Origin of the sequence: Tunturiibacter gelidiferens, assembly GCF_051013345.1 — a bacterium.
GTDB lineage: Bacteria > Acidobacteriota > Terriglobia > Terriglobales > Acidobacteriaceae > Edaphobacter > Edaphobacter gelidiferens_A.
In genome coordinates this window covers 690,685-747,601 of the sequence record NZ_CP132939.1, presented here as the reverse complement: position 1 = coordinate 747,601, position 56,917 = coordinate 690,685, and the positions used below count along the sequence as shown (strand labels likewise).

Sequence of the window (56,917 nt, the reverse complement as noted above, 5' to 3'; positions counted from 1 at the left end):
CGACTCACGGTCTTCGATGGCGCAGAGCTCGAGGTCGCGGCCAGCGTTGAAGTATGGCCGGGTGGTCTCATTGGGACGGTAGCTGGTCTGGCGAGCGTGAAGGCGCGTGTGGAAGTAACAGAAGGGTAAGCCGGTCAGGGCGACTGCGCGGCACTGGAGGCCGTTGGTCTTGATGTGGCGGCAGATTGGAAGCTCGTGCATGGTCTGGCTCCTTGGGTACCCCTCCCCTGGGGGTGGGTGGTTAAAAGTTGAATGGTTGCAAGGAGATAGCGAAATTGGTTTCGCTAAATATTTGCAACCATGGGGTTTACAGGTAAATATTTGTTTCTAAAGGGGAAAGCCCCGGATTGTAGCCGGGGGCTCCTCCTTCTCTTTGTCCATTTAAAGAATACCGGATTGGGTGTAACTAGTGCGCAACCGGTAAGTGGTTATGGGAGAGGCAGTTGCGGGGATTCTGGACTTGACAGGTTTTTTTGACGTCTTTTGAATCGGCTAAGGGGCGTAGACGATACCGTCGATCTTGACCTTTGAACACCAAAAGCAGAAGCGAACGTCTCTGTTTGGGGCGTGGTCGGCTAGATCCAGCCGTCGCCAGTGGTGAATCTTTGCACGGCAGAGCAGGCCGGCTGGGGCGCTGGCTTCATGCTCCCTGTTGGGCCATAGGCGGGCTAAGGAAACAGCCAACTGTGCATCGGAAGGATTTCTGGTGTTCATGGCTGGTTCCCATCCTCTTGTCCGTTAGACACCCTGCGTGAAGGCAAGGTTCCATAGACAACGAGGAGCGATGGGTACTCGCATTAACACTTCCTGCCTGACCGGATTTGCGGCGACCAGAAAAACTGGCAACGGCATTGGTTCATTCCGTTTGGAGATGAGATTTTTTGGAATTCGTTTGTGGGGTGTAGCCAGAGCGGAGGGCACTTCGGTACAAGGAGCTTGAATGGAGTTGACGATGCGGTATAAGAGTCTCTTCGCGGTTGCGGTTGTCATTGGATACGGGTTGGCAGGGTGCAGGCGGGTGGCGCCGATGAGGATGGATTCGTCGACTCCGGTGTCGGTGGCGGTTTTGCCGGGCGCGGGGGCAGGGCAGAGATTTACGGCGACGTTTCAGGATCCGAAGGGTGGCGGGCATATTCGCGAGGTTACGGTGTCGGTGATGTCGGGTGTGCTGCGGCCGGGAGATCAACGGCAGTGGTCGGCTAAGGAGTGCCTGATGCGGTATGACGTGAGGGCGCAGGAGATTGGGCTGGTGCCGAATATGGGTGGAGTGTGGGGGAGTCATACGGCGAAGGTGGGGAGTGCGGCGATGTTGAGAAACTCGCAGTGTACGGTGATGGCAGCGGGGGCTTCTTCGCAGATCTCGGGGAACACATTGACGGTGAATCTTGCGGTGGAGTTTGCGCGGGAGTTTGCCGGGGAGAAGAGGGTTTATCTGCAGAGCGAGGATGCCGATGGGGTTTGGAGCGCTAATTATCAGCAGGCGTTTGGCAGCTTGACGGTGGCGGATTTGAAGATGCCGTAGAACCTGTCTAAAAAACTATGGGCTGATTCAAACAGACAACGACAACGGCCAAATACGGGGTCTCTCCACTGCGCGACGGACGGTGGGACTGTCCGTCGCTGCGGTCGAGATGACGATTCTTTGAGGTTTGGATTGGGTCGATAACACTGCAAGCGCAAGAGCAAGAACAACAGCCTTAGCCGGTTGAGAAGAGCGCTACATTCCAAGGAAAGATGGATTCGCTTTACGGCGTTGTCTTAGTTCATCCAGCGCTTGTCGTTCGGGTTCTTGCGGAGTTCGTCGGGGTCGACGTAGCGGCCATCTTTGTCGAAGTGGACTTCGCGGTTCTGCTTCTTCATGTAGACCTCGAACTTGCGGGCGGCGCGGCGGCGCTTCCAGCGGTAGTAGCGGTTGCGGACGCCGAAGTAGCGCTCGGAGGCGGCGAAGGCGAGGCCGCGGCGAGGGGCGAACTTGACGTAGAGCGCGCCGCAGAGGGCTCCGGAGAGCTGGATGAGGGCGTTGAAGCTGTCAGCCTGTTTGAGCAGGATGGCGATGGCGATCAGGATGTAGATCGCGACCATGTACTTGGCCTTGATGCGAAGGACAAACCAGAGGAGAAACTCCTGGTCGCCGAAGATCATGGCGATGGCGACCATGAGGCCGAAGATGCCGGACCAGGCTCCGGCGGCGACGATGTCGGGACGCAGGCCGAGGATGTGAGTGAAGGAGATGGCGGAGGCGATGATGGCGCCGCCGATGACGGAGGTGAGGTAGAGCTCGGCTAACCAGCGGCCGCCGAAGGAGGGCTCGAGGAGGGAGCCGGTGAACCAGAGGGTGAGCATGCCGAAGAGGATGCCGAGGATGCCCTGCTCGACGAAGGAGTAGGTGAGGAGCTGCCAGATTTCGCCGTGGAGGACGGCGATGGGTTCGAGGATGAGATGGGCGAGGAGGACGGCCTGAAGCTGCGGGGCGATCCAGCGGAGCATGAGCAGGCCGAAGAAGGTTCCGACGTTCAGAAGGATGAGCTTGCGGGTGGTGCCTTCGAAGGCGGGAAGAGCTAGCGAGATGGGGCCGGAGCGAGGCATGCTTTTGTTATTTGATCATAGGCGCGGGGAGGGCGCTGGATGCGGGAAAAGAGTTGTCCTGCCGGACGGGCCCACTGCGCGTGGGGCGGTCACTTCGTGACGGGTATACCCCTTCGGTTGGCGCTCCCGTTGGTCGCGAGGGAAGATGATTCCGACCAGCGGGAGGAGCGGGCGAAGCTCTAATAAGGCGTGCGAACGCCCCGGCAGGACATGACTATTTTGCGGCGCGCTGTGGGGTGGGGAGGACGGCGGTGCTGCGGTGGCCGGCGGGGTCGACGGAGCGGACGGCGAAGACTACGTTGTCCTTGGAGATGGCCAGCTTGAGGCTTAGGGCAGAGCCTGCGGTTTCGGAGTCGGTCCAGGCGGGCTGGTCGGTCTCGCGAAAGACGACCTCGTAGGTGGTGTTGGCGGGGGCGCCGGCGGGGGCTGCCAGGTGAGCTCGGTGTTGTTGTCGAGGGCGGAGGTGAGGATGCGGACGTTTTGCGGTTCGCCGGGGGCTGAGGCAAGGGTGGCAAGGGTGGCGGCGTTGAGGCGGGTTACGTTGGCGACGTAGGAGAAGTCGACGTACTGGAGGAGGTCGCCGAACTGGGTGCCGTTTTCGGTGCGGACGTCCTGATGCTGATGGTTGAAGTTTTCGGCCCACTCGGTGAAGCGAACGGCGGCGAAGCCCTGCTGGTTGAAGCTGGTGTGGTCGCCGCCGCGGAGGAAGCGGTCGCGACGGAAGATGAGGACGGGGTGGAAGGACGGGATCATGTGCATGGCCGTGCTGTGGGGCTTGTTGGCGGGGGTTCCGGCGGAGAGGCGCTGCGAGGTGGGGTGGAAGTAGGTGGAGGAGACGTCGACGATGGTGCGGGCGAGCTCGCGGGAGGGGAGTCGCCTTCGGCGCCTAGATTTTCGATGGTGCGGAGTTGCTCGGGGGTGGCGTTGGCGGGGACGCCCTCGGAGAAGACGCGGACGGTGGTCTTGTCCTGGATGTTGGGGGGCGTGGAGTTGCCGGGGGTGGTGTCGCCGCCGACGATGTCGTTGTTGAGGACGGCTTCGAGCTGCCAGTTTTCCTCGCGGGCGAGTTTGGCGAGGTGGGCGCTGCCGTTGAGGCCTTGTTCTTCGCCGGCTACGGCTACGAAGACGATGGTGCTGGGGAACTTGAGTTTGCTGAGGACGCGGGCGGATTCGAGGGAGACGGCTACTCCGCTGGCGTCGTCGTTCGCGCCGGGGGCTGGGTCGTGGGTGTTTTCGTTTTTCGAGTTGCGGGAGTCGTAGTGGCCGGTGACGAGGACCATGCGGGCGGTCTGGGCGGGGTCGGTGCCGCGGAGGATGGCGTAGACGTTCGAGATCCTGGTGGGTTTGGTGATGCGGGCGTTGGGTGCGGTACTGGCGGGTTCGGTGAAGGTGTCGCGCTTTACTTCGAGGCAGTTGCTGCAGGCGGCGGAGATGGCGTTGAACTCGGATTCGATCCAGTCGGCGGCGGCGTTGGCGCCGGTGTTGGGGGCGAGGTCTGTGTCCATGCTGGAGAGGGTGCTGCGGTTGTTGAAGGAGACGAGTTTGGTGATGGTGGCTTTGATGTGGTCGGGGGAGACCTGTGCGATGGCGGCGGCGATGGCGGGGTCGGCGGGTGCGGGGGTGATGGGCTTGCCGGTGGGGAGCGGCTGTTGTGCGTGCAGGAGGGTACATGCGAGGAGAGCGGTTGTTGCGAGGATGGGAGAGCGGGCCGGGCGAGCGGGCGAGACGGATGCAGCGATCACGAAATTTTTCTCCTTGTGCAAAACCGAGTTGCCGGGTGAATCGTATGCTTGACGTGGGAACGGGATGGCCGCTAAATAAATAGCAAGCGCGTCCGTCGGGATGTTTCTGTAATCCTATAGACGGGCTAGTGGGCCCAAAGACCCTGGAGGCACGACCATGGCTGTAGTTTGTCCGGAATGCGATAACCCGATTGTTGTTGACGTCGATGAAGTGGAAGAGGGGGAGACGGTGCAGTGTGATGAGTGCGGCGTCGACCTTGAGGTTGTTTCGGTGGATCCACTGGAGTTGGCGGCAGTCGACGAGGCGGGTTATGACGATGAGGATGTGACGCATACCGACGAAGAGGAAGAGGAGTAACGCCTGATCTGGATGGGGATAGCCGTATACTGGATGACATGAAGCGTACTGATCTCTTGCTCCGTTCGTTTGCCGGTAGGGTGATTCTCGCGTCTTGCTCGATGGTGACTGTCTTTGGTGCTGTGCAGTCGGTTTCCGCGGTTGCGCAGCAGCAGGGGCCTGTGCAACGGGTCGTCCAGGGCAAAGTTGTCGATGCCGGAGGGACAGCCGTGAAGGGCGCGGTGGTCTATTTGAAGGACGACCATAGCCTCTCGGTGAAGAGCTACTTTTCGGACGACGCGGGTGCCTACCGATTCGGGCAGCTGGTGCAGAATACCGATTATGAGATCTGGGCAGAGAGTAATGGGAAGAAGAGCAACGTGAAGACGATCAGCTCGTTCGATAACAAGAATCAGTTTTATATCGATTTGAAGATCGGCAGGTAACTCTTCGCTCTTTGACTGCTGTCCTGCCGGACGGGCCTCCTGCGCGGAGGGCGGTCACTTCGTGACTTGTATACCTTTTCTGGGGTGTGATGGGCCTTGTTGGTCCTCCCTTTGGTCGGAGGGAGGACTCGGGCTGGCTGGGGGGACGGCTCTAGTCGGCGATGCCTGGGTTGGGTGGGTCTACGCCGAGGGCGGTGGCGAGGGCGATGAGGTGGTCCTGCTCCTGCATGAGGATCTCGCGGATGGATTCGCCGATGGCGAACTCGTTGAGCTCGTCGCACTGGCGGATGCGGCGGCGGTAGTTTGCGATGGTCTGCTTCTCGTTTTCTAGGTCGAAGCGGAGCATGTCTTCGGCCTTCTCGGAGGTCTTGACTGGCTTGGGCGTGACGGAGGGCATGCCGCCGAGGTAATCGATGTGATTGGCGAGGGCAATGGCGTGGGCGAGCTCTTCGGTGGCGTGGACGGCTAGCTCGTCGGCGATGTTCATGTACTGGGCGCCCTTGAGGACCTGTGAGTAGACGACGTAGGCGATGATGGCCTGGTATTCGCGGGAGAGATCTTCGTTGAGGAGATCGACTAGTTTTTCGCGGGTGATGGTGGAGGATGGTGCGGTTGCTTGGTCGGGCATGTCTTCTCCATGGTTCTGTGTTGTCTTTGGTTGAGATGCAGAAACTGTATGGGAAGTTTGTGAAGGAGTGATTGTGGGTGTGTGGTCTAGGAGCAGATTCCTCCGCTTCGCTGCGGAATGACAATCAAAAGGTAACGGCAAAGATAGCCGCAGACTCCTTCGCTGCGCTGTGGAATGACAACCAAAAGGACGCAGGCAACGCGGGGTCCTTTCAATCTTCAGGGAACCCGCGATGCTGGAATCCTGTTTGCTGCCGCGGCTCGCGATGAGACTGTGAGTCGCTTAGATCAAGCGCGTCTGTTTCATGGGATGACTAGAGTGGGAAGGCTTTGAGCCATTCGCGGAAGGCAGGGCCGAGGTCTTTATGCTTGAGGGCGAACTCGACGGTGGCGCGGAGGTAGCCTTGCTTGTCGCCGGCGTCGTGTCGCTTGCCCTGGTAGCTGAAGCCGTAGACTTTCTCGTGCTGGAGGAGAGCTTTGATGCCGTCGGTGAGCTGGAGTTCGCCGCCTGCGCCGGGGGTGATGTGCTCGAGCATATCGAAGATGCGCGGGGTGAGAATGTAACGGCCGATGATCGCATTCTGCGAGGGCGCGTCTTCGGGTTTGGGTTTTTCGACGAGGTTTTTGACGGCGAGAAGGCGCGGGTTTTTGGGGTCGAGGGTGCAGTCGAGGCAGCCGTAGTTCTGGATGGCTGCGCCTTCGACGATCTCGGAGCCGAGGATGCTGGATTGGATTTCGTTGAAGGCTTCGACCATCTGCTTCATGCAGGGAATGGTGGCGTCGACGATGTCGTCGGGGAGGAGGACGGCGAAGGGTTCGTTGCCGACGAGCTCTTTGGCCATGAGGACGGCGTGGCCTAGGCCGAGGGGTTCGGGCTGGCGAGTGTAGGTGATCTTGGCGAGCTTTGAGACGGAGCGTGCGACTTCGAGGAGAGCAGTTTTATTTTTCGCGGCGAGGGAGGCTTCGAGCTCGGGACTGATGTCGAAGTGGTCTTCCATGGTGGACTTGCCGCGTCCGGTGACGATGATGATCTCGGTGCAGCCGGCGGCTACGGCCTCTTCGACGCCGTACTGGATGAGAGGCTTGTCGACGAGACAGAGCATCTCCTTGGGCATGGCCTTGGTGGCGGGGAGGAAGCGTGTGCCCATGCCGGCGGCGGGGAAGACTGCTTTGCGGATTTTTTGGGGAGTCATGGTTTGAGTCATCAATTCCTTGGATGCGGACAGTGTTACAGAAATGCTAGCAGGGCAAGATCAAAATTTGGATGACACGATCTGGTTGAGTAGAACGGCTCAGTGGAGTTCATCGCGAGAGTCAGCTCAAGGTTTGAATGCCCCATCTTTCTAACACAGGCGAATCGCCATGTCCCGAAAGGCAGCGTGTTCACTTGTCTAAAGGAAACGGGTCCGCTGTTGGCAGCAATTCTCTCGCGTCTTTGCACCCTTTATATTTCCAGAAACAGCCGTAGTTGAAAGCGGTGTAGCGCTTCCAGTCGTCGGCAGACGATCTTGTGATGGGCCCCGGTAATTTTGAGCCAGGAGAAATGTTAGTCTTCGACCAAATCTAACCCTATGGCTGAGGAGGATTTGGATGAGGAAGAGACGGTTCACGGTAGAGCAGATGATTGGTGTGCTGAAGCAGGCGCAAGTAGGCGTTCCTGTCGCGGAGGTGATCCGCAAGGCGGGGATTAGCGAGCAGACGTACTACCGGTGGAAGGCGAAGTACGCTGGCCTAGAGGTGGACGAAGTTCGCAAGATGGCTCAGTTACAAGAAGAGAACCTGCGTTTGAAGCAGCTTGTTGCAGAGCTAACGCTGGACAAGACGATGCTGCAGGATGTGCTCTCAAAAAAATGGTGAAGCCTTCGCGGCGTGGGCCGATGGTGGAGCGGCTGGTTGGAAGCTACCTGGTAAGCGAACGGCATGCCTGTCGTGTTCTACGCGTCCCTCGAGCGACCTACCGCTACCGAAGCTGTCTCGATCCACGGACTGAACTGCGGATGAGGATCCGCGAGATCGCTCAGGCAAGAGTGCGTTATGGATACCGCAAGATCCGCGTGCTGTTGAACCGCGAAGGCTGGGATGTGGGCAAGTACTTGGTGTACCGGCTGTACAAGGAAGAAGGACTGACGCTGAAGAGGATGAAGCCTGCCGGGAAGCGGAAGGCATCTCGAACTCGTGAGGATCGGATCAAGCCTACGGCTCCGAACGAAGCCTGGAGTATGGACTTCGTGATGGATCAGCTGCAGGATGGAACGCGGTTCCGCGCCTTGACGATCGTGGATGTGCATACGAGAGAAGCTGTAGCGATTCAAGTAGGACAGAGCCTGAAAGGAGACGATGTTGTGCGGACACTGAACCAGTTGAAGCTAGACCGTGGCGTGCCGAAGGTGCTGTTCTGTGACAACGGCAGCGAGTTCACCAGTCAGGCGATGGATCTATGGGCTTATCGCAACAGCGCTAAGATCGACTTCTCCAGACCAGGCAAGCCAACAGACAACGCCTTCGTTGAAAGCTTCAACGGAACCCTGCGAAGTGAATGTCTGAATATCCACTGGTTCCTCGATTTGAAGGAGGCAAGACACCTGATCGAAGCATGGCGGCAGGAATATAATGAGAGTCGTCCTCACGCATCTCTCGATGACAGGACGCCGAGCGAGTTCGCCAGCCAGATCGCGGCTAGCCGCGATCTGGCTGGAACCTAAACAGGTCGAAGACTAACTCTGACCTTGGTACAGGAAAATTAGGCCCTTCACTTGGGGTCATGTGTACCTGGAACGTGGTAGAGATATTCTCCCGGTGACCATGATTCTCGAAGTAACTAAACCCCCAGCCTTTCTGCGTCGGAGGCTCTGCCATCAGTCGCGTCCAACTTTCTTTCACTACGACCGTCACTTTGGACGGCATGAATGAATTTGGATCTATTCCAATATCGTACCCAACACCTTTATGCACAACTACGGAGTCGTTAACATTGAAGGAAATGACGAAGGTTACACCGGAACCTCGCCACCATTGAGGTAGTCGCGCATTGTTAACAACAACGTCCCAGAAGCAATACGACCTGTCGCAACTACCCACTGGCTTAGCGCCTAGCTTTTCGGCCAGCCGCTGTGCGTCCTCGAAGGTGGAGTGGCCCACTTGGAGCGGTTCGAGTTCGCTGAAAAGATAGTGGGCACGAATCGATGGAAAGAACAAATAACCGCAATACACCAGTATCAGCAGACCGAATAAAGAGACTAACCAGCCTTTCGATACATTACGGAAGCGAGATGCTCTTTGGCTGGTAAAAGTTGGCATATCTATAGCACGGGGGAGTCGTTGTGGAGCATGGCTTTGCGGATGATTTTGATGGGGCGAAGCCCTGGCGCATGAAGTTGTCGTGGAAGGTCTGGAGGTTGAAGGCTGCGCCTTGCTTTTGCATCATGTCGGCGCGGAGCTTCATGATCTGGAGCTTGCCGAGGGTGTAGTAGAGGTAGGTGGCGTCGGCGGTGCCGCGTTTGGTTTCGACGAGACCGACGGAGTGGGACTGATAGCCGTCGGTGACGAAGAAGTTAACCGCTTGATCGAAGGTGAACTGGCCGGTGTGAAGCTTGATGGAGTTGACGAAGCGGGCGTCACGGAGGAGGGCGTCCTGGATCTGGCCGAGGCGGATGAGCTTGGCTTCGCGTTCGTTTTGCGCGCCGGTGCCGGGCTGGCCGTAGCCCTGGTCGAGCATCATCTGTTCGGTGTAGTGGGCCCAGCCTTCGATGTTGGTATTGGCTCCGAGGATCTTGCGGATGTTGGAGGGGAACTGCGGGGTCCAGAGGAACTGGACGTAGTGGCCGGGGTAGGCCTCGTGGACGCTGGTGGAGATGACGGTGCCGACGTTGAAGGCGGCCATGTGCTCGGCGATGTGCTCGGGCGTCCAGGATTTTTCAGGCAGGGTTACGTTGAAGTAGGCCTTGGTGGAGTGGGTTTCGAAGGGGCCGGGAGGGTCCATGGATGCCTGCGTGGTGGCGCGTTCGAAGGGCGGGGTCTCTTCGAGGGTGGGCTCGACCTTGGAGGGGATGGTGATGATGTGGTGGGTGTTGATGAAGTCGATGAGGCTGGCGAAGGTGTTGTTGAAGGTGCTGAGGAGATTGTCGGGCGCGGGGTGGATGGTGGCCAGTTCGGCGAGGACCTGTTGCGGAGTTTTGGTGGGGTCGACTTCTTTGGCTACGCGGGCGAACTCGGCTTGATTTTTGTGCAGGTCGGCGTAGGCGATCTCGAGGAGACGGTCGAGGGGGATGTCGACCATTTCGTCGTAGCTGAGTTTTTGGCGAAGGTGTCGGCGCCGAGCTTGAAGTCGCCGTTGGAGCGGGGGAGGAGGTCGGATTTGAGCCAGGCGGCGTAGGACTTGAGGGCTTCGATGACGGCGGCGTTCGACTTTGCGAAGGCGGCTTTGGTGTCGGCGTCGGTGGCCGCTTCGGGGCCAGACAGGAAGGCGGAGGGAACGTCGGTCTGGAAGAAGCCGATGATGTCGTCGATCTGTTCGAGGGCGATCTCGGTGTAGATGTGCGGGGGATTTTTGAGGTTCTTGCGGGCTTCGAGGAGAGCCTGCGGCATCTGTTGTTCGCGGGCTACGAGGGATTTGAGGCGGATGTCGGCGGAGGCGTAGGGGCGCTCCATGATGACGAAGGCGGAGTTGGTGATGCCGGAGGAGTAGTTGTCGGGGTTCTTCTCCCAGGGGCGAATGACCTCGAGGGTGAGGAGGGTGCTGCGGATGCTGTTGAGGAGGATGGCGCGGTCGCCGGCTACGGAGGCGTCGAGGGCGGAGGGGTCGATGGCTTCGACCTTCTTCTCGTAGGCGTGGAGGGCGACGATGTCTTTCTGGATGCTTTGGGAGGAGTAGTCCTCGAGCTTGTCGTCGTACTGGTGCAGGCCCGCAGAGGTGCCTGCGGTGGGGCCGAAGTGGAAGTAGACGTCGGAGAAGTACTGGTCGGCGAGGTAGTTGAAGGTCTGGACGCCGCCGTCGGCGGAGAGGTGCTGGGTGTGGGCTGGGGGAGCCGATGCGAGCAGGATTGGCGTGAGCACGAGGGTTGCCAGTAGAGTGCGGTTCATTGACATTGCAATGAGTTTACGGCATGACTGGCTGCTCGGCTTCTACCGCTCTGCGGAGATGGGGATGACGCCGTAGCGGACCATGATGCTGCCGATGCTGGCGAGGTCGGGTGGGCCGTCTACGTTGAGGGTGGCGGCTAGTTCGCGGAAGTATTCGGGGCCGACGAGTCCCGGGGTCAGGAGGCATGTCATGCGGGCGGCATGGTGATGCAGGTTGGCGTAGGAGTGAACGGCGCCGCGGGGGATGTTGAGCTGTTGGCCTGGGCCGACCAGAATATGCTCGCCGTCGACGGTGCAGGCGACGATGCCGTTGAGGACGAAAATACTCTCGTCGTAATCGCGGTGCAGGTGCGGGACGCTGAGGTTGAGGCTGGGGGGATGATGAGCTCAAAGAGATCAAGGGCGCCGCCGGTTTCGTGGCGGCTCTGGAGGAAGGTAACGCTGATTCTGCCGATTTGAATTGGGTAATGCATGGTTACCCCTTTCTGCTATCGATGAGACGGGAGTGGGTCCACGCTCCGATCGTTCTAACCCGAAAAAAGACCGAAAGTTTGCATGCCGGAGACAAATGACAGTTATTGGGTTTCGGGGAGGGTGTATTCGAGGTCGTAGGAGTGTTTGCCGTTGGTGATGTTGATGGACATCTTGCCTGCGAGGTCTGTGAGCTGACCGGTGCCGGAGTCGGGTACGACGGTGACGCTGAGGGTGGGGGTGCCGTGCGTCATGGTGCCGCTGTGTTGGAGGATGAAGGTGCCGGTGCGGCCTTTGAGGGTTGCGGTGACGACCTCGAGGGCTACGTAGCCTCCCGAGGATCCTTTGGCTCCGGAGCCTGCGGCGAGCATGGTGCCTTTGCTGGTGGCTTCGAGGTCGCCGTGGAAGTGCTTGTCGAGGAGCATGCGGGCGAGGGCGGGCGAGCCGGCGGTTTCGTCAGCGGGCTGCGGAGTTACTTTTACATCGAAGAAGCCGGTCGCGTGCACCGTCTGGTTTGGCAATGCCACTTCTTTGGCGGTTTGAGTGGAGGCTGCCGTGTTGAATGCGAGTACAAAGCAGATGGTCAAGAGGACGCGGATTGCGGTTTTCATTGTTGATTGGAATCATCGCCGATTGTCTCGAAGCGGTCTATCTCAAAACGCAAATGGAAGAACGATCGACAGCAGGCTCGCAAGGAGACGCAATTCTGCGGGTGTGCATCTATACCGACTGACAATAAGGAGCGATATGAGGCAAATGGAGATCGGAAGAGTGGGGATGGCTGGTAAGAAGATTTGCGCGTTGGTTCTAGCGCTTATTTCATGCTCGATGATGACAGGATGCCTGGTGATGGGCACCTCGAGTCGCGGCGGGTTTTTTATCTGGCCGGGAAGTATAGGGTTCCTGGTGCTGCTGCTGATTATATTTCTGGTGATGAGGCGCAGATAAGGAAGGACGCATAGAACAGTGGCGGCTTCCGGCTGAGTGTCTTGTTCTACAACGCTCTTCGTGGGTTAAGGAGCGTTGATAGAAGCGCGAGAGAGGGCTGCGCGCTTCAGTTGGGAAGGGTGGTGTCGAGAGCGTCGAGGAGGGCGCGGGTTTCGGAGAGGACGTCTTCGGCTTTGGCGGTGGGGAGGGGCCAGCGGAGGGTGCCCTGGGGGTGAACTGGGCGCCGCGTTTGGTGTTGCGGCTTACCAGTTTCATCAAGGTGGCGGGGTCTACGGTTTTGCTGTTGCCGTTGGTGAAGTGGGAGGGGTCGGCGTTGACGGCGGCGAATTTTACGTGGAGCATCTCGACGAAGGTTTTGATGGGCTGCTTCTTGTTGCCGTTTGGGTTGGGGAGTTCGACTTGCGTGCGCTTGCGGTCGAGCTGGGAGATGCCGAGTTGCTCGCAGTGGAGGCGGATCTCGCCAGCGGCTAAGAGATTCAGGACGGTTTCTGGTGGGGTGCCGTAGCGGTCTTGCAGTTCGGCGCGGACGTCGGTGAGGTCGGCCTGGGTTTGTGCGCCGGCGATGCGCTTGTACATGCGGAGGCGCTGGTTCTCTTCGGGGATGTAGTCGGAGTCGATGCGGACGGAGATACCGAGGTTGATGACGGTGTTGGCGTGAGCGGGTTTTTCTTCCTCGCCCTTCATCTTGCGGACGGCCTCTTCGAGCATGGTGGTGTACATCTCGAAGCCGATGGCTTCGATGTGGCCGGATTGTTCGCCGCCGAGCATGTTGCCTGCGCCGCGTAGCTCGAGGTCGAGGGCGGCGATCTTGAAGCCTGCGCCTAGGTCGGAGAATTCTTTGAGGGCGGCTAGACGGCGGCGGGCTATTTCGGTGAGCTCGGTCTCGGGTGGGATTAATAAGTACGAATACGCTCGGCGGTTTGATCTGCCTACGCGGCCTCTTAGTTGATAGAGCTCGGAGAGGCCGTGGCGGTCGGCGCGGTTGATGATGATGGTGTTGGCGAGGGGAATGTCGAGGCCGTTTTCGATGATGCTGGTGGCGACGAGGACGTCGTATTCGTGGTTCATGAAGGCGAGCATGACGCGTTCGAGCTCGGCTTCGGGGAGTTGGCCGTGGCCAATGACGATGCGGGCTTGCGGGACTAGTTCGCGGATCTTGGAGGCTAGGTCGTAGATGGTCTCTACGCGGTTGTGGACGAAGTAGACCTGGCCTCCGCGCTCGAGCTCCATCTCGACTGCGGTGCGGATTAGTTTTTCGTCGAACTTGGCGACGATGGTCTGGATGGCCATGCGGTCTTTGGGTGGGGTTTCGATGACCGACATATCACGTAACCCGATCAGTGACATATGCAGCGTTCGCGGGATGGGCGTGGCGGACATGGAGAGCACGTCGATGGCGGCGCGCATCTGCTTGAGGCGCTCTTTGTGGCGGACGCCGAAGCGCTGCTCTTCGTCGACTACGAGGAGGCCGAGGTCCTGGAACTTTAAGTCTTTGGAGAGGACGGCGTGGGTGCCGATGAGGATATCGATCTTTCCGGCTTCGGCCTTTTCGAGGATGATCTTTTTCTCTTTGGCGGTGCGGAAGCGGGAGATCATCTCGATGTTGACGGGGAAGTTGGCGAAGCGTTTTTTGAAGGATTCGAAGTGCTGGAAACTTAGGACGGTGGTTGGAGTGAGGACTGCTACTTGTTTGGAGTCCTGCACGGCTTTGAAGGCGGCTCGCATGGCGACTTCGGTTTTGCCGTAGCCGACGTCGCCGCAGAGGAGGCGGTCCATGGGGCGGGTTGACTCCATGTCGGCCTTGATGTCGGCGATGGCGGTGAGCTGATCGTCGGTCTCGTTGAAGTCGAAGGCGTCTTCGAACTCGTGCTGCATGTTGGTGTCGGGCGAGAAGGGCGTGCCGACAGCGGCCTGGCGCTGCGCGTAGAGCTTGAGCAGCTCGGCGGTCATGTCGGCCATCGCTTTTTTTACGCGGGCTTTGGTCTTCTGCCAGGCCTGTGTTCCGAGTTTGTTGAGTTCGGGCGGCGGGCCGGTTTCGCTGGAGCGGTACTTCTGGATGAGGTCGAGGCGCGTGAGGGGAACGTAGAGTTTTGCTTCGTCTGCGAACTCGAGGATCATGAGTTCGAGTGGGGGTTGGTCGTTCTCTTCGATAACGCGCAGGCCACAGTAGCGGGCGATGCCGTGCTCGACGTGAACGACGTAGTCTCCGACGGCGAGGTCGCGGAAGTCGGAGATAAAGGCGGCGGCTTTGGATTTGCCGCGGCGGATGGGGCGGGTGGTTACGTCGGCGTCGTCGATGAGGTCTTGTGCGCCGAAGATGATGATCTGGCGGGCGGTTGCCTTATCGAGGTCGAGGATCTGAACCCCGCGGCGATGGGGGTTTTGACGATGACGGGAGTTCGGAGGTCGATGGTGTTTCCGCCGAGGTAGCTGGACTCTGTGTAGACGGTGGAGCTGCCGGGGGATTCGGTGCGGGAGCCGAGGCGGTAGGGGAGTTGGTACTCCTGCAGGAGGCCGGCGAGGCGTTCGACTTCGCCTTGATTGGGAGCGGTGAGGAGGATGCGGGCTTCCTGCTTGATGAGGGCGTTGAGATTGTCGATCAGCGCTGGGATGGAGCCGTGGAAGCGCATGGTGGGGCGGGTGGCGAAGTCGACTTCGGAGAGGTCGCTGCGGTCGGCGTCGAGGATGTCGACTGCGCCGAGTTGGTCGAGCTCGATGCCGGAGAACTTGTGGAGGCGGTCGTCGAGGTCCCAGGGGAGAGGTAGATGTCCTCGGGGCGGACGAGGTTGCCGATGCCTGAGCGCTCGTGGCGCTGCTCGATCTTGTTCCACCAGCGCTCGCCCTGATTTTTGATCATGGCGGGCTCTTCGAGGAAGACGCGCGGAGCGGTGGGGCTGGAGGCGCTGAGGAGGTCGAGGAGGGTGAGGTTGGCACCGGCTACAGGGGCGAAGAACTCCCAGCCGGGGAAGATGGTGGCTTCGCCTGTACGCGTGCTGACGTGGGTCAGGAGTTCGGTGGGCTCTTCGCCGCCTTCCATGGCTGCGCCTGCGGTGCCTGCGCGGGTGAGACGGGCGTTGATGGCGGTGAGGAGCTTGTCGGTGACTGGTGTTTCGGTGAGGGGAGGAGGAGGGCGTGGTCGAGGGTGGAGGCGGAGCGCTGGGTGTCGGGGTCGAAGCGGCGGATGGATTCGATCTCGTCGCCGAAGAAGTCGATGCGGACGGGACGGTCCATCTCGGGGGAGTAGATGTCGAGGATGCCGCCGCGGAGGGTGACCTGGCCGGGCATTTCGACGACGTCGACTTTGGTGTAGCCGACGGAGAGGAGGTGTTCGACGAGCATGTCGGGCATGTACTCTTCGCCGATTTTGAGATGGAGGGTGAGGGCGCGGTAATAGTCGCGGGAGAAGAGACGCATGCAGGCGGCTTCGACGGGCGCGATGACGAGGCGGGCCTGGTTGGTCGCGATCTTCCAGAGGGTGGCGGCGCGGGTTTCCTGGATCTCGGGATGGGGTGAGAGGTTTTCGAAGGGGAGGACGTCGTGGGCGGGGAGGCGGAGGACGGAGTCGGCGGAGAGTGCTCCGGTGAGCTCGCAGGCGCTGACGACGGCGGCCTGGAGGGCTTCGGCGGCTTTGTTGTCGGCGACGATGATGACGCAGGGGGCCTGGGCCGCGCGGACGAAGTAGGGGAGGTAGAGAGCGCGTGCGGTGAAGGTGAGTCCGGAGACACGTCTGCGCCCCGTGCCACCGCTGAGATGGCGGCGTACACGCTCGAATGCTTCAGAGTGCTCCAGGTCTGCGAGGAGCTCGCGGACGAAGGGTAGAACCATGCTGTATTGAGTTTATCAAGTGGAGTCGGGCTGAGTTTACTCCGCAGAGTGATTTGGAGTACTATCTGGCACCCGCAGGAAATATGGCCTGCGTTGCTGCCCGATTTTCGGCATCGGACAGACATGTTGCCGGAGGATAACCATGAATTCTTTGAGGAAGCGGTCTCTTTTTGCGCTTTTAGCGGTGGCGCTCCCACTGATTGCGGGATGCACCCGTCACAGCAAGAGCGAGCAGTACTATTTGATCGCCACGAATACCGCGTTGCCCTATTGGAAGGTGGCTGCGAGCGGATTTGAGGCGGCCGGTACGGAGTATGGGGTGTCGGTCGATACGCGCGGACCGGCAGGGTTGAACGCACAGGCAGAGGTGGATGAGTTCAAGGCCATGGTGGCGAGGAAGCCTGCGGGGATTCTGGTGTCGGTGGCGAACTCTCAACTGATGACGCCGGAGATCGATGCGGCGATTGCTGCTGGGATTCCGGTGATTACGGTCGACTCCGATGCGCCTGAGAGCAAGCGGCTGTATTTTATCGGGACCAATAATCTGGAGGCTGGACGGCTGGGCGGGAGGCGCGCGGCGGCTCAGTTGAATAGCAAGGGGAACGTTGTGTTCTTTACGAACCCGGGGCAGCCGAATCTGGACGAGCGGCAGAAGGGTTACATGGATATCTTCGCCGCATTTCCGGGAATCAAGGTGGTGGAGACGTTCGACATCAAGGCGGACCCGGGGACGGCGATGGATAAGGCGGGTGAGTACCTTGAGCGGAAGGGGCCGGCGAGGATCGATGCGTTCATCTGCCTGGACTCCCGGTCTGGCGCGAACGTAGCGGAGGCGTTTAAACGGAGAAATGCTACGGACCGCTTGTTGATCGCGATGGATGTGGACTCGGACACTTTGAAGCTGGTGGGCGATGGAACGATCGATTCGACGATCTCTCAGAAGCCGTACACGATGGCGTTTCTGGGGTTGAAGGCGCTGGACGATATCCATCACTACCCGGTGAAGCCGCTTGACCAGGACTATGGATTGGATCCATATTCTCCGTTCCCGGCCTTCGTGAATACGGGGGTTGCGCTGGTGGATAAGACGAATCTGGACGCTGTGATGAAGAAGCAGAGAGCGGTAAACCGGTAGATTTTTGCTGGTTGGAATCTGGCGATTTTTTCTGTGAGTCTCGCGTCGCGGCAAAGAGGTGGACTCTTTCGGCGGCGCGGAGATTTCGGGGCGGTTCTTTCGTTCCGTGGTTTGGATTTTGTATCTGGGCCCGCGAGATGTGATCTGAGCCGATGCCTGATTCAACGTCTTTGGCTACGGACAGAAGTTTTTGTCAGAGGATGACGATGAACTCTTTTATGAGACGACCTCTTTTTGTGCTCTTGGCTATATTTCTTCCAGTGCTGGCGGGATGCACCCGACACAGCAAAGACGAGCATTATTACCTGATTGCTACCAACATCAACCTGCCCTACTGGAAGGCGGCGAACGCCGGGTTTCAGAAGGCGGCGGTTCAGTATGGGGTTTCGGCCGAGATGCGCGGGACGACGACGTTCGATCCGCAGGGCGAGGTCGCGGAGTTTCGTACGGTGGTGGCGCGCAAGCCTGCGGGGATCCTGGTGTCGGTGGCGAGCGCGGAGTTGATGGCTCCGGAGATTAGAGCTGCGTTGGGGGCGGGGATTCCGGTGATCACGATGGACTCCGATGCTCCGGGAAGCGGGCGGCTTTATTTTATTGGGACGAACAACCTGCAGGCAGGCCGGTTGGGCGGACAGCGGGTTGCGGCGAAGATGAATGGAAAAGGGAACGTGGCTTTCTTTTCGATTCCGGGGCAGCCGAACATCGATGAGCGGTTGAAGGGCTACAAAGATGCGCTTTCGCACTATCCGGGGATCAAGATTGTCGACGTCTTCGATATGAAGGGAGACTCGGGTCTGGCGATGGATCAGACGCGGGATTATCTGTCGCGAACGGGAGCCAACAGGGTTGATGCGATCGTGTGCCTGGAGGCGGCGTCGGGTAGAGATGTGGCCGAGGCGTTTCGGCGTGCGGCTGTGAAGGACCGGTTGCTGGTGGCGATGGACACGGACCAGACGGTGTTGCAGGGGTGAAGGATGGAACGATCGATTCGACCATCTCGCAGAAGCCCTTTACGATGGCGCTGGTGGGGCTGAAGGCGCTGGACGACATCCATCACTATCCGTTGAAGCCGCTCGCGCAGGACTATTCGCTGGATTCCTTTGCACCGGTTCCCACATTTATCGATACGGGAGTTTCGCTGATCGATAAAAACAACGTGGATACGATGCTGAACATCGGTGAAGATAAGACGCCGTAGCAGCGGAGATGGTCGTCAGCTGCGAATGTAAAGACGAAATACGGGTCTCTCCCTGTGTCGCGCGATACTACCGTGCGACACAGGGAGTCGAGATGACGGATCACCGAACCCATCGGCGCTAGAGATTTCGTCTGCAGCTGTCGACTCTAGAGTGTGACTACGATTTTTCCTATCTGCGCGTTTGATTCCATGTAGCGGTGGGCTTCGACGATCTGTGCGAAGGGGAAGGTCTTGTCGATGCGGGGTTTGAAGTTGCCGGCGACGAGGTTGTCGAAGACGTACTTTCTCGCATTTTGAGATTTGATTGGGTCGGCGAGGATGTCGCGCAGGGTGTAGCCCTGGATGATCAGGCGCTTGCTCAGTGCGGTGAAGAGGGGTAAGGGGTTGGCTCCATGGCCAGCGCGCCGTACTCGAAGATGGTGCCCTGGACTGCGGTGGCGTTAGCGAGAGCTTCGAGACCTTTGCCGCCGATGGGATCGAAGACGATGCGTGCGCCGTGGTTGGCGGTGATCTGGTTGACGCGGGCGACGAGGTCCTCTTCGTCGGTGACGATGACGTGATCGGCACCTAAGGCGAGGAGCTCGGCTTTTTTGGCTGAGGTGCGCGTGGTGGCGATGCTGGTGGCGCCTTCGGCTTTGGCGATCTCGATAGCGGCTAGTCCGACGCTGCTGCTGGCGGCGGTGATGATGACGTAGTCGCCGTTGGTGAGGTGGCCGTAGTAGATGAGTGCGCCGTAGGCGGTGATGTACTGCATCCAGATGCTGGTGCCTTCTTCGTAGGAGAGCTTGGAGGGGTACTCGGCGACCGCGTGGATGGGGACGATGGCGACCTCTCCATAGACGCCGTAGTGGTTGAGAGAGAAGGCTGGTGTGGTGCTGGCCTTTTTACCAATCCAACTGGTGTCTACGCCGGGACCGACAGCTTCGACGATGCCGGAGGCTTCGTAGCCGTTGGTGGAGGGGAGGACGGGCGTTTCGAGGTAGCGGTCGTGAAAGAACATGCTCTCGGCGCGGTTGAGGCCGATGGCTCTGACGCGGAGGCGAACCTCGCCCTTGCCTGGTTCGGGGAGGGGAGGTCGTCGAACTGAAGGACTTCAGGGCCGCCGATTTTGTGGAAGCGGACCATCTTTACTGTGTCGGGCATGGCGAATAGGCTCCTGAAATTTTGCTGCTTGCGTCTTGGATGAGTGTGTGGGCGAAAGGGCGCGGATTTCGGAGGGAAGGGGTCAGGCTTTTGCGGACTCTTCGGTCCTGGTCTCTTCGGTCCTGGTCTCTTCTTTCGGATGGGGGGCGATGGCTTCGGCTTCGGCGTCGCCGCCGTAGATGACCTGACCGTATTCGAGGAGGGTGACCATGCCGACGCCGCCGCAGATGTTGCCGGCTACGGCGGGGAGGAGCCAGGTGAAGTAGCTCATCCATGGGGTTTTGCCGATGAGGACGGCGGCGAGGATCTCGCCGCTGGTGGCGATGCAGTGGGCGAAGTTGCCGAGGCCGACGACGAAGGCGAGCATCCAGATGATCATGACGGATCCGGTGATGGAGTGCGATCCGGAGACGAGCCAGGCGACGGTGGCGATGATCCAGCCGCCCATGACGCCGCTCCAGAAGATGGTGGCGGCGGGGTTGTGGATGGCTTCGAGGCCGAGGCCCGCGAGGGCTTGTACGACGCCTGGATTGACGGCGTTGGTGAGGGCGGCGAGGGCGGCGAAGGTGAGAGCGCCGAGGACGTTGGCGGGAAGGACAGTGGCCCAGAGACGCAGGGTCTTCCAGAAGTGTTTCTTTTCGGCGAGGACGAGGGCTACGGGGTAGAGGGTGTTTTCGGTGAAGAGCTGGGAGCGGCCAAGGATGACGACGATGAAGCCGAGGGGTAGAACATCTTGCCGACGAAGAAGATGGTGTGTGTGGGGACGGTGCCCGGCGTGGTGAGGAGAGCGATGGCGATGGCGTTGCCGAGAGCGGAGAGGCCCATGAAGATGCCTCCGGCGAGACCGGAGATGGCGAGGGAGATGCTGGAACGGCCGAGCTCCTGACGGGCGTTGTTGGCGACCTGCTCGTAGATGTCCTGGGCGCTGGGGCGCTCGAGGTTTTTCTGCGCGTCCTGGCTGGCCGGAGGGGCGGGCGGGTAGCGGCGAAGGCGGTAGGACATGAGTGTGAGATGCAGAATTATGTCCTGCCGGACGGGCCTCCTGCGCGGAGGGCGGTCACTTCGTGACTTGTATACCTTTTTCTGGTGAGTGAAGTGCGTTGGTCCTCCCGTTGGTCGGAGGGAAAGATGATTCCGACCAACGGGAGGACCTATGCTGCCAATCCTGCCGAGACCGGTACACGCGTCACGAAGTGACCGCCCTCCGCGCAGGAGGCCCGTCCGGCAGGACACCAGCTTTTATAATTTCGCCTATGGCGACTACGTTGACACCGGACCAAGAGATACAGGAACTGCGCGATCAGCTTCGTCACCATGAATATTTGTATTACGTTGAGGACGCGCCGGAGCTGACGGATGCGCAGTACGACGCGCTGATGAACCGGCTGAAGAAGCTCGAGGAGAAGCATCCTGAGTTGGTGACGGCGGACTCGCCTTCGCAACGTGTGGGAGGCAAACCGAAGGAGGGTTTCACGAAGATGCCGCACTCGCGGCCGATGCTGTCGCTGGATAACGCGTACAACGAAGAGGAGCTGCGGGGGTGGGATCAGAGGGTGCGGGATGCGCTGCCGAGTACGGATGCGGTGCGATATGTGTGCGAGTTGAAGCTGGATGGTTTGTCGCTGGCGCTGCAGTATGGGGCTGGATCAGGCAAAGATGGGGCGCATGGTGCGAAGGATGGCTCGGCGCATCTGGTGCGGGGACTGACGCGTGGGGATGGGTCGATTGGCGAGGATGTGACGAGCAATGTGCGGACGATTCGGTCTGTGCCGCTGAGTATCTCGGCTGCGAAGTTGAAAGCGGCGGGTTTGCCGCAGAGCTTTGAGGTTCGCGGTGAGGTGGTGTTGCCGCAGGCGTCGTTTGTGAAGCTGAATGAAGAGAGGAGGCGGCGGGACAGGCTCCGGCAGCGAATCCGCGGAATGCCGCGGCGGGGACGATACGGACACTCGAGCCGAACATTGTGGCGCAGAGGCGACTGGATTTTTATGCTTACTTTTTGCTAAAGGATGGGGAGTTTTTGCTGCCGCAGCAGTCGACTGCGCTGGAGGCTTTGAAGACGTCGGGCTTTCGCGTGAACAAGGACGCCAAGGCTCTGAAGAGTATCGATGAGGTAGTGAAGTTTATTGCGGATGCTGAGCCGCTGCGCGACACGCTGGGATATGAGATTGACGGTGTTGTGATCAAGGTGGATGCTACGGCGCAGCAGCGGAGGCTTGGGTTTACGGGGAAGGCTCCGCGGTGGGCAATTGCGTACAAGTTTGCGGCGCGGGCTGGGATTACGAAGCTCGAGGGTGTGTTGTTTCAGGTGGGGCGGACGGGGAAGGTGACTCCGGCGGCTGCGCTTGCTCCCGTGTTGATTGGAGGGACGACGGTGTCGCGGGCTACGCTGCATAACGCGGATGAGATTGCTCGGCTTGGCGTTCGCATTGGGGATTTTGTGCAGGTGGAACGGGGCGGGGATGTGATTCCGAAGATTGTGGAGGTGGTGGAGGATAAGGCGCATTCGCGGGGGACGAAGGAGATTGCGTTTCCGAAGAACTGCCCGGTTTGTGCGAGCGAACTGCAGCGGATTGACGGAGAGGTGGATTGGCGGTGCGTCAACAACTCTTGTCCGGCACGGGTTCGTGAAGAGCTGCTGCATTGGTCGGCGCGCGGAGTGATGAACATTGAAGGGCTGGGCGACGCGATGGTGGCGCAGCTGCTTGGCCAGAGCCCGGAACTGGGTGGCGATGCAGAGGTGGTGACGGAGGAGGGTGCGCCGGTCGTGGTGCGGAGGCCGCTGATCCATACGATTGGCGACTTGTACCGGCTGAAGCGCGAGGACTTGCTGGGGCTGGAGCGAGTGGGCGAGAAGACGGCGGACGCACTGCTGGAGCAGATTGCGCGCTCGAAGGAGGCGGGACTGGCTCGAGTGCTGCTGGGGTTGGGGATCAGGTTTGTGGGCGAGCGTACGGCGCAACTGCTGGCGGAGCATTTCGGCTCGATGGATGAGCTGATGACGGCGGCGACCCAGGATGCGGAGAGGGCGAGCGAAGCGTTAGAGGCCGTGAACGAGGTGGGGCCGAAGGTGGCACAGGCGATAGTGGAGTTCTTTGCGGTGGAGAAGAACAGTGAGCTGGTAAACGATCTTGCGGCGCTGGGACTGGAGATGACGGCGGAGAAGCGAGTGACGACTTCGACGCTGGAGGGATTGACGTTTGTGCTGACGGGGACGCTGCCGAATCTTACGCGGGAGTCGGCGAAGGAGAAGATCGAGTCGGCGGGTGGGCGAGTTTCGGGGAGTGTGAGTAAGAAGACGAGTTACGTGGTGGCGGGGGAGGAGGCGGGCTCGAAGCTGGATAAGGCGAACTCTCTGGGGGTGAAGGTGCTGGATGAGGAGGGGTTGCTGGAGCTGCTGGGGTAGTTGCGAGAGAGCGCGTCCTGCCCGACGGGCCCACTGCGCGTGGGGCGGTCACTTCGTGACTTGTACACCGGTCTTGATAGGTTTGCGGTGTGGGTCCTCCCGTTGCGGGCTGCTGGAGACGGGCCTCCTAAAGACTGGGCGGGCGGTTGGTGCTTGGAGTTACGGGCTGGTCGGGACTGGGGATGGCGGTGGGTTTTGGCTCGGAGGGGTTGGTGGTCTGACGAGCGCTGCGGAATCCGCATGCCTTCATGGCGGCGGCCGGTTCGGGGTTCTGCATGAAGGTGTCCCAGACGAAGGCGCTGCGAAGATTTTCTGCCATGAGGACGCTGATTCCGAGGTCGATGCCGAGGACGTCGGGGTCGTACCAGTGGAGATCGGGGTGGAAGGCGTCACAGAAGCCGTAGCGTCCCCAGGCGTCTTTGCCAAAGTTGTCACGCAAGGCGCGGAGGACGCGGACACAGTCGTGGGGGAGGAAGGGGAGCGAACCGGCGGCGGCGCAGGGGACGACCGACCCGTCGACAGGACCCATGAGGGGAGGGCCTCCCCAGGCGGAGTAGCCGTGCTCCCAGTCGGAGGCGGAGACGCCCCAGTAGTCGTCGGTGTAGCCGCGTTTGAGGCCGAGGCAGAAGGCCTTGTGGGCGCGCGTGGCGGTGATGGAGTTGGAGAAGTAGTTGGCGTAGGCGTCGCGCTTGCCGGCGAAGTCGAACCAGGCGTGGGAGAACTGGTGGATGAAGAGAGGGTCGCGTCCGCTGATGTAGGAGTAGGGGCCGAAGGTCATGGGAGGCCGGGTGAAGGCGCTCCAGGAGTCAGGGGGATGGGATTGGTGGGCGAACCGATGGCGAGAAGGTAGAGCATCATCAGTTCGCTGTAATGGTCCCAACGGGTGGAGATGAAGCCGGTCTCGGGGCGCCACCCCATGGCGAAGGTCTTGCCGCCGTTGAGCATCCAGGGCCAGTCGACACGGTTGTAGAGCTGAGTGGCGAGGGAGGTAATTTGGGGATCGTTGAAGTAGGCGCGGACGGTGAGGACGCCGCAGAGGAAGATGGCTGTGTCGATGGAGGACACTTCGACGTTGATGAGGGGCTTGCCGGTCTTGACGTCGCTGAAGTGGTAGAAGAAGCCGTGCTCGTTTGGCATCCTGTTGAGATGGAAGTCGAGCGTGGTGATGACCTGCTTTTTGATGCGATCGGTGTCGAGGTAGCCGCGCCTGTCGGAGATGCAGAGTGCGGTAAGCCCGAAGCCGGTTGCGGCGATGCTGGCGGCGAAGTGCTGGTCGAACTCGCCGGTGGCGGTCTTGTTGGTGGCGCGATCGAGGACCTGTCCTGTGGCCGGGTCGGCTTGTTCGGTGAAGTAGAGGCAGCCCGCGCGCTCCATCTCTTCGAGAAAGGCGAGGTCTTCGTCGCTCAGCAGACGTGTGTATGCCGGCTGGGGCGAGGTTGCCTGTTGCGCCTGGAGAGGGGCTGCTGCAAAACCAGACAGAATGGCTCCGCCGAGGAGTTTGGCCGCGCTTCGTCGCGTGATTTTAGGCGGAGTCGAGGTGCTGAAACTCATTCTCTCTATCGTACGTTCCTGCCAAGACTGCAGACGTGTCTGACTCTGTGAATCGTGTAAAAGTAACGCGGACGTTGTAGAGCGCGTCCTGTTTTCATGAAGACCTGGAGCGGGTCCCCGATATTTGGATGCTCCGGGGTGAATGTTGATGCTGGTGCGATCTTCCCCGGGAATGATTTTGTCAGGGAAGGTGGAGTGGAGTGGTTGGGACCTGGATTGCGGTATCGGTCGTTGCAAGGATGTTTGAGAATCCACCGGGAAGGTCCGGCGTTGTTAGCGATCTCTTGGCTGCGTTGACTAGGCAAACGTTTGCCTATGTGAATGTTGCCTGTTTCGGAAAAGAAGTGTCAAGGATCGTGTCCGGGAGGGTTTGTGGGAGAGCATCAGGGTTTTTGTCGAGGATTTAATGGAACGCGTACAAAGAGTCGTACTTGTGACAGACTGCATGAATGCGTGTAAGCGCGAAAAAACTGCGACACAGGAACCGAAGACGCAAGAGCACAAGCCGACAAGCCTGAAGGTCTTGTCGGATCATCTCGGATTGTCGATGGCTGCAATTTCTCGGGTTCTGAGTGGGGCGCCAGCTGCTCGTTCGATCCCGAAGGCGACGCAGGATCGAATCTTGAAAGCGGCAGAGGATCTGAACTACCGGCCGAATCTGTTTGCCCGCTCGCTGCGTAACCGGCGGAGTCAGACGGTTGGAGTGATTGTGCCTGAGGTAAGTGAAGGGTACGCGACACTAGTGCTGAGTGGGATCGAGCATGAGCTGATGCAGGCGGATTATTTTTATTTTTTGATCAGCCATCATCATCGCGAAGAGATGATTCAGAGGAGCGAACGGCTCTTTCGAGACCGCGCGGTAGAGGGAGTGATCGCGGTGGATACGCTGCTGCGGGATCGGTGGGCGATTCCGACGGTGACGGTTTCGGGACATCATGAACCGAAGGGCGTGACCAACATTGTGCTGAACCATCGGCTGGCGGCGGAGCTTGCGATCGATCACCTGAGTGGACTGGGACATAAACGGCTGGCGTTTATCAAGGGGCAGAAGTTCAGCTCCGATACGGAGTCGCGCTGGCGAGGAATTCGGCATGCGATGGAGAAGAGAGGTTTGACGATATTTCCGCAGCTGGTGATGCAGCTTGAGGGAGATCAGCCGACGCATGAACCGGGCTATCTGGCGACGCAGAAGCTGCTGGCGTGTGGCGAAACCTTTACCGCGTTGTTTGCGTTCAATGATGTCTCGGCGATCGGTGCGATCAAGGCGCTGCGGGAGGCCGGGCTGCGGGTGCCGCAGGATGTTTCGGTTGTGGGATTTGACGATGTGCAGTCGGCGGCGTTTCAGAATCCTGCGCTGACGACGGTGCGGCAACCGCTGCGGACGATGGGAACACTGGCGGCCCAGACGGTCTTGCTGCAGATCGCGGCGGCAGCAGGAGGGAACCACGCGCAAGAGATTGTAGTCGATCCGGAGTTGGTAGTGCGGGAGTCGACGTGCCCTCCCGGGACGGGGAAATGATAGCGCTGGCGGGAGTTTCTGGCTTTGCGGGGGTGCTTCGGTTGTTCTTTGTGACGGGCAGGCTTGGTGGAAGGAGACACGAGGCATTGATCTTTGCGATGCCATCGATGCGTCGAAATAGCTGAAACGTCGCTAAACTTTTTTTGTTTCAGAGGCTGTCTGGTTTGGTCGCGTCTGACGCAAATGTGACGCAAATTAGAGGGGGAAGCTGAAAGCCTGTTTGTGATAGCATCCCTGCTCCTCGAGATAGCGGTCCTTGCGGGGGCTGAACTCGATGGCGAGTTACGGCGTCCGCTGTTTGTTGAAGAGAGTGCGGATCGATCCCCATTCCGTGAGATCTCATTTGTAACCGATGGAGATTTATCAGCTCTGAGGTGAAGGAGAGTTTGCCATGAAGGTCTATCTGGGAAACGACATTCGTAATGTGGCTGTGGTGGGCCATGCACATAGTGGGAAGACGACGTTGATCTGCGCGATGCTGCATGCGGCGAAGATGACGATGACTCGAGGGCGGATAGAGGACGGATCGGCGGTGACGGCGTATGACGAAGAAGAGGTCGCGCGGCGGACAACGATGTCGAATGCGGTAGCTTTTGCGGAGTGGAGCGGGATCAAGATCAACCTGATCGATACGCCCGGATTTCATATGTTTGTGCATGAGACGCGTGCGGCGATGCTGCCGGTTGAGGTTGCCCTGGTGGTGGTGAACGCGCAGGCGGGGGCGGAGGCGGTCTCTGATCGCGTGTGGAAGTACGCAGCCGAGGTGACGCTGCCGCGCGTGATAGCGATCAACCAGGTGGATCACCCGAAGGCTGACAGCAGAATGGGCCGGCAAAGGATGATTGAGCAGTTGCAGGAGAAGTGGGGGCGGCAGGTGGTGCCGGTGCAGCTGCCGATCGTCGATCAGCATGGATTCCACGGTGTGGTGGACCTGGTGACGATGAAGGCCTACTTGTATCAGCCGGATGGAGATGGGCGTGGTGAGGTTGGGGTGATCCCGGAGATTTTGAAGGCGGATGCCAAGGTCGCGCACGAGGCGCTGGTGGAGCTTGTCGCGGAGGGGAAGGATGAGTTGATGGAAGAGTTCTTTCGCGAGGGCACGATTCCGGAGGAGCATCTGATCGTCGCGCTGCACGAGGCGATTCGTGAGGACCGGATCTTTCCTGTGCTGTATGTGAGCGGGTTGAGGAATGTTGGGACGGATCATCTGTTGGATTTTTTGAAGGTATATGCGCCAGCGCCGACGGAGAGAGAGCCGGTGGCTACGCGGGGGATATTGCATTCGTCTTCGAACGGTGTGAACGTGGGCGGTGCGGGGGGCGATCAGGACGAGATTGTGATGCGCAGGGTGGATGATAAAGAGCCGCTCGCGCTCTATGTGTATAAGACGATGACGGATCCGTTTGCGGGGCGGATCTCGTTCTTCAAGGTTGTCAGCGGGATGATGACGACGGATAAGACGGTGCAGAATTTTACGCGGCACGAGCCGGAGAGGCTGGCGCATCTTTCGATCATGCAGGGGCGGAAGGCGGTTGAGGTTTCGGAGCTGCATGCGGGAGATATTGGAGCGGTGGCGAAGCTGCGGGTGACTTTGACGGGAGACACGTTGGGCGATAAGGCTCACGAGGTTTATCTGGAGCCGGTGCCGATGCCCGAGCCGGCGATGACCTATGCGATTGAACCGAAGTCGCGGGCGGACGAGGATAAGCTTGGGCCGGCTCTGCATAAGGTGATGGAAGAAGATCCGATGGTGAAGTTCTTCCGCGATCCGCAGACGAACGAGTTTCTGGTGGCCGGGGCGGGACAGCAGCATATTGAGGCGGTGGTTTCGAAGCTGAAGAGGCGATACCACACGGACGTGACCTTGAAGGCGCCGAAGATACCTTACCGGGAGACGGTGCTGGGGCGGGCGGAGGCGCAGGGACGGTATAAGAAGCAGACTGGTGGGCATGGGCAGTATGGGGACTGCAAGGTTCGGATGGAGGCGATGCCGCGGGGAAGCGGAGTGGTGTTTGGGAACGAGATCTTCGGAGGGGCGATTCCGCGGCAGTATGTTCCGGCGGTAGAGAAGGGGGTTCGGGAGTCGGCGGCGCGTGGATTTCTGGCGGGGTACCCGGTGGTCGACCTGAAGGTGACGGTGTTCGATGGCAGCTACCACGATGTGGATTCGAGCGAGATGTCGTTTAAGATGGCGGCGCGGCTGGCGTTTCGCAAGTGCATGGAGCAGGCGAAGCCGGTGCTGCTGGAGCCGGTGATGCGGGTGGAGATCGAGGCTCCGGATGATTTTGCAGGGGCTTTGTTGGGAGATCTCAACGGGCGGCGCGGCCGGGTGCAGGGGATGGAGAGCGGCGGCGCGGGAACGACGGTGCGGGCGGAGGTTCCTATGGCGGAGATGCTGAGCTATGGGACGACGCTGACCTCGATTACGCAGGGGCGGGGGAGCTTTCGGATGGAGATGGATCACTACGAGGTGGTTCCGGCCCTGCTGGCGCAGAAGATTCTGGCTAATGCGAAGCAGCCGGCTCACGATGAGGCGGAGGAGTAGAAGCTGACGTCAGATGGTGGTGGGCGCTAATATAAAGATCCGATGAATTTATCGGATTGGGTGCTATGAGTGCGAGTTCAGCCAACGCGTTGGACTTTTCTGGACCAGAGCGGCCGGGTGCTGCCGGGTGGAAGAGACGGACGCTGATTGATCTGGCGGTGGGGTATGGGCTGATCCTGATTGTGATCTGGACACCTGCGCCGCTGCGGACTGTCCTTTACTTCGCTACGCTTGGTTGGATTGGGTACGCGACGTGGAGCTCTTTTAGCGGTTGGGACGCGATGGGAGTGCGGGTCGCGGGGTTTTTCCGTTCGCTGTGGGTTGTCGGGATTGCTCTATGTCTTGCGGCGGGAGCGGTGACCTTTGCGATGCGAGAGCAGACGCTGCATGGGCCGCATAGTGCGCTGCGCCTTGTGCAGGGCTTCTGGGGCTATGCGGTCTGGTCATTCTTTCAGCAGTTTCTGTTGAACGATTTTGTGCTGCGTCGCTTGCTTAAGCTGACGGATGATCGGCGTGTTGCGGTGATCGGTGCGGCGGGACTGTTTGCGCTGGCGCATCTGCCGAATCCGGTGCTGACGGCGATGACGCTGGTGTGGGGATTGTTGGCGGGTCTGATCTTTCTGCGGTATCGCAACTTGTTTACGCTGGGGATGGCGCATGCGATTCTTGGAGTCTGCGTCGCGGTTACTTTGCCGGCTTCGGTGCAGCACAATATGCGGGTGGGGCTTGGTTATCTGCGGTATAGGCCACATGTGCGGCATCATCTGAACCAGATGGACCATAAGGTGTCGACGGTGGTGTGGGTGATGGCTGAGGCTCCGACACGGCGGTCCTGACGCCAGGCTCTGCCGTAGAAGATGCCGGCGATGGCGGCCAGCACAACGTAACGCCAGTTGAAGTGGATGGCGCGCTTGTTGAAGTGGGAGAGTCCGAAGAGGGCGCTGGTTAGGAGAAGAGCTTGTGTGCGGTCCAGGCGGCGTTCGAGGAGATTCTGCAGCCAGCCGCGGAAGAAGAGCTCTTCGGGAACTGCGATGAACAGGAACGTGAACAGGTAGGCTCCCGCAAGCTGCAGTAGCCGCGGCCAGTGGGAATGAAAGTGAAGGAAGCCGAGGCTGAGACCAAGTACGAGAGCGATGGGGATGTAAAAAGTCCACTCCCGCAGGCCGATACGGAGGTCGCGTAGTCGGAGACGGAGGTCGAAGCCGACGCCGTTCAGTTCGCGGATAAACAGAAAGCCGTAGATGCCCGCGTTGAGCAGCATCATCTTGTTGAAGATGGCCAGGTGTGGAGGCCATGCGGGCTCGAACCAGCGGAGGTCGACGGCGAGGCCGAGGGTGATAAGTACTAAGTAGTCTCGCCAGGTGCCGGTTTGGTCTGGGTCGACCCGGCGTGCTTGATGCAGGAGGAGCGTGACGGCAATTGGGAGGAGGGCATAGAGGAAGAACCAACTCCAGTGAAAGGTGGTGGCAGAGAGGCTTACGACGAGATAGGGAAGGCTCAGCGCTGAGGGTAGAGCGAGTTTGATGGAGGTGGGGAGAGATCGGATGCGTCGACGGAGGGCTTCGCCGAAGAAGGCAGACGCGAGGAAGGGGATGAGGGTGAGGAGGGCAGCGCATATGTTGGCGGGAGTGATCATCTGATGGGCTTCAGTATAGGGAGGGAGGCGCGTTTCTCCTGTGGTGTAGATCGAAAGAGAGGTCCTGCCGGACGGGCCCACTCCGCGTGGGGCGGTCACTTCGTGACTTGTATACCTTGTTCGGGCTGATTGGAATGCCTGGTCCTCCCGTTGGTCGGAGAGGGCGATAAGAGGTGGTAACCGGTGCTGTTTGGTTTTAAGGCTTGTATTTGCGGGGTTTATGGTGATAAAAGCATCTTCCGGGCCTTTGTTTGCTTCCAACTTACTTTGGAGAACCCCTTATGCCGCGTCCCTACTGGTCAGGTCAGATACAGATCTCACTTGTTTCGTTTGGAGTCAAGCTGTTTACGGCGACCGAGTCGAAGAGCGAGGTTCGTTTTCATCAGCTTAGCCGGAAGACCGGGGAGCGGATCAAGCATCAGAAGGTCTCTTCTGGCGATGAGGGGAAGGTTGAGAACTCCGACATCGTGAAGGGCTATGAGTATCGCAAGGGCGAGTACGTCATGGTCGAGCCGGAGGAGATCGAACAGATTCGAATTCCTTCCAAGCACACGATTGAGGTGACGCAGTTCGTCGATGAGGGTGAGCTAGATCCTGAGTTTTTCGAGAAGCCTTATTTTGTGGTGCCGGAGAATGATGTTCAGGCGGAGGCGTTCGCGGTGGTTCGCAAGGCTCTGCAGACGACAAAGAAGATTGCGCTGGGGAAGATTGCATTTAGTGGGCGGGAGCACCTGGTCGCGGTTTCGGCTGGTACGGACGACAAGCTGCCGGGCATGATGGCTTACACGATGCGCTATGCGGAGGAGCTGCGGGATCCTAAAGAGTTTTTCGAAGACATCAAGAAGGTAGCGGTGGATGAAGATCAGTTGTCGCTCGCGAAGGAGCTGATCAAGCGCAAGGCTTCGAAGTTTGAGCCGGAGAAGTTCAAGGACGAGTACGAAGCTGCGTTGCGCGAGATGGTTGAGGCGAAGGTGAAGCATGCGCCGATTCCGAAGGATGAGCCTGCGCCAGCTTCGGGCAAGGTGATCAATTTGATGGATGCTCTGCGGAAGAGTGTGCAGGGTGATGAAGCGGTTGCGGGTAAGAAGAAGGGACCGGCAAGAGCTGCGGCTGCGGAGACGCAGAAGGGCATCGAGCTGGTGAAGCCTGCGAAGGCGCACAAACCGCGTAAGTCGGCGTAGAGTGCGCTATGGCTACGAAGAAGAGAGCCAAGTCGAAGTCGACGGCGTCTGCTGCGGACGCCGTGGACGAGCAGCTTGGACGATATCGCTCGATGCGGGACTTCGAGGTTACGGAGGAGCCCAGCGGATCGGCGAAGAAGAAGTTTTTCAACGATCAGCCTCTACCTTTTGTGATTCAGAAGCATGCAGCTACGCGGCTTCACTATGATTTTCGGCTTGGGTGGAATGGGGTGTTGAAGAGCTGGGCGGTGGCGAAGGGGCCGAGTTACGTTACGGCAGATAAGCGGCTGGCGGTGCAGGTGGAAGATCATCCGATCGACTATGGGGGCTTCGAGGGGATTATTCCGAAGGGCCAGTATGGCGGCGGCACGGTGATGGTGTGGGATCAGGGCACTTGGGAGCCGCAGGCAGGACACACGGATGTGGATGAGGGGCTGCGTACGGGCTCGCTGAAGTTCATCCTGCATGGCACAAAGATGAAGGGGAAGTGGGCGCTGATTCGCATGGGCGGGAGGGCTGCGAATGAGAGCAAACCGAACTGGTTGTTGATCAAAGAACATGATGATTTTGAGCGGACCGGGGATGAAGCAGCCGTAACGGATAAAGAGCCGGACAGTGTTGTGACGGGGCGCAGTCTGGAAGAGATTGCACGGAACGAAGATCACGTTTGGAACTCGAAGGAGACAGCGAAGGGGAATGCCTGGTATCGAAAGGACGCTGGCGCTGCGGATGCGAGGGAGGTTGTTGCGGAGAAAGTTTCGCCTGAGACGGTGTCGGCCGGTAAGCCTGCAAAGGCTGGCAGGGCGAAGAATGTTGCAAAGGTGTTGACGGTGTCGGCGGGTGCGCCGAAGGAAAAATTTCCGGAGTTTATTACGCCTGAGCTGGCGTTGCAGGCGACAACTCCGCCAAGCAGCTCCGGATGGTTGCATGAGTTGAAGCTGGATGGTTATCGCATTCAGGCTCGAAAGGATGGCGAGAAGGTTCAACTGCTGACGAGAACGGGGCTCGACTGGACCCACCGGATGAAGACGATTGCGGCGCATGTGGGAGAACTGCAGGTGGAGAGAGCAATTCTTGATGGCGAAGTTGTGGTGCTGGCGGAGAACGGAACCACCAGCTTTGCTGACCTCCAGGCGGCGTTTCAGGAGGGTGTGAAGAAGCCGCTCAGTTACTTCGTCTTCGACCTGCTTCATTTGAACGGACATAATCTGCGGGGTCTTCCGCTGATTGAACGAAAGAATTTGCTCGCCGCGCTTCTGGAGGACGACGGTGAGGTTGTGCGTCTTAGTGAGCATTTGGATGGGGACGGCGGCGTCATCTTTCAAAAGGCCTGCGAGATGCATGCTGAGGGGATCGTATCCAAGCGTGCTGCGAGCAGATATTCGAGCGGTAGAGGTGGGAGTTGGCTGAAGATAAAGTGCATTCACGAGCAGGAGTTCGTTATCGGGGGGTTTACGCTGCCGTCGAATGGGAGCCATGGTGTGGGGGCTTTGCTGCTGGGGTACTACGACGGCGGGAAACTGATCTATGCGGGACGGACCGGCACGGGATTTACGCAGAAGACACACCGCGTGCTGCGTAATCAGCTTGAAGAACTGCGTGCTAAAGAAAATCCGTTTGAGAGTCCGCCTGCGGAGGCGCGGCGAGGTGCGATCTGGGTGAAGCCGGAGCTGGTGGCGCAGGTGAATTTTGCGACTTGGACAGCAGATAACCTGGTGCGGCAGGCTTCGTTCAAAGGACTGCGAGAGGACAAGCCTGCTAATGACGTTCGAAGGGAGGAGCCGACCGCTGCGCCCAAGGGGCGAGGTGAGAAGAGTGCTTCGCACTTGGCTTCTGCAGCCATCGCAGCGAAGACTGCCTCTGCGGAGATTGCTCCTGCGGAGATTGCTCCTGCGAAGGTTGCTCGTGCAAAGTCGACTCCTGTGAAGTCTTCGAAGAGGTCCGGCTCGGAGTCTGCTCCGGTACGGTTGACGCATCCTGAGAAGATTCTGGATGTAGAGACGCAGCTTACGAAGCAGCAACTGGCCGACTACTACTGGGCGGTGGCGTCGCATATGCTGCCGCACATCGAGGGCCGCCCGGTGTCGCTGGTGCGTTGCCCGGATGGGAGTGAGAAGCCGTGTTTCTATCAGAAGCATGTGAACGCTATGCTGCCGCCCGGTATCACTGCGGTGAACGTGCCTGATAAGAAAACGGGGAAGATGGAGCCATATATTACGCTTTCTTCGGCTGAGGCTCTGGCCGGGCTGGCGCAGATGGGTGTGCTGGAGGTTCATCCGTGGGGATCGCGGAATGAAGATCTCGAGCACCCGGACCGCATTATCATCGATCTTGATCCGGATGCTTCGATTGCGTGGCCGAGGCTGGCCGAGAGTGCGGGCGAGGTTCGTAAAGAGCTTCAGCAGATTGGGTTGGAGAGTTTTTGAAGAGCACGGGCGGGAAGGGACTGCATGTGGTGATTCCGATTGTGCCGGAGTACGACTGGGCATTGATCAAGCAGTTTGCCCATGCGTTTGTGTTGAAGATGGAGAAGGATCAGCCGGGCTTGTATCTGACGAAGATGAGCAAGGCGGCCCGCAAGGAGAAGATCTTTCTGGATTACCTGCGAAATGAACGTGGCGCGACGGCGGTGGCGGCTTTCTCGCCGCGGGCGCGCGCAGGGGCTGCGGTTTCGCTTCCGCTTGACTGGAGCGCGCTGAAGTTGTCGGAACGGACTGTGGTTCGTGTTGCGGATTTTGAAGAGTGGAAGGGGCGGCTGAGTCGCGATCCGTGGAAGCAGTTTTTCAAGGTAGGGCAGCGTATTACGCCGAAGATGTTGGAAAATCTGCAGATATCCCCGACGTAAGATCTCCGGCTCATGTGTTCGATAGTGGACAGTTTGTTGCGATTGCGGACGGGCAGTGTTCTGGGTTACTCCCTAAGTGCTTGAAAAATATGCGGTTGAGGTTGGCCTTGCGCGTGCAATTAGATACGACGCAATGGATATCTCCAGACCAGATATAAAGCAGAAGAAGATGCGTCGGCAGTGGATCGCAGGTGGTTGCGCGGTCGTGGTGCTTGCGGTGATTGCGTTTTTTGTGGCCCGGCTGAAGCCTGCAGCGCCTGAGGTCGATCGGGCTACTGTGTGGACCGATACGGTGAAGCGTGGGCCACTGTTACGCCAGGTGCGTGGGCCGGGTTCGCTGGTTCCGAGGGAAGACAAGATTCGGCTGATTCCTTCTGAGACCGAAGCGACGGTGGTGCGGATTCGCGTGCTGCCAGGCGCGAAGGTTGAGCCAGACACGATTTTGATGGACCTTGTTGATCCTCAGCTGCAGCAGGAGTTGCTGGATGCGCAGCTGCAGATGAAGGGCGCGGAGGCGGACTATATCAACACGCGTGCGAAGGTGCAGAGCGATCTGATGGATCAGAAGGCTGCGGCAGCTACGGTAGGAGCGGATCATAATCAGGCTCAACTGCAGGCGCAGACAGATAAGTCGCTGTTTGATCTGGGCGTGATCAGTGGGTTGACCTACAGCGCCTCGAAGGGCAAAGCCGATGAGTTGACGACGCGGAATGATCTCGAGAAGCAGCGGCTTACGTTGAACGAGAAGGCGATCGAGACACAGCTTGCGGTTCAGCAGACGAAGGTGGATCAGGCCAAGGCGCTGCTTGGTCTGAAGCAGAAGGAGTTGGATGCGTTGAGTGTGCGGGCGGGGATCAGCGGTGTGCTGGTTGAGTTGCCGCATCAGGTAGGAGAGCATGTGGCTCCGGGAACGACGCTGGCGAAGGTGGTGCAGCCGGACCAGTTGAAGGCGAGTTTGAAGATTGCGGAGACGCAGGCGCGAGATATCCAGATCGGACAGCCGGCGGAGATTGATACGCATAACGGGGTCATCAATGGCAAGGTGATGCGAATCGATCCGGCGGTATTGAACGGAACTGTGACGGTTGACGTAGAACTGGCTGGAGCCCTGCCGCAGGGTGCTCGACCGGACTTAAGTGTTGATGGAACGATCGATCTGGATCGGATGACGGATGTGCTGTATGTGGGCCGGCCGGCGTTCGGGAATGAGAACAGCACGATCAGTCTGTTCAAGGATGGGCCGGACGGTAAGACCGCAGTGAGAGTTCCGGTGAAGGTCGGACGGGCTTCGGTAAATAGTATCCAGGTGCTGGAAGGATTGCAGGAAGGCGATACGGTGATTCTGTCGGACATGAGCCGGTGGGATAACACGGATCGGATTCGCTTGAATTAGACAGAGCCCAGGCGACGGCCGGGATAAAGGAGAGCAGGGATGGCGACGGATACGATGATTCAGATTGAAGACTTGAAGAAGATTTTTTATACGGACGAGATTGAGACGCATGCGCTGTCGGGCGTTCACTTGAACATCAACCGCGGAGAGTATGTGGCGATGTCCGGGCCGTCGGGGTGTGGGAAGTCCACGCTGCTGTCGATCATCGGATTGCTGGATACGCCAACGGGTGGACGGTACACGTTGAACGGCAAGGAGGTCGCGAATCTGAACTTCGCGGATCGTTCACGGATCCGAAATCAGGAGATTGGGTTCATTTTTCAGAGCTTTAATCTGATCGGCGATTTGACCGTCGCTGAGAATGTTGAGTTGCCGTTGACCTATCGCGCGGGAATGCCGGCGACAGAGCGGAAGAAGAGAGTGCAGGAGTCGCTGGAGCGGGTGAACATGGCGCACCGGATGCGACATTATCCGGCGCAGCTCTCGGGCGGTCAGCAGCAGAGGGTTGCGGTGGCGAGAGCTCTTGCAGGTTCGCCGTCGATTCTGCTGGCCGATGAGCCGACGGGAAATCTCGACTCGAAGAATGGCGAGGCTGTGATGAAGCTGCTGCAGGAACTGCATGCGGAGGGCGCGACGATCTGCATGGTGACGCACGATCCGCGGTTCGCGGCACATGCGGAGCGACAGGTGCATCTGTTCGATGGCAAGGTAGTGGCGGAGGGTGAGCTAAATCGGCTGTTAGCGGAGGTAGAGGGATGATGGTGCTGATCGAGGACATGCGGCTGTTTCTCAAGCAGATGTGCGGAGCGATTGGGATGTCGGGAACGGCGGCGAATGTGGTGCCAGTGGTTTTGCTTGGCATCGCATTGAACGTCGTTGCGCTGGGACTGGTGGCGAGCGTGCGGTCGGAAAAGCGACCGGTGTGCCAAAGGATAACGCTCCGGACAGCGGCGCAGACGGAGTGGAAGATAGTACGGACTGTTGTTTCAACGATGAAGACGATCGGCCGGGGGCAGGGAAGATTATGTGCCGCCCTTGACCGGGTTGAGGGCTTCTAGAGAGCGGTCAAAGCGGCGAGGCGGATCGAGTGAGTCAGGCGCTGCGGCTGTGAGTGGCGAATGCCCTATGTCAATGAAACGGTCCACAGCTTCGAAGAGGGCACAGGTTGGCTTCTAGTGGCCAAGACGCGGCGTAACAGCGAAGCGCTGATTGTGAAGTTGCCGATTTGGCGTGACGCAGAGAATGGAATGGAACAAGTGATCAACGGGTTGATACAGGATGTGAAGTATGCGCTGCGACAGTTGCGGAAGGCGCCGGGATTTACCCTGACGGCGGTTCTGACGCTTGCGCTTGGCATTGGCGCGAACGCGGCGATCTTCACGCTGGTGCACGCGGTGCTGCTCAAGAACCTCCCTGTGAGCGATCCGAAGACGCTGGTACGTCTGGGCGATAAAGATGATTGCTGCGTGATGGGGGACGGCCCGAGGATGAGGGCTACTCCCTGTTTTCTTATGATTTGTATAAGCATCTGCGTGACAGCACACCTGAGTTTGAGCAGCTGGCGGCGATGCAGGCGGGTGTAGGCCAAGGTGCTCTGACAGCGCGGCGGGGATCGAGCAACAGTTTGTCGAAGGCCTCATCCGGGGAGTTTGTCTCGGGGAACTACTTTCAAACTTTCGGTTTGCAGTCTTTTGCAGGACGACTTCTGGTTCCGTCTGACGACGTGGCGGGAGCGCCGATGGCTGCGGTGTTGAGCTACAGGGCGTGGCAGCGCGACTACGCTATGGATCCTTCTATAGTGGGCAGCACGTTCCAATTGAATACACATCCGGTGACGGTAGTGGGAATCGCGCCGCCTTCGTTTTATGGAGATCGGATGACCGATACGCCGCCGGATTTCTTTCTTCCTGTGACGATGGAGCCGATTCTCGATCCGGGCGGGTTGCTGAATCGTCCGGAGTCGAACTGGCTTTATGTGCTTGGCCGCGTGAAGCCTGGCACGCAGATTGGTCCGCTTCAAGAGAAGATGAGCGGGCTATTGCGTGACTGGCTGGTCCCGCTGAAGTCGTATCAGAGCGAAGACGGAAAGAAGGCGCTTCCGAAGACACACATGGTCTTGACACCGGGCGGTGTTGGGATCGCAAATATGCAGACCGAGTACAAAAGCGGCCTGATGCTGCTGATGGGGATCTCCGCGTTGGTGCTGCTGATCGCTTGCGCGAATATTGCAAACCTGGTTTTGGTGCGCGGCATGGCGCGACGGGCCGAGACCTCGATTCGAATGGCTCTTGGTGCGGCGCGGAAGAGAATTATTCGCCAGATGTTGACTGAGAGTGTGGTGCTGGCGTGCCTTGGAGGTATCGCTGGACTTGCGGTAGCGTACGCAGGAACGCGGATGCTGCTTACGCTCGCGTTTCCTAATTCTCCGGGCCTGCCAATTCATGCAAGTCCTTCGCCACTGGTGCTGGAATTTGCGTTTGGCTTGTCGCTGTTAACAGGGCTGATCTTCGGAATCGCTCCGGCCTGGATCACCTCCCACTCGGAGCCTGCGGAATCTCTTCGTGGCGCGAATAGATCGACTCGGGACAGCGCTTCATTGCTGCAGCGATCGTTGGCAGTGACGCAGGCCGCGCTTTCGCTGGTGCTGTTAGTGGGAGCCGGTCTACTAACCAGAAGTTTGAATAAGCTGGAGCATCAGAACTTTGGATTACAAACTGAGAATCGCGTTGTGATCCATATCAGTCCCGACAATGCGGGTTATAAGCCGGAGCAATTACAGGCTCTCTATGGAGATATGCTGGAACGCTTTCGGGCATTGCCGGGAGTCGAACGAGTGGGTTTGTCGCTTTACACTCCGCTCGAAGGTGACAATTGGGGCGAGGGGGTTACGATTCAGGGGCATCCTGAACCCGGGCCAAAAGACCATATCGGTGCGTCGTGGGATCGAGTGACTCCGGATTTTTTTGAGGTGATCGGGCAACAGGTTCTGCGTGGCCGCGGAATTACCGATCAGGATACGAGTACTTCGCCGATAGTGGCCGTTGTGAATCAGACTTTCGTAAAGAAGTTCTTCATGAAGGGAGAAGATCCTATTGGAGCTCATTTCGGGTTGGATGGCGTGAAGAGCGCGGGCGAGATCGAGATTGTCGGGGTGGTGTCGGATGTGAAGTATATGAATCCGCGTGAGGCTGTTCGGCCGATGTATTTCCGGCCGTTTCTCCAGCAAGCTCCACTATCGGACAACGTAGATGTGCGATCGCTCTTCGCGGGAGCGATCATGCTGCAGATGCGAGGGCCATCGGAGGGTTTGGAAGCGCAGGTGCGCCGGACACTTGCGAATATCAATCCGAACCTGACCGTGATCAACTTCAACACCTTCGACGGTCAGATTGAGGGCCAGTTCAGCCAGGAGAAGTTGATTGCGCGGCTAACGTTGATGTTTGGCGTGTTGGCGCTGGTGCTGGCTTCGGTTGGTTTATATGGTGTGACGGCTTACACCGTAGCTCGACGAACACCGGAGATTGGTATACGGATGGCGCTCGGTGCCGGACGCGGCAGTGTGGTGAATATGGTGTTGCACGAGGCCATGCTGCAGGCTGGGATTGGGCTTGCGATCGGGTTGCCAGTTGCGTTGTTGTGCGTGCGGTTTTTGAAGACTCAACTGTATGGAACTGGGGGGCAGGATCCTGTTGTTCTTGCTGGAGCAGTTTTGGTTCTGATCGTTTCTGCGTGTGTTGCCGGGTTGATTCCGGCGCGGCGTGCGGCTTCGACTGATCCAGTCAAGGCGTTGAGGACTGAGTAACGCAGGCGAGCGTAAGGGTCGGCGCAGCGGCTATCGCGATCGAGTCGATGGAAGATTTTGAAGATGGAGCAGAGATGATTGAGTTGAAACAGCTGGAGCGGAGTTATAAGACGGGTCACACGGAGACATGGGTGCTGCGACGAATCAATCTCACCATCCGTCAAGGTGAATTTGTAACCGTAATGGGTCCGTCTGGAGCGGGGAAGTCTTCTCTGTTGAATGTGCTGGCGATGCTGGACGATCAATGGAGGGGAGAGTTTTACTTCGCCGGCGATGCCGTCCATGCGATGAATCGCAAACAGAGGGCTGAACTGGCGCGGCGAAGGATTGGAATGGTGTTTCAGAGCTATCACCTCCTTGACGATCTGACGGTGGCGGAGAATATCGATCTTCCGTTGTCGTACAAAGACATTCCGAAGCCGGAGCGGCAGGCATTGGTTGCGGATACGCTGGATCGATTCAATATCGTCGGCAAGAAGGATCTGTTCCCGAACCAGCTCTCTGGGGGGCAACAGCAGTTAGTTGGAATAGCACGGGCTGTCATCCACAAACCGGATCTTTTACTGGCCGATGAGCCGACCGGGAACCTGCACTCGGAGCAGGCGAAGGAGATTATGCAGTTGTTTCGCAGGTTGAATGAAGAGGGTACAACGGTGGTCCAGGTGACGCATTCGGAGACGAACGCAGAGTACGGCACGCGGACGATTGAACTGCGGGACGGATGGCTTTCCCGGGATACGGCGGGTCTTGTAGCGACTGAAGGAGCGGGGGTGCGGGCGTGAGAGGGAGTTCTTCGCTGCTTCGCTGTTTTGGAGTGATGGTGTTATTGGAGATGCCTTTGTTAGCGCAAGTGCAGCAGGCTACTGTGACCCAGACAACACCTGCAGCGGCGTCGCCTGCGTTGCGTCTGGATATTCCGCATTCCGGCAATCCGCTCGACACGTATCGCGCTTCGCTGGTGCCGCGACCGAATCTGGCGAACTCACCACGAATTGACGCTCTGGTGAAAGACGGAGTTCTGGAACTTAGTTTGAAGGACGCAATCTCTCTGGCGTTAGAGAACAATCTCGACATTGCGATTGCCCGATACAACATTCCGATCGCTGCTGCGGACGTTCTGCGGACGCAGGCAGGTGGTTCGTTTCGCGGAGTCAACACCGGTGTGGTGCAGAATACGCCGGGGGTGGTGTAGGCGGCTTTGGTTCAGGATCGAGTGGGGCTGGTGCTGGTGGCACATCGGGTGGTGCGGGTGGTGCCGGCTCCGGAGCGTCGGGCCTCGTTTCATCGACTCTTGGTACGGGGACGATCGTTTCCTCGTACGATCCTGCAATTACGGGGACGTTCAGTATCGAGCACTATGCGCAGCCGTTGTCGAATACGATCGTCTATGGAGTTCCGCAGTTGCAGCAGAATACGACGACGGGAGACATTGGTTATGCGCAGGCGTTTCCGACAGGAACTTCGATTTCGGCGGTCTTCGATAACAATCGCGGAACCACAAACAGTCCTGAGAGCTTTCTCGTCCCGACGCTGAACTCGTACTATCACTTCGCAATACAGCAACAGCTGCTGGCAGGGTTCGGTCTTGGGCCAAACCTGCGGTTTCTGAGAATCGCCAAAAACAATCAGCGAATATCGGATGAAGCATTCAAGCTGCAAGTAGTGACGACAGTGACCCAGATTGCAAATATGTATTGGGATCTGGTGGCCGCCTATGAGGATGAAGGTGTCAAGAGTCGATCGCTCGAGTTTGCCCGTCAGGCACTGGAGAGTGGGCGCAAGCAGCTTGCGCTTCAAGCGATTCCTGCAATGGATGTGATGAAAGACGAAGCCGAAGAGGCGAGCCGCGAACAGGATCTGACGATTGCGAAGACGACGTTGCAGTTTCAAGAACTGCTGATCAAGAATGCGCTGACGAAAAATCTGGATGATCCGATTCTGGAGGCGATGCCTGTGCGGCCGACCGATCAAAGCACAATGGCGGACGCGACGCCGCAAGGTCCGACCGAAGATATGACGGTGCGTGCACTGAAGGACCGGCTGGAGTTAGGCGAGTCGGATATTGACCTTGAAAATAGACGCCTGAGCCGGGATGCGGCTCGTAATGCCTTGCTGCCTACGGTTGCGTTGACTGCATACTACGGAGGCTCAGGTCTGGCGGGACTGCAGAATCCCGAGTCGCACACGATCTCGACTAAGCCAACGGATTTTGGCGGAGCATTGAAGACGGCGTTCAACAATAGCGCTCCTGATTACTATGTTGGGCTGACGGTGAATGTGCCACTGCGAAATCGAGTGGCGAAGTCGGACCAGTATCGCGCGGAGTTGGAGACGAGGCAGTCGGAGCTGCGGATGGAGCAGTTGAAGAAGCAGATTCGCATCGAGGTTCGGAACGCTCAATATGCTCTGGAGCAGAGTGAGGCGCGTGTGGTTTCGGCACGCAAAGGACGGGACCTGGCACAGAAGACCTTCGACATCACTGCGAAGGAGCAGGAGCTGGGTGCGGGGTCGAACTATCAGACTCTGACCGCGCGGCGGGATCTTGCGGCAGCAGAGTCTACGCTGGTTGCTGCGATGACGGCGTATCAAAAGGCTAAGATTGAAGTGGATCGCGCGGTCGGATCTACGCTGGAAGCAAACGAGATTTCGATAGAATCGGCGAAGACGGGTATGGCCCCGAGTGGGCAGTAACGCGCAGGAGCAGGTGATCATGCTGGCGGAGCGGATTGATAAGAAGGAGTCGGGTGCGGAGAATGCCGAGGCGTCGTGCAGGCTGCTGATTGCAGATGACCAGCCACATATTTTGGAGGCGCTGCGACTGCTGCTGAAGCCGGAAGGCTACCAGCTGGAGATGGTGCGAACGCCGGCGCTGGTGCTGGAGGCTTTGGCACATGAGAGCTTCGATGGCGTGCTGATCGATCTGAACTACACGCGGGATACTACCTCCGGCCAGGAGGGACTGGATCTTGTGACTCGGGTCAAGGAGATCGAGGCACAGCTGCCGGTGGTGGTGATGACGGCGTGGGGCAACATCGATCTTGCGGTGGAGGCGATGCGACGGGGTGCAGGAGATTTTATTCAGAAGCCGTGGGAGAACGCGCGTCTGCTGAGTATTCTGCGGACGCAGATGGAGCTGCACCGCAGTCAGAAAAAATGCGATGGCTGGAGGCGGAGAATCGGATCCTGCGGGCCACAGGCGCTCCGGATTTCATTGCTGCTGCGGCTTCGATGCGGCCTGTGCTGGAGACGATGGCGCGGGTGGGTCCGTCGGACGCGAACGTGTTGATTACGGGCGAGCATGGCACGGGCAAGGAGATTGTGGCGCAGACGCTGCATCGCTTGTCTTCGCGCGCGGAGCGAACACTGGTGGCCGTGAATACGGGCGCTTTGCCTGAAGGGACCTTCGAGAGCGAGTTGTTTGGTCATGTAAAGGGAGCTTTCACCGATGCTCGCTCTGACCGCATTGGGCGATTCGAACTGGCGAGTGGCGGGACACTTTTTCTCGATGAAATTGCGAATATTCCGGTGCGGCAGCAGGCAAAGTTGCTGCGCGTGTTGGAGACGGGCGAGCTGGAGCGCGTTGGATCTTCGAAGACGCAGAAGGTGGATGTGCGTATGCTCTCGGCGACGAATGCGGATTTGCGGGCGGAGTGCGCGGCGGGTCGCTTTCGAGAAGACCTGCTGTTTCGGCTGAATACGGTTGAGATTAGTCTGCCACCGCTGCGGGAACGGCGTGAGGACATTCCGGCGCTGGCGGGGCACTTTATGGCGCGATACGCTGCACGGTATCGCAGGCCGATTCAGGGATTGGAGCCGGCCGCGCTTCAGATGATGTTGCAGTATGGCTGGCCGGGAAACGTGCGTGAACTGGATCACACTATCGAACGCGCAGTCCTGATGGCTCGGGGAGCGCTAATTGAACCTGCGGACCTGGGGTTGAATACGCAGCAGAGGGGTTCGGCGCAGAGCATGGACGAGATGAGCCTTGAGGCGGTGGAGGCAATTCTGATTCGCAAGGCGCTGGCCCGTGTAGGTGGTAATGTGAGCCATGCGGCCGATGCGCTTGGATTGAGCAGAGGAGCGCTTTATCGCCGCATCGAAAAATATGGTCTCTGAAGATCCAGACGGGGAGCTATCCAGCAACAGCCGGCCGCGGACCCGTATGCCGCTGGGGAGATCGGCGCGGCGGCTCAGTTTCGAAAAAGGCTGCGCCTTTGGCTTTGCCTTCCCGGGCTGCCGATGCTGGTGATGTGCTGGCTCCTGTTACGGCGTCATTCGGTTGACGCTCTTCTGCAGAGTATTGTTCTGCTGGGTCTTGGGTTGGGATGGATCTTCGCGGTGTCGGTTGTGATGGAGCAGATCATTCGGCCGCTGCAGACGCTGGCGAACGTCGTGGCTGCTTTGCGGGAGGATGATTTTTCTTTCAGGGCCCGAGGAGGCCGGAGAAATGACGCCATGGGCGATCTTGCCCTTGAGATCAATCGACTCGCGGGAATGCTCCAGGCACAACGTGCAAGCGCGATAGAAGCAATGGCGCTGGTTGAACGGGTCATGGGGTCGATGCAGTCTCCGGTGCTGGCGTTTGATCCTGAAGGTCGATTGAAGTTGCTCAACGCGGCGGGGGAGCGGGCGTTTGGGTTGCAAGTTCAGACGGCGCTCGGTCACTCGGCTGGAGGGTTGAAGCTCGACCAGCTGCTTGATGTAGCGGATGAGGAAGTCATGTCGCTGGGTAGCGGGCAGCAGTCGGTACGGTGGGTGGTGAAGAGAACCGGCTTCCGACTTCGGGGCGTTCCGCATACGCTGTTTGTGCTGTCGGATGTGAGTGCCGCTTTGAGGGAGGAGGAGCGGCTTGCGTGGGAGAGATTGATCCGCGTGCTGGGACACGAGATTAATAACTCTCTGACGCCTATCAAATCGATCGCGGGGAGTCTGCGTGGTCGACTTGCAGGTATGGGCAATGCATCCGGTGAGATTGCTGACTTTGAAAGAGGCCTCGAGGTTATCGAGAATCGCTCAGAATCGCTGAACCGGTTTTTGCAGGCATACCGGCAGCTGATGGGCCTGCCGGCACCGCGACTTGCGTCAGTATCGGTCGAGACTTTGGCGCAACGGGTCGCACTGCTGGAGAGACGGGTCGCCGTGACTGTAGAAGGAGCTTCGGATATCGTTGTGCAGGTGGATGCTGACCATATTGAACAGGCACTGATTAATCTGGTGCGCAATGCAGCCGACGCTGCGCTTAGTCCGGACGATGTCGGTAAAGGTGATCCCCATGTGGAGATTGTTTGGAGGACCGCCGGTTCAGAGGTCGTTATCGGGGTTCTGGACAACGGTCCCGGCTTGACCAACGCGAGCAATCTGTTTGTTCCGTTCTATACGACCAAGCCGGGTGGGACGGGGATTGGTTTGGTTCTCGCGCAGCAGATTGCGCAGGCACATCGAGGATCGGTGCAACTGGCTAATCGTGCGGATGGTCATACTGGGTGTCGAGCTGAACTTCGATTGCCGTTTGCCGGATGACTCCGCGTGACGGTCAGTTCTCGATCTTCCGAAGGCGTCGAATTGGTGTGATTCCTGCTTTTGTTGGCCTGTATTGTTCTTTTAACGATGGTGGAAGAAAGAAGGTATTTTAAACGCTCGTTCGCCGTGCAAAATAGCACAGGATCAAAACGAGGTGAACGATGGCTTGTAAGGTGGAAGAGCTGAGACAGATTCCTCTGTTTGCACTGCTCGACGATGAAGAGATAGCCGTGCTGGCAGCACAGGTTGAGATCAAAAAGTTCGCTGCACGCCAACGCATCTATAAGCTGGGCGAACCTGGAAGACATGCCTATGTGATGGTTTCGGGTGCGGTGCGGGTGACGACAGTGGACCAGGATCATCAGGAGGTGCTGGTGGATGAACCGCACGATGGTGAGTTTTTTGGCTTCGCCTCGATGCTGGATGATACACCCCACCAAACCACGGCACTGGCGATGGAAGAGACGACCTGTGTTGAAGTGAGCCGTGACGATATCGCGGCTCTGCTGCAGCAGAAGCCAATGGCAGGGATGGACATGTTGACCGTAGTGAGCCGTCAATTTCACGCGTCACAAGAGCTGGTGCGGCTTCGAGCTAGTCGCAACTCGAATGACGTCATCGAAGAGGAGATGAGCTTTGGCGACCGCGTCGCCGACACGGTCGCACGATTCGGTGGCTCCTGGACCTTCATCATCTTATTCGGATCTGTGCTTGTGGTTTATGCCTCGGCGAATATTGCCCTGAGGGGAGAGCATGGGACCCTTATCCGTTTATTCTGCTCAATTTGTTTCTGTCGATGCTGGCCGCCATCCAGGCTCCCGTGATTATGATGAGTCAAAATCGCCAGGACACGAAAGATCGGGTGCGTGGAGAGTTGGACTACGATGTGAATCTTCGTGCTGAATCCGAGATTCAAAGCCTATCGAGCAAACTGAATCTGCTGTCGGAAAAGATCGGCGATGTTGATGATCTTTTGCGGGAGCATTTAAAGCTGAAGGAACAGTCGCCTGGAAGGTGATTTACGGTGAGGAAGAAGAGGACAGTCTTGCGAGGCGTGCTCGGTTCCTCCCGTCCTGGGGTGAAAGAGCCTGATCGTCGGATTGTAGCCAGGCTCGGAACAGCGTAGGAAGCGGCGTGGAGCACCGGCGGACGTCAAGCCTGGAGGTCACGTTAGACGCAGTCGAAGCCTTTTGGCCAGGCCTCCTGACGGTACATACGACTTCTTTACGGCCTTTCTACACCTTATTTATGTATCGGCTGCTTGAATAAAGAAGACGGTAGAAGCGTGAAGTTTTTGTCATGCACCGCGGACCCGAAGGCTAAGTGGTCGATCGAGAGTCTGGTGAAGGATTCGTATGTAGGCCTTCGGGTCGGAGGCAGGATTATGTGGGATTTAGGATGCGTCGGTGCCAGTGTGTTGTTTTTTCTAATTGCGATTGGCTACGCGACAGGATGTGAGCGGTTGGGGATGAAGGAGAAGCAAGGATGATCGAGACATTGCTGCTTGGCCTGGTAACCGTCCTGTTACTGATCTATCTGGTTTATGCGCTGCTGCGCCCGAAAAGTTTTAAGAGGAAGTAGTTATCATGACCGCGAACGGCTGGTTTCAGGTTTTTTCTTTTTTGCGTTGATATTGGTTTGTGCAAAACCGCTGGGTGTGTATATGGCTCGAGTCTTCGAGCGTGAACGCACCTGGGCAGATGTTATTTTTCGTCCGCTTGAGCGATTGGTCTATCGGCTGACTGGCGTCGATGAGACGCATGAGATGGCTTGGACAGAGTATGCGGTCGTCATGCTGCTGTTCAGTCTGGTCACTATGCTCGTAACGTATGCGGTAGAGCGCCTGCAGCAGTTTTTGCCACTTAATCCTCAGCATCTCGCGGCCGTGGCTCCTGATCTTGCGTTGAACACGGCGGCGTCATTTACGACGAACACCAACTGGCAGTCCTACGTGCCTGAGACGACGATGAGCTATCTAACTCAGATGCTCACCCTTGCTTACCATAACTTTTTTCGGCGGCTGTCGGAATGGCGTTGGCGGTTGCGCTGATCCGCGGCATTTCACGGCGAGAGTCGAAGACGCTGGGAAATTTTTGGGTTGATGCAACGCGCGCTTCATTGTGGGTGCTGCTTCCGGGTTGTCTGATCTATGCGCTTCTGTTGGTCTCGCAAGGCGTGGTGCAAAACTTTCGCCCCTACGATCAGGCAAAGCTGGTGCAGGTGCAGACAGCAACTGTGGCAGGCTCTGATGGCAAGGCGACGACACAGACTCTGACGACGCAGAGCATCGCGCAGGGTCCGGTTGCTTCTCAAGAGGCGATCAAGATGCTTGGGACAAATGGTGGCGGTTTTTTCAATACGAACAGCGCACACCCGTTCGAGAACCCAACGCCTCTTTCTAATTTGATGCAGATGTTCTCGATCTTCCTGATACCCGCTGGGCTGACGGTCACGCTGGGGCGTATGACGCGAGCGCCGAAGCATGGCTGGGCGGTCTTTGCTGCGATGGCGTCGCTCTTTCTTGTCGGTGTATTTGTGGCGTACTACGCGGAGGCACAGGCGAACCCACTCCTTCACTCGGTGGATCAGCATGTTTCCGTAACGCAGGCCGGCGGCAATATGGAAGGCAAGGAAGTACGGTTCGGCATCGCCAATTCAGCCTTGTTTGCGACAGTGACAACGGATGCGAGCTGTGGCGCAGTAAACGCCATGCACGATTCCTTCATGCCGCTGGGTGGTTTGGTCCCGATGGTCAACATCATGCTGGGCGAGGTGATCTTCGGCGGGGTTGGAGCGGGACTCTACGGGATGTTGATCTTCGTTGTGCTGGCGGTATTTATCGCCGGATTGATGGTTGGGCGAACGCCTGAGTATCTGGGCAAGAAGATCGAATCGTACGACGTGAAGATGGCCATGCTGTACGTGCTGATTTTTCCCCTGTCGATTTTAGGATTTTCGGCGGTGGCTCTGATGATGCCGCAACTTGGCCTCTCGTCTCTGGCGAACACGGGGCCGCATGGTTTATCGGAGATACTCTACGCCTACACGTCAGCGACAGGAAATAACGGCTCCGCCTTCGGGGGGCTCAATGCGAATACGCATTGGTACAACTTGTCGCTGGCCGCGGCGATGTTGATCGGCCGTTTCCTGATGATCGTTCCAATGCTGGCTATCGCCGGTAGTCTGGCGAAGAAGAAGCTGGTTCCTCCATCTCCCGGCACGTTTCCCGTGCATACGCCGCTATTCACGGTGCTTTTGGTAGGCGTTGTTCTTATCGTGGGTGCGCTTACTTTCTTTCCCGCTATCTCGCTCGGTCCTATTCTTGAGCACTTAATGATGCACGCTGGCAAGAGTTTCTAGTCCAGAGAAAACAGATAACCATGGCAAATACTCGCAAACGCTCCTTATGGGACAGCAAAATCGTACGCCGCGCGCTGGTCGACGCGTTAGTCAAGCTGAGCCCGCGCACGATGATGAAGAATCCGGTTATGTTCGTTGTTGAGATCGGCAGCGTGATCACCACTATCTATCTGCTTCGTGATAGTTTGTCGCATCGCGGCTCGTTTCAATTTGATCTGCAGATTACGTTGTGGCTCTGGTTCACCGTACTATTCGCAAACTTTGCTGAAGCGATGGCGGAAGGCCGCGGCAAGGCGCAGGCGGATGCGTTACGGCGTGCGAAGTCGGAGACGACTGCAGTGCGGCTTCGCATGGACGGGAGCACCGAAGAGGTTCCCAGCTCGGATCTACGGGCGGGGGATCATGTCATCGTAATTGCCGGTAATATGATTCCCGGCGATGGCGAAGTGATTGAGGGCGTTGCCTCGGTGGACGAGTCAGCGATCACGGGTGAGTCTGCGCCGGTGATTCGCGAAGCTGGTGGAGATCGGTCCGCGGTTACTGGTGGAACACGCTGTTTGTCTGACCAGATCAAGGTGAAGATCACGTCGAATCCCGGCGAGACGTTTCTGGATCGCATGATTGCGTTGGTTGAAGGCGCGGAGCGGCAGAAGACTCCGAATGAGATCGCTCTGAATATCCTGCTTGCAGGCTTGACGATCATCTTTCTGCTCGCCGTAGTGACGCTGCAGCCGATCGCGATCTATTCGACTGCGCCGCAGACGGTGTTTGTGCTGATCTCGTTGCTGGTGTGTCTTATCCCTACGACGATTGGTGGACTACTGTCGGCAATTGGGATTGCTGGGATGGACCGATTGGTGCAGCACAATGTGCTGGCGATGTCGGGCCGCGCGGTGGAAGCGGCGGGTGACGTGAATACGCTTCTGCTTGATAAGACGGGAACGATTACACTCGGCAATCGTCAGGCTGCGGAGTTTATTCCTGCGCCTGGAGTGAGCAAGGATCAGCTTGCGGATGCGGCGCAGCTGTCGTCGCTGCCGGATGAGACGCCGGAGGGGCGCAGCATTGTGGTGTTGGCCAAGGAGTTGTACGGTCTTCGTGGGCGCGAGTTGAGCCAGTTGCAGGCGGAGTTTGTGCCGTTCAGTGCAGTGACGAGAATGTCGGGCGTGAACTTTGACGGACGGATTATTCGGAAGGGTTCGACCGACGCGATTGCCGCATTTTTGAAGGAGAATGGCGGGAGTTTGCCGAACGAGGTGCGTGCGGCGGTCGAGACGGTTGCTCGCAGCGGGGGACGCCATTGGTGGTGGCTGAGAATCGTCAGGCGCTTGGTGTGATCCATCTAAAGGACATTGTGAAGGGTGGGATGAAGGAGCGGTTCGCGCAGCTCCGGTCGATGGGGATTCGGACGATCATGATTACGGGCGATAATCCGCTGACTGCGGCGGCGATTGCGCGTGAGGCCGGTGTCGACGACTTTCTGGCGGAGGCGAAGCCCAAGGACAAGATGGACCTGATTCGTCGCGAACAGGCCGAAGGCAAGCTGGTCGCGATGACGGGCGATGGAACCAATGACGCTCCTGCGCTTGCGCAGGCTGATGTGGGCGTTGCGATGAACACGGGCACGCAGGCTGCGAAGGAGGCGGGGAATATGGTCGACCTCGACTCAAACCCGACGAAGCTGATCGAGATCGTGGAGATCGGAAAGCAGTTGCTGATGACTCGTGGTGCACTGACAACGTTCTCGATCGCGAATGACGTTGCGAAGTACTTTGCGATTATTCCGGCGATGTTTGCTGCGACGTTTCCGGTGTTGAATGCGCTGAATATTATGCATCTGAAGACGCCGCAGTCGGCGATTCTCTCCGCGGTGATCTTCAATGCGTTGATCATTGTTGGGCTGATTCCGCTGGCGCTTCGAGGTGTTGGTTACAAGGCCATGTCGGCGGAGGCGTTGTTGCAGCGCAACCTGTTTATCTACGGATTCGGCGGACTTGTGGCTCCTTTTCTTGGAATCAAGCTCATCGACATCATCATCACCGCCATCCATCTGGCCTAAGGAACTTTATGCGTCGCAATCTGATCACCGCAGTGCTTTATACCGTTGTTACGACTGTTTTGTTTGGCTTGGTCTATCCGTTTGTTGTGACGGGGCTGGCGCAGGTGCTGTTTCGTGACAAGGCTAATGGGCAGCTTATCTATAAGGATGGAACGCTGGTTGGCTCGCGTATTATCGGCCAATCGTTTACGGCCCCGCAGTACTTTCATTCGCGTCCTTCGATGGCGGGAAATGGGTATGATGCCGCGAACTCAAGCGGGTCGAATCTCGGACCGACGAACAAGAAACTGGCTGATCGGGTGGCGGGAGACGTGGCGGCGTTGCAGATCGATCATCCTGGCGTCGATGTGCCGATTGACCTTGTCACTGCTTCGGGGTCGGGGCTGGATCCTCACATTACGCCGGCAGCAGCTGAGTTTCAGGTGGCTCGCATCGCGCGTGAGCGGCACTTGAGCGAGGATGCTGTACGGCGGCTGGTGGCGCAGCATACAGAGGGGCGGCAACTTGGGTTCCTCGGGGAGCCGCGGGTGAATGTGTTGCTGCTGAATATGGATCTGGACCAGTTGACACCTGTCAGATAGCGTCTCCTCCTTTGTCGTCCGAGATGTCGTTCGGAGTCGGGGGTCCCCCTGGGGGGTTGGTATGGCTAAGCCATTCATTGTCATAAACATACGATTTTCACCGATTGCAAAATATTGATTCCAGACGGGTTAGACTCAAATATGTCGTTCCAAAGGAGTTATCGGATTTCAATGAAGAAAGCCCCGGCGCTGGCCGGGGCTTTCTTGTCTTGTCTATTCAGTATAACGGTTTGACCATAACTCATACGCCACGCGAATGTGTGCGACTGGCGCGGGTTTTAGCGAGTATGGGGCTTGACAAGGTTTTGCGTGACCGTCTGTCGGCCTAACGCCTGCTGAGATTCGAATGGGTTCGCTGCTCCTTCGGGTTTGCTCGATCCGATTCTCGGGCGAGGCGGTTGGATGTTTGTAGGTACGGACGCGAACTGATGATGATGGTTTTGTCCACCCGAAGTATGGCGAACGACGATGCAATGGAGTGAGGTTCTCCTCGCAGCGATGATCCTGCACCGTGTTGCCTGATGGGGCGCGAGCTGAAGGGTTCCTTCAAGGTGATGGTCGGCGGGAGTGCATAATGTTGCCTTGGGACTCGAACGTTCTTAGAGTCAGACTCTCGTTTCTGAAGGCTGAAAGAAAAAGACATGAATAAATCTCGATTTGGACAATTGGCCATGACTTTGGGCCTTTCTTGTTGTGGGCTGAGTATGCCTTGTTTACTGGCGCAGAGCCCCAAGAGTCAAAGGGCTGATGTGATCTTGCTTGACCATGTGACGAATGCCAAGTCGTTACCGAACGGCGTGGAACTGAAAGACGGCAACGCAAACATCCAGATCACCGCGCTGCGGGACGATGTTCTGCGGATCCGAGTTTCGAAGACGGAGAAGATGCCGGAGGATGCGTCGTGGGCTGTGCTTCCGGGCTCACGAACAAGCTCCGTTGCTACCGCCTATCGCGCGGAGGGAGGCAACGCGGGATTCAGCACTAAGGCACTCCAGGTGTCGGTTGATCGCGCAACTCTTGGTGTAACGATCAGCGACCGGAGCGGCGGGGTTCTGTTGCAGGATGCGCGGCCGGTTGAGTTTCACGGCGATCACTTCCGCGTCTATAAGAGGATGCCGGCCGAGGAGCACTACTTTGGCCTGGGAGATAAGACGGGGCCGCTTGATCGCAGAGGCGGTGCGTACGAGATGTGGAATACGGATCAATACCGGTTTCAGGAGAGCAGCGATCCGCTGTACAAAGCGATTCCGTTTTTTCTTGCGGACAACGCTGGAAGATCGTACGGGTTGTTTCTCGACAATACGTGGCGGACGAGTTTTGATTTTGGGAAAGAAGATTCGGAGGCTTACTCGTTCGGGGCCGATGGCGGACCGATTGACTACTACTTTATCTATGGTCCGAAGCCGAAGCAGGTGGTGGAGGGGTATGCCTGGTTGACTGGCCTTACGCCGCTGCCTCCACGGTGGTCGCTTGGCTTTCAGCAGTCGCGTTACTCCTACATGACGGAGGCGCGGGCGCGCGAGGTGGCAGACCGTATGCGCGCCGATCGGATTCCCTGCGATGCGCTCTATCTCGATATCGACTTTCAGGATCGGAATGCACCGTTCACGGTGAATCAGCAGGCGTTTCCGAAGTTTCCCCAGTTTATTCAGGAGTTGAAGGAGAAGCACTTCAACCTGGTACTGATTACGGATCTTCATATTGCGGATCGCGCGAATCAGGGGTACGCGCCTTTTGATACGGGCGCTGCGGGCGATCACTTTGTAAAGAATCCGGATGGGTCGGTGTTTGTGGGTAAGGTGTGGCCTGGACCGTCGGTGTTTCCTGATTTCACCAGGAAGGAGTCGCGGGCGTGGTGGGGGACTCTCTACAAAGAGTTCTATCAAGACGGGGCTGCGGGTTTCTGGAACGACATGAATGAGCCTTCCGTCTTCGAGACGCCATCGAAGACGATGCCGCTTGACGTTGTGCATCGGATCGATGAACCGGGTTTTGTGCCGAGGTCGGCGCTTCATGCGGAGATTCACAATGTGTACGGTATGGAGAACTCGCGTGCGACCTACGAAGGACTGCTCGCGCTGAAGCCGAACCAGAGGCCGTTTGTGCTGACTCGGGCTACCTATGCTGGTGGTCAGCGGTATGCGTCGACGTGGACGGGAGACAACTCGAGCAGCTGGAATCACCTTCGCATGAGTACGCCTATGCTTCTGAACCTTGGTTTGAGTGGGTTTTCGATGGCGGGTGACGATATTGGGGGCTATGCAGGTTCGTCAACGCGGGATCTGCTGACGAAGTGGATTGAGGTTGGTGAGTTCAATCCCATCTATCGCGACCATACCGAGAAGTTCACGGCAGACCAGGAGCCATGGGTGGGTGGGCCTGAGGTAGAGGCGGTTCGTCGCAAGTACATCGAGGATCGTTATCGCTTGCTGCCTTATCTCTATACGCTGGCTGAGGAGAACTCTCGCACGGGTGTTCCGATGATGCGGCCGTTGTTTCTCGAATTTCCTGACGCGACCGAAGATAAGCATCCTCTGGATCTTGATGCTGCCAATGAGTTCATGCTTGGACCGGATCTGCTGATCGCGCCTGCGCCTTATCCTGAGGCGCCGGATAGCTATGCGGTGACGTTTCCTCCGGTGGGTTGGTATGACTACTGGACGGGGGCGAAGGTTGCGGCTGGCGCTCGCGAGTCGGTGGCGGTGAGTACGGGCGCCGCGCTTGGAGTTGGTGCGCTTCAGTCGGTGAAGATCACGCCGCAGGTGGATGTGCTGCCGGTGTTTGTGCGGGCTGGTTCGATTCTGCCGTTTGCGCCGCTGGTGCAGAGCACGCAGGAGAAGCCGGATGGTCCGCTGACGCTGAAGGTGTATCCGGGAGAGAGCTGTGCCGGGTCGCTGTATCAGGATGATGGGATCAGCTTTGCTTATAAGGAGAAGGATTTTCTGCGCGTGACGTATAGCTGCGAATCGACTGGCGATGGTTTGCGTCTTCACGTTGGAGCGCGGGAGGAAGCTTTCAGCCCTGGTGGAATGGAGTGCAGGTAACGATCTTCGATTGGAACGGAGCGCCGGGGAAGATCACTTACGGCGGCGAATCGATTGCAAACTCCCGGTTCGATGAGGCGACGCACTCGCTGACGATCTTATTGCCGGAGAAAGCTGAGGGCGGTGAGCTGGAGGTTGCCGGGAGGTAGAGTTTGTTCTTCGTGTCTTAGCTTCAGTGCGGTGGCCTTAGTGGAAGCGGTAGGCTGCACCGATTCCCAAGACCTGAGGGGAGAGATCGTTTGGCGGAAAGCCGAACCATCTTTGAAACTCATATTCCACGCGCACATTGACGGAACGCAGCAGGCGGTAGTCGACTCCTATGCCTGCGGCGGCGATGTTGTAGGCGAGATTGGCGGCGTTGCCCTGTGGCGGGCCACCCGGAGTGAGGCTGGGGACGATGGGGTAGTTGAAGACGCCGCGGCCGTACATGACCTTGGCGAAGGGTTCTATTCTGCCGAAGTGAAGGACGTAGCGGGGGCCGATCTCGTAGGTGCGTTCGTAGATTTGTGTGGTGGCGCCGGAGTCGTTGATCTGATGGAACTCGGCTTCGATTCCGTAGTGATATTTGAAGTCAAAGCCTACGTAAGCGCCTCCGCCTTTAATCTTTTGCGGTACGTAGTCCGAGTCGGCATAGTTGAACTCTCCGCCCGCCTGGAGGACCCCGGCGCTGGTTGCGGTTGGGCGCGCCTGAGCATGGAGGCGTATGCCCGTGAAGCTGATGAGGCAGAGCAGAGCGGAGATCCTGATTCCGAGGAGGAGATCTTCTGCTCGCTTTGCGATTTTGTCTGAGATCGATTTGTTACTCATGCCGGGAGTCTCTCTTGAAGCTTGCAATTTTTACTGTGGGGACTGATCGATGTGGAAGTCGACGTTCACAGTGTGCTGGATTCCGTTGCTGTTGGCTGTAACCACAATGGGGTAGGTGCGGTCGAAGTAACCTGCGCCGCAACCGGTGATGGTTCCGATGGCTCCGAGAGAGGACAGGATGAGGAGCGAGTGGATGATGAGGCGAGTGAGCTTGCGGCTGGAACGACGCGAGTAGCGCAGGCCGAGGAGAGGCAGGAGGAAGAGTCCGAGAGCGATGTGAGAGAGGCGGCGCGAACGATCTTGCGGGGAGTCGAGTGAGGCGAGTTTGCGGGTTGCGACGGTGAGGGTGATGTCGGTTGGGCCGGCGAACTGGGCGATGGTTGATGGCGAGAAGGTGTAGGTGGCGAGGATGGGGCCGGTCGGGCTGGCGGAGAGGTTGATGGTTCCGGGGTAGTAGCCGCCGACGGGAGAGACGTGGAAGTTGTACAGGCGGGTGGTGCCGTAGGTGCCTTCGACGGTCTGGGCGCTGGTGAGGGTGATGGTGAAGTCGAGAGGCGCGATGGTGATGGTGTTGGCTCCGGATGCGGCGGAGGCGGTGCTGGAGCTGAAGTCGATGTCTCCGCTGTAGACGGCGGTGATGGTGTGGACGCCTACGGAGAGGGACGTGGTGGAGAAGCTGGCGACGCCGCTCGAGAGAGTAGCGGTGTTGAGCGGGTTGCCGTTATCGAAGAAGACTACGGTTCCAGTGGGCTGCCCGGTGGTGGTGGAGGCCACGTTGGCGGTGAAGGTTACGGGCAGGGCGTAGGCGATGGCGGTGGTGCTGAGGCTCAGCGTGGTGAGGGCGGGCGCCTTGGTGATGGTCAGGTTTCCGGCCTGAACGGTCTGGGTGTAGTCGGAGAGGTTGGCTCCGTTGACCGATGGGACGATCGGATACTGGCCGGGATTGGACTGGAGGGCGGCGGTGTTGGAGAAGGTCTCGACGAAGGTGTCTCCATCCTGCTGGCCGGTGACGTTGCCGGTGAAGGTTGGGTTTGGCGTGCCGTAGAGGCGGGTGAAGCTGTCGGCTTCGATGATGAGGCCGGCCTGGGTGACGACGAGTGAGATGGTCTTGGTGGCTGTGGTGTAGTCGGAGGTGTCGGTTGGAGTGAAGGTGACGGACAGGGGCTGGTTGCCGATTGTGAGGTTGGTTCCAATTGCCGGGCTGTAGACGTAGGTTCCGGGGATCGGGTTGGTGCTGTTGGGTTGATAGACGGCGGCGTTCAACTGGGTGGAGCTGAGCGGGTTTCCGTAGACGATCGATGCCGGGGTGGCCCAGGTGATGATGGGGGTGTACTGGCTGACGGTGAGCTGGGTGGTCTGGGTGGTGGAGGTGTAGTCAATGGTGTCGGTTGGGGTGAAGGTGACTGAGAGGGTGTCGGTACCGGCGGGCGGGATGCTGCCGGCTGCCGGGGTGTAGACGAGCTTGCCCGGGACGGAGGAGGTGGCGTCGAGTTGGGCGCTAGAGAGCGCGGTGCCGTAGACGATGAGGGATGGTGTGGGCCATGAGATGACGGGAGTGGCCTGGTTGACGACGATCTGGACGGTCTTGTTGGCTGAGGAGTAGTTGGTGGTGTCGGTTGGGATGAAGGAGACCGAGAGGGTATCGGTCCCCGCGGTGAGGATGGCGCCTGCTGCCGGGGAGTAGGTGAGTACTCCGGGGACGGACGCGGTGGCGTTGAGTTGGGTGGAGTTGAGCGCGGTGCCGTAGGTGATGGGCCCCGGATTGGCCCAGGCGATGGTTGGGGTCGCCTGATTGACGGTGATCTGAACTGTGGCGGAGGCGGTGGTGTAGTCGGTGGCGTCGGTCGGGGTGAAGGTGACTGTGAGGCTGTCGGTGCCTGCGGTTGGGATGCTGCCAGCTGCCGGGCTGTACGCGAACGTGCCTGGGACAGAGGCTGTTGCGTTCAGTTGCGCACCGGAGAGCGCGGTGCCATAGATGATGTTTGCAGGGTTGGCCCATGTGATGGTTGGCGTGGCCTGGTTGACGGTCAGTGAGACGGTCTTGGTGACGGTGGAGTAGTTGGTGGTGTCGGTTGGGGTGAAGGTGACCGAGAGGGTGTCAGTGCCTGCGGTCGGAATGCTTCCGGTTGCCGGA

At 58.6% G+C, this 56,917-nt stretch carries 51 protein-coding genes and 5 pseudogenes (1 of these 56 cut by a window edge); 33 read left to right on the top strand and 23 right to left on the bottom strand.

What is annotated here, in order from left to right:
* On the bottom strand, window positions 1-201 hold the 5' portion of the coding sequence (locus tag RBB80_RS03520; RefSeq protein ID WP_433966933.1) for a hypothetical protein. Its footprint begins 237 nt before the window's first position; only the first 201 of its 438 coding nucleotides appear in the window; its start codon is at window positions 199-201; its stop codon lies beyond the left edge, outside the window.
* A 291-nt stretch (window positions 202-492) separates the two neighbouring features.
* Window positions 493-714 carry a hypothetical protein gene (locus RBB80_RS03515; protein WP_433966932.1) on the bottom strand — a complete coding sequence of 74 codons (222 nt, stop codon included), beginning with the start codon at window positions 712-714 and terminating at the stop codon, window positions 493-495.
* 226 nt (window positions 715-940) lie between these two features.
* Here RBB80_RS03515 and RBB80_RS03510 point away from each other — a divergent pair, with 226 nt between their 5' ends.
* The gene (locus RBB80_RS03510; RefSeq protein ID WP_433966931.1) at window positions 941-1,522 is read left to right on the top strand and encodes a hypothetical protein; all 582 of its coding nucleotides are present in this window, start codon (window positions 941-943) and stop codon (window positions 1,520-1,522) included.
* Window positions 1,523-1,758: 236 nt separating this feature from the next.
* Here RBB80_RS03510 and RBB80_RS03505 read toward each other — a convergent pair whose 3' ends face one another.
* The 3 genes from RBB80_RS03505 to RBB80_RS03495 all read right to left on the bottom strand — a co-directional run bounded on the left by RBB80_RS03505 (window position 1,759) and on the right by RBB80_RS03495 (window position 4,328).
* Window positions 1,759-2,586 carry a rhomboid family intramembrane serine protease gene (locus tag RBB80_RS03505; protein ID WP_433966930.1) on the bottom strand — a complete coding sequence of 276 codons (828 nt, stop codon included), beginning with the start codon at window positions 2,584-2,586 and terminating at the stop codon, window positions 1,759-1,761.
* A 327-nt stretch (window positions 2,587-2,913) separates the two neighbouring features.
* Window positions 2,914-3,345 (bottom strand): hypothetical protein, encoded by a 432-nt coding sequence (locus RBB80_RS03500; RefSeq protein WP_433966929.1) that lies wholly within the window; start codon window positions 3,343-3,345, stop codon window positions 2,914-2,916.
* Window positions 3,336-4,328, bottom strand: a complete 993-nt coding sequence (locus RBB80_RS03495; RefSeq protein ID WP_433966928.1) for a M20/M25/M40 family metallo-hydrolase — start codon at window positions 4,326-4,328, stop codon at window positions 3,336-3,338. Before RBB80_RS03495 ends, RBB80_RS03500 begins: the two co-directional genes overlap by 10 nt.
* Window positions 4,329-4,485: 157 nt before the next feature.
* Between RBB80_RS03495 and RBB80_RS03490 the strand changes: the two genes are divergently transcribed.
* Together RBB80_RS03490 and RBB80_RS03485 are read left to right on the top strand one after the other, a co-directional pair.
* Window positions 4,486-4,686 carry a hypothetical protein gene (locus RBB80_RS03490; RefSeq protein WP_179640557.1) on the top strand — a complete coding sequence of 67 codons (201 nt, stop codon included), beginning with the start codon at window positions 4,486-4,488 and terminating at the stop codon, window positions 4,684-4,686.
* A 38-nt stretch (window positions 4,687-4,724) separates the two neighbouring features.
* Window positions 4,725-5,111, top strand: a complete 387-nt coding sequence (locus tag RBB80_RS03485; RefSeq protein WP_433966927.1) for a carboxypeptidase-like regulatory domain-containing protein — start codon at window positions 4,725-4,727, stop codon at window positions 5,109-5,111.
* A 151-nt stretch (window positions 5,112-5,262) separates the two neighbouring features.
* Here the strand turns inward: RBB80_RS03485 and RBB80_RS03480 are convergent, their stop codons facing one another.
* On the bottom strand, window positions 5,263-5,739 hold the full coding sequence (locus RBB80_RS03480; RefSeq protein ID WP_433966926.1) for a ferritin-like domain-containing protein: 477 nt from the start codon (window positions 5,737-5,739) through the stop codon (window positions 5,263-5,265).
* Window positions 5,740-6,052: 313 nt separating this feature from the next.
* Window positions 6,053-6,931 (bottom strand): UTP--glucose-1-phosphate uridylyltransferase GalU, encoded by an 879-nt coding sequence (gene galU / locus RBB80_RS03475; protein WP_433966925.1) that lies wholly within the window; start codon window positions 6,929-6,931, stop codon window positions 6,053-6,055.
* A gap of 397 nt (window positions 6,932-7,328) precedes the next feature.
* Between galU and RBB80_RS03470 the strand changes: the two genes are divergently transcribed.
* Window positions 7,329-8,440 (top strand): IS3 family transposase gene (locus tag RBB80_RS03470; protein ID WP_353070904.1). Its coding sequence is split into 2 segments (ribosomal slippage): window positions 7,329-7,581 and window positions 7,581-8,440, totalling 1,113 coding nucleotides; the frame shifts between segments, so codons are not numbered across the junction.
* 554 nt (window positions 8,441-8,994) lie between these two features.
* Here the strand turns inward: RBB80_RS03470 and RBB80_RS03465 are convergent.
* Together RBB80_RS03465 and RBB80_RS03460 are read right to left on the bottom strand one after the other, a co-directional pair.
* Window positions 8,995-10,817, bottom strand: a pseudogene (locus RBB80_RS03465) (DUF885 domain-containing protein).
* A 42-nt stretch (window positions 10,818-10,859) separates the two neighbouring features.
* Window positions 10,860-11,123 (bottom strand): hypothetical protein, encoded by a 264-nt coding sequence (locus RBB80_RS03460; protein ID WP_433969466.1) that lies wholly within the window; start codon window positions 11,121-11,123, stop codon window positions 10,860-10,862.
* On the opposite strand from RBB80_RS03460, the gene RBB80_RS03455 reads away from it, so the two are divergent.
* On the top strand, window positions 11,019-11,276 hold the full coding sequence (locus RBB80_RS03455; RefSeq protein ID WP_433966924.1) for a hypothetical protein: 258 nt from the start codon (window positions 11,019-11,021) through the stop codon (window positions 11,274-11,276). The two genes, RBB80_RS03460 and RBB80_RS03455, sit on opposite strands and share 105 nt — an antisense overlap.
* 116 nt (window positions 11,277-11,392) lie before the next feature.
* Here the strand turns inward: RBB80_RS03455 and RBB80_RS03450 are convergent, their stop codons facing one another.
* The 5 genes from RBB80_RS03450 to RBB80_RS03430 form a co-directional block, all read right to left on the bottom strand.
* Window positions 11,393-11,899 (bottom strand): DUF3224 domain-containing protein, encoded by a 507-nt coding sequence (locus RBB80_RS03450; protein WP_433966923.1) that lies wholly within the window; start codon window positions 11,897-11,899, stop codon window positions 11,393-11,395.
* Between the two features lie 208 nt (window positions 11,900-12,107).
* Window positions 12,108-14,534, bottom strand: coding sequence for a transcription-repair coupling factor (gene mfd / locus RBB80_RS03445; protein ID WP_433969464.1), 2,427 nt, complete (start codon window positions 14,532-14,534; stop codon window positions 12,108-12,110).
* The gene (locus RBB80_RS03440) at window positions 14,516-14,866 is read right to left on the bottom strand and encodes a hypothetical protein (protein ID WP_433966922.1); all 351 of its coding nucleotides are present in this window, start codon (window positions 14,864-14,866) and stop codon (window positions 14,516-14,518) included. Before RBB80_RS03440 ends, mfd begins: the two co-directional genes overlap by 19 nt.
* Complete coding sequence (locus RBB80_RS03435) at window positions 14,836-15,273, bottom strand: hypothetical protein (RefSeq protein ID WP_433966921.1); 438 nt, start codon at window positions 15,271-15,273, stop codon at window positions 14,836-14,838. Before RBB80_RS03435 ends, RBB80_RS03440 begins: the two co-directional genes overlap by 31 nt.
* The gene (locus RBB80_RS03430; protein WP_433966920.1) at window positions 15,240-16,061 is read right to left on the bottom strand and encodes a hypothetical protein; all 822 of its coding nucleotides are present in this window, start codon (window positions 16,059-16,061) and stop codon (window positions 15,240-15,242) included. The genes RBB80_RS03435 and RBB80_RS03430 overlap by 34 nt, the downstream gene beginning before the upstream one ends.
* 142 nt (window positions 16,062-16,203) lie before the next feature.
* Here RBB80_RS03430 and RBB80_RS03425 point away from each other — a divergent pair, with 142 nt between their 5' ends.
* The 3 genes from RBB80_RS03425 to RBB80_RS03415 all read left to right on the top strand — a co-directional run bounded on the left by RBB80_RS03425 (window position 16,204) and on the right by RBB80_RS03415 (window position 18,394).
* Complete coding sequence (locus tag RBB80_RS03425) at window positions 16,204-17,196, top strand: substrate-binding domain-containing protein (protein ID WP_433966919.1); 993 nt, start codon at window positions 16,204-16,206, stop codon at window positions 17,194-17,196.
* Window positions 17,197-17,414: 218 nt separating this feature from the next.
* Window positions 17,415-18,167: a substrate-binding domain-containing protein gene (locus tag RBB80_RS03420; protein ID WP_433966918.1), complete on the top strand. Its 753-nt coding sequence runs from the start codon at window positions 17,415-17,417 to the stop codon at window positions 18,165-18,167.
* Window positions 18,164-18,394, top strand: a complete 231-nt coding sequence (locus RBB80_RS03415) for a hypothetical protein (protein ID WP_433966917.1) — start codon at window positions 18,164-18,166, stop codon at window positions 18,392-18,394. Before RBB80_RS03420 ends, RBB80_RS03415 begins: the two co-directional genes overlap by 4 nt.
* 146 nt (window positions 18,395-18,540) lie before the next feature.
* Here the strand turns inward: RBB80_RS03415 and RBB80_RS03410 are convergent, their stop codons facing one another.
* The 4 genes from RBB80_RS03410 to RBB80_RS03395 form a co-directional block, all read right to left on the bottom strand.
* Window positions 18,541-18,699, bottom strand: coding sequence for a zinc-binding dehydrogenase (locus RBB80_RS03410; protein ID WP_433969462.1), 159 nt, complete (start codon window positions 18,697-18,699; stop codon window positions 18,541-18,543).
* A 53-nt stretch (window positions 18,700-18,752) separates the two neighbouring features.
* Window positions 18,753-19,394, bottom strand: coding sequence for a zinc-dependent alcohol dehydrogenase family protein (locus tag RBB80_RS03405; RefSeq protein WP_433966916.1), 642 nt, complete (start codon window positions 19,392-19,394; stop codon window positions 18,753-18,755).
* 225 nt (window positions 19,395-19,619) lie between these two features.
* On the bottom strand, window positions 19,620-20,240 hold the full coding sequence (locus RBB80_RS03400; protein ID WP_433969460.1) for a formate/nitrite transporter family protein: 621 nt from the start codon (window positions 20,238-20,240) through the stop codon (window positions 19,620-19,622).
* Entirely contained in the window at window positions 20,192-20,539 is a 348-nt protein-coding gene (locus RBB80_RS03395) for a hypothetical protein (RefSeq protein ID WP_433966915.1), read from the bottom strand. The genes RBB80_RS03400 and RBB80_RS03395 overlap by 49 nt, the downstream gene beginning before the upstream one ends.
* 251 nt (window positions 20,540-20,790) lie before the next feature.
* On the opposite strand from RBB80_RS03395, the pseudogene ligA reads away from it, so the two are divergent.
* A pseudogene (gene ligA / locus RBB80_RS03390) lies at window positions 20,791-22,940 on the top strand (NAD-dependent DNA ligase LigA).
* A gap of 127 nt (window positions 22,941-23,067) precedes the next feature.
* Here the strand turns inward: ligA and RBB80_RS03385 are convergent.
* Window positions 23,068-23,718, bottom strand: coding sequence for a glucoamylase family protein (locus RBB80_RS03385; protein ID WP_433966914.1), 651 nt, complete (start codon window positions 23,716-23,718; stop codon window positions 23,068-23,070).
* Entirely contained in the window at window positions 23,715-24,491 is a 777-nt protein-coding gene (locus RBB80_RS03380; RefSeq protein WP_433966913.1) for a hypothetical protein, read from the bottom strand. Before RBB80_RS03380 ends, RBB80_RS03385 begins: the two co-directional genes overlap by 4 nt.
* A 622-nt stretch (window positions 24,492-25,113) precedes the next feature.
* Here RBB80_RS03380 and RBB80_RS03375 point away from each other — a divergent pair.
* From RBB80_RS03375 to RBB80_RS03365, 3 genes are all read left to right on the top strand, one after another.
* Complete coding sequence (locus tag RBB80_RS03375) at window positions 25,114-26,010, top strand: LacI family DNA-binding transcriptional regulator (RefSeq protein WP_433966912.1); 897 nt, start codon at window positions 25,114-25,116, stop codon at window positions 26,008-26,010.
* Window positions 26,011-26,401: 391 nt separating this feature from the next.
* Window positions 26,402-28,555 carry an elongation factor G gene (fusA, locus tag RBB80_RS03370; protein WP_433966911.1) on the top strand — a complete coding sequence of 718 codons (2,154 nt, stop codon included), beginning with the start codon at window positions 26,402-26,404 and terminating at the stop codon, window positions 28,553-28,555.
* A 65-nt stretch (window positions 28,556-28,620) separates the two neighbouring features.
* Window positions 28,621-29,391 carry a CPBP family glutamic-type intramembrane protease gene (locus tag RBB80_RS03365; protein WP_433966910.1) on the top strand — a complete coding sequence of 257 codons (771 nt, stop codon included), beginning with the start codon at window positions 28,621-28,623 and terminating at the stop codon, window positions 29,389-29,391.
* Here RBB80_RS03365 and RBB80_RS03360 read toward each other — a convergent pair.
* Complete coding sequence (locus RBB80_RS03360) at window positions 29,316-30,191, bottom strand: CPBP family glutamic-type intramembrane protease (protein WP_433966909.1); 876 nt, start codon at window positions 30,189-30,191, stop codon at window positions 29,316-29,318. The genes RBB80_RS03365 and RBB80_RS03360 overlap by 76 nt on opposite strands.
* A 281-nt stretch (window positions 30,192-30,472) precedes the next feature.
* Between RBB80_RS03360 and RBB80_RS03355 the strand changes: the two genes are divergently transcribed.
* The 21 genes and pseudogenes from RBB80_RS03355 to RBB80_RS03255 all read left to right on the top strand — a co-directional run bounded on the left by RBB80_RS03355 (window position 30,473) and on the right by RBB80_RS03255 (window position 54,125).
* Complete coding sequence (locus tag RBB80_RS03355) at window positions 30,473-31,372, top strand: Ku protein (RefSeq protein WP_433966908.1); 900 nt, start codon at window positions 30,473-30,475, stop codon at window positions 31,370-31,372.
* 8 nt (window positions 31,373-31,380) lie between these two features.
* Window positions 31,381-34,217 (top strand): annotated as a pseudogene (gene ligD, locus RBB80_RS03350) (DNA ligase D).
* A gap of 133 nt (window positions 34,218-34,350) precedes the next feature.
* Window positions 34,351-35,610 carry an efflux RND transporter periplasmic adaptor subunit gene (locus RBB80_RS03345; RefSeq protein ID WP_433966907.1) on the top strand — a complete coding sequence of 420 codons (1,260 nt, stop codon included), beginning with the start codon at window positions 34,351-34,353 and terminating at the stop codon, window positions 35,608-35,610.
* Between the two features lie 39 nt (window positions 35,611-35,649).
* Window positions 35,650-36,369, top strand: a complete 720-nt coding sequence (locus tag RBB80_RS03340; protein ID WP_433966906.1) for an ABC transporter ATP-binding protein — start codon at window positions 35,650-35,652, stop codon at window positions 36,367-36,369.
* Window positions 36,366-36,668, top strand: coding sequence for a hypothetical protein (locus RBB80_RS03335; RefSeq protein ID WP_433966905.1), 303 nt, complete (start codon window positions 36,366-36,368; stop codon window positions 36,666-36,668). Before RBB80_RS03340 ends, RBB80_RS03335 begins: the two co-directional genes overlap by 4 nt.
* A gap of 60 nt (window positions 36,669-36,728) precedes the next feature.
* On the top strand, window positions 36,729-37,193 hold the full coding sequence (locus RBB80_RS03330; protein WP_433966904.1) for a hypothetical protein: 465 nt from the start codon (window positions 36,729-36,731) through the stop codon (window positions 37,191-37,193).
* Window positions 37,127-39,412, top strand: coding sequence for an ABC transporter permease (locus tag RBB80_RS03325; protein WP_433966903.1), 2,286 nt, complete (start codon window positions 37,127-37,129; stop codon window positions 39,410-39,412). Before RBB80_RS03330 ends, RBB80_RS03325 begins: the two co-directional genes overlap by 67 nt.
* A gap of 74 nt (window positions 39,413-39,486) precedes the next feature.
* Window positions 39,487-40,194: an ABC transporter ATP-binding protein gene (locus RBB80_RS03320; protein ID WP_433966902.1), complete on the top strand. Its 708-nt coding sequence runs from the start codon at window positions 39,487-39,489 to the stop codon at window positions 40,192-40,194.
* Between the two features lie 56 nt (window positions 40,195-40,250).
* Window positions 40,251-40,604, top strand: coding sequence for a hypothetical protein (locus tag RBB80_RS03315; protein ID WP_433966901.1), 354 nt, complete (start codon window positions 40,251-40,253; stop codon window positions 40,602-40,604).
* 176 nt (window positions 40,605-40,780) lie between these two features.
* Window positions 40,781-42,103 carry a TolC family protein gene (locus RBB80_RS03310; protein WP_433966900.1) on the top strand — a complete coding sequence of 441 codons (1,323 nt, stop codon included), beginning with the start codon at window positions 40,781-40,783 and terminating at the stop codon, window positions 42,101-42,103.
* Entirely contained in the window at window positions 42,093-42,698 is a 606-nt protein-coding gene (locus tag RBB80_RS03305) for a response regulator (protein WP_433966899.1), read from the top strand. Before RBB80_RS03310 ends, RBB80_RS03305 begins: the two co-directional genes overlap by 11 nt.
* A complete protein-coding gene (locus tag RBB80_RS03300) occupies window positions 42,662-43,528 on the top strand; it encodes a sigma-54 interaction domain-containing protein (RefSeq protein ID WP_433966898.1) in 867 nt (288 codons plus the stop codon). Before RBB80_RS03305 ends, RBB80_RS03300 begins: the two co-directional genes overlap by 37 nt.
* A gap of 132 nt (window positions 43,529-43,660) precedes the next feature.
* A complete protein-coding gene (locus RBB80_RS03295) occupies window positions 43,661-44,932 on the top strand; it encodes a sensor histidine kinase (protein WP_433966897.1) in 1,272 nt (423 codons plus the stop codon).
* Window positions 44,933-45,093: 161 nt separating this feature from the next.
* Window positions 45,094-45,756 (top strand): cyclic nucleotide-binding domain-containing protein, encoded by a 663-nt coding sequence (locus tag RBB80_RS03290; protein ID WP_433966896.1) that lies wholly within the window; start codon window positions 45,094-45,096, stop codon window positions 45,754-45,756.
* A complete protein-coding gene (locus tag RBB80_RS03285) occupies window positions 45,729-45,950 on the top strand; it encodes a DUF1003 domain-containing protein (RefSeq protein WP_433966895.1) in 222 nt (73 codons plus the stop codon). Before RBB80_RS03290 ends, RBB80_RS03285 begins: the two co-directional genes overlap by 28 nt.
* Window positions 45,951-46,417: 467 nt before the next feature.
* Window positions 46,418-46,513, top strand: a complete 96-nt coding sequence (kdpF, locus tag RBB80_RS03280; RefSeq protein ID WP_433966894.1) for a K(+)-transporting ATPase subunit F — start codon at window positions 46,418-46,420, stop codon at window positions 46,511-46,513.
* A 5-nt stretch (window positions 46,514-46,518) separates the two neighbouring features.
* A pseudogene (gene kdpA, locus RBB80_RS03275) lies at window positions 46,519-48,292 on the top strand (potassium-transporting ATPase subunit KdpA).
* Window positions 48,293-48,312: 20 nt separating this feature from the next.
* A pseudogene (gene kdpB, locus RBB80_RS03270) lies at window positions 48,313-50,351 on the top strand (potassium-transporting ATPase subunit KdpB).
* An 8-nt stretch (window positions 50,352-50,359) separates the two neighbouring features.
* Window positions 50,360-50,932 (top strand): potassium-transporting ATPase subunit KdpC, encoded by a 573-nt coding sequence (gene kdpC / locus RBB80_RS03265; protein ID WP_433966893.1) that lies wholly within the window; start codon window positions 50,360-50,362, stop codon window positions 50,930-50,932.
* 749 nt (window positions 50,933-51,681) lie between these two features.
* Window positions 51,682-53,976 (top strand): glycoside hydrolase family 31 protein, encoded by a 2,295-nt coding sequence (locus RBB80_RS03260; RefSeq protein ID WP_433966892.1) that lies wholly within the window; start codon window positions 51,682-51,684, stop codon window positions 53,974-53,976.
* Complete coding sequence (locus RBB80_RS03255; RefSeq protein ID WP_433966891.1) at window positions 53,967-54,125, top strand: hypothetical protein; 159 nt, start codon at window positions 53,967-53,969, stop codon at window positions 54,123-54,125. Before RBB80_RS03260 ends, RBB80_RS03255 begins: the two co-directional genes overlap by 10 nt.
* A 37-nt stretch (window positions 54,126-54,162) precedes the next feature.
* Here RBB80_RS03255 and RBB80_RS03250 read toward each other — a convergent pair whose 3' ends face one another.
* Both RBB80_RS03250 and RBB80_RS03245 read right to left on the bottom strand, forming a co-directional pair.
* Window positions 54,163-54,783: an outer membrane beta-barrel protein gene (locus tag RBB80_RS03250; protein WP_433966890.1), complete on the bottom strand. Its 621-nt coding sequence runs from the start codon at window positions 54,781-54,783 to the stop codon at window positions 54,163-54,165.
* Between the two features lie 30 nt (window positions 54,784-54,813).
* Complete coding sequence (locus RBB80_RS03245) at window positions 54,814-56,046, bottom strand: Ig-like domain repeat protein (RefSeq protein ID WP_433966889.1); 1,233 nt, start codon at window positions 56,044-56,046, stop codon at window positions 54,814-54,816.
* Window positions 56,047-56,917: the final 871 nt, after the last annotated feature.

Bases quoted from the DNA above. Each gene is read 5' to 3' on its own strand.
- RBB80_RS03515 (WP_433966932.1), bottom strand. From the start codon at position 714: ATGAACACCAGAAATCCTTCCGATGCACAGTTGGCTGTTTCCTTAGCC.
- RBB80_RS03510 (WP_433966931.1), top strand. From the start codon at position 941: ATGGAGTTGACGATGCGGTATAAGAGTCTCTTCGCGGTTGCGGTTGTC.
- RBB80_RS03505 (WP_433966930.1), bottom strand. From the start codon at position 2,586: ATGCCTCGCTCCGGCCCCATCTCGCTAGCTCTTCCCGCCTTCGAAGGC.
- RBB80_RS03500 (WP_433966929.1), bottom strand. From the start codon at position 3,345: ATGCACATGATCCCGTCCTTCCACCCCGTCCTCATCTTCCGTCGCGAC.
- RBB80_RS03490 (WP_179640557.1), top strand. From the start codon at position 4,486: ATGGCTGTAGTTTGTCCGGAATGCGATAACCCGATTGTTGTTGACGTC.
- RBB80_RS03485 (WP_433966927.1), top strand. From the start codon at position 4,725: ATGAAGCGTACTGATCTCTTGCTCCGTTCGTTTGCCGGTAGGGTGATT.
- RBB80_RS03480 (WP_433966926.1), bottom strand. From the start codon at position 5,739: ATGCCCGACCAAGCAACCGCACCATCCTCCACCATCACCCGCGAAAAA.
- galU (WP_433966925.1), bottom strand. From the start codon at position 6,931: ATGACTCCCCAAAAAATCCGCAAAGCAGTCTTCCCCGCCGCCGGCATG.
- RBB80_RS03455 (WP_433966924.1), top strand. From the start codon at position 11,019: ATGGTGATGCAGGTTGGCGTAGGAGTGAACGGCGCCGCGGGGGATGTT.
- RBB80_RS03450 (WP_433966923.1), bottom strand. From the start codon at position 11,899: ATGAAAACCGCAATCCGCGTCCTCTTGACCATCTGCTTTGTACTCGCA.
- RBB80_RS03440 (WP_433966922.1), bottom strand. From the start codon at position 14,866: ATGCGCTTCCACGGCTCCATCCCAGCGCTGATCGACAATCTCAACGCC.
- RBB80_RS03435 (WP_433966921.1), bottom strand. From the start codon at position 15,273: ATGGAAGGCGGCGAAGAGCCCACCGAACTCCTGACCCACGTCAGCACG.
- RBB80_RS03430 (WP_433966920.1), bottom strand. From the start codon at position 16,061: ATGGTTCTACCCTTCGTCCGCGAGCTCCTCGCAGACCTGGAGCACTCT.
- RBB80_RS03425 (WP_433966919.1), top strand. From the start codon at position 16,204: ATGAATTCTTTGAGGAAGCGGTCTCTTTTTGCGCTTTTAGCGGTGGCG.
- RBB80_RS03420 (WP_433966918.1), top strand. From the start codon at position 17,415: ATGAGACGACCTCTTTTTGTGCTCTTGGCTATATTTCTTCCAGTGCTG.
- RBB80_RS03405 (WP_433966916.1), bottom strand. From the start codon at position 19,394: ATGTTCTTTCACGACCGCTACCTCGAAACGCCCGTCCTCCCCTCCACC.
- RBB80_RS03395 (WP_433966915.1), bottom strand. From the start codon at position 20,539: ATGTCCTACCGCCTTCGCCGCTACCCGCCCGCCCCTCCGGCCAGCCAG.
- RBB80_RS03385 (WP_433966914.1), bottom strand. From the start codon at position 23,718: ATGACCTTCGGCCCCTACTCCTACATCAGCGGACGCGACCCTCTCTTC.
- RBB80_RS03380 (WP_433966913.1), bottom strand. From the start codon at position 24,491: ATGAGTTTCAGCACCTCGACTCCGCCTAAAATCACGCGACGAAGCGCG.
- fusA (WP_433966911.1), top strand. From the start codon at position 26,402: ATGAAGGTCTATCTGGGAAACGACATTCGTAATGTGGCTGTGGTGGGC.
- RBB80_RS03365 (WP_433966910.1), top strand. From the start codon at position 28,621: ATGAGTGCGAGTTCAGCCAACGCGTTGGACTTTTCTGGACCAGAGCGG.
- RBB80_RS03360 (WP_433966909.1), bottom strand. From the start codon at position 30,191: ATGATCACTCCCGCCAACATATGCGCTGCCCTCCTCACCCTCATCCCC.
- RBB80_RS03355 (WP_433966908.1), top strand. From the start codon at position 30,473: ATGCCGCGTCCCTACTGGTCAGGTCAGATACAGATCTCACTTGTTTCG.
- RBB80_RS03345 (WP_433966907.1), top strand. From the start codon at position 34,351: ATGGATATCTCCAGACCAGATATAAAGCAGAAGAAGATGCGTCGGCAG.
- RBB80_RS03340 (WP_433966906.1), top strand. From the start codon at position 35,650: ATGGCGACGGATACGATGATTCAGATTGAAGACTTGAAGAAGATTTTT.
- RBB80_RS03335 (WP_433966905.1), top strand. From the start codon at position 36,366: ATGATGGTGCTGATCGAGGACATGCGGCTGTTTCTCAAGCAGATGTGC.
- RBB80_RS03330 (WP_433966904.1), top strand. From the start codon at position 36,729: ATGCCCTATGTCAATGAAACGGTCCACAGCTTCGAAGAGGGCACAGGT.
- RBB80_RS03320 (WP_433966902.1), top strand. From the start codon at position 39,487: ATGATTGAGTTGAAACAGCTGGAGCGGAGTTATAAGACGGGTCACACG.
- RBB80_RS03300 (WP_433966898.1), top strand. From the start codon at position 42,662: ATGGCGCGGGTGGGTCCGTCGGACGCGAACGTGTTGATTACGGGCGAG.
- RBB80_RS03295 (WP_433966897.1), top strand. From the start codon at position 43,661: ATGTGCTGGCTCCTGTTACGGCGTCATTCGGTTGACGCTCTTCTGCAG.
- RBB80_RS03290 (WP_433966896.1), top strand. From the start codon at position 45,094: ATGGCTTGTAAGGTGGAAGAGCTGAGACAGATTCCTCTGTTTGCACTG.
- RBB80_RS03285 (WP_433966895.1), top strand. From the start codon at position 45,729: ATGCTGGCCGCCATCCAGGCTCCCGTGATTATGATGAGTCAAAATCGC.
- kdpF (WP_433966894.1), top strand. From the start codon at position 46,418: ATGATCGAGACATTGCTGCTTGGCCTGGTAACCGTCCTGTTACTGATC.
- kdpC (WP_433966893.1), top strand. From the start codon at position 50,360: ATGCGTCGCAATCTGATCACCGCAGTGCTTTATACCGTTGTTACGACT.
- RBB80_RS03250 (WP_433966890.1), bottom strand. From the start codon at position 54,783: ATGAGTAACAAATCGATCTCAGACAAAATCGCAAAGCGAGCAGAAGAT.